The organism is Thiothrix litoralis (genome assembly GCF_017901135.1).
Lineage (GTDB): Bacteria > Pseudomonadota > Gammaproteobacteria > Thiotrichales > Thiotrichaceae > Thiothrix > Thiothrix litoralis.
The window spans coordinates 57,672-114,179 of sequence record NZ_CP072801.1 but is presented as its reverse complement, the minus strand read 5'-3'; the positions used below and the strand labels follow the sequence as shown (position 1 = coordinate 114,179).

Annotated in this window: 56 protein-coding genes, 1 tRNA gene and 3 pseudogenes (1 of these 60 cut by a window edge); 18 read left to right on the top strand and 42 right to left on the bottom strand. The window is 53.3% G+C overall.

All coding sequences use genetic code 11. The annotated features are described in order from the left end of the window. A protein-coding gene (locus tag J9253_RS00605; protein WP_210222834.1) for a hypothetical protein crosses the window boundary here: on the bottom strand, positions 1-133 show its 5' portion. 113 nt of this gene lie to the left of the window's left edge; only the first 133 of its 246 coding nucleotides appear in the window; it begins with the start codon at positions 131-133; the stop codon falls past the left edge of the window. Between the two features lie 5 nt (positions 134-138). Then, positions 139-723 carry an RNA polymerase sigma factor gene (locus J9253_RS00600; RefSeq protein WP_210222833.1) on the bottom strand — a complete coding sequence of 195 codons (585 nt, stop codon included), beginning with the start codon at positions 721-723 and terminating at the stop codon, positions 139-141. A gap of 166 nt (positions 724-889) precedes the next feature. Here J9253_RS00600 and J9253_RS00595 point away from each other — a divergent pair, with 166 nt between their 5' ends. After that, positions 890-2,845, top strand: a complete 1,956-nt coding sequence (locus J9253_RS00595; protein ID WP_210222832.1) for an amylosucrase — start codon at positions 890-892, stop codon at positions 2,843-2,845. Positions 2,846-2,852: 7 nt separating this feature from the next. On the opposite strand, the gene J9253_RS00590 is transcribed toward J9253_RS00595, so the two are convergent. Continuing rightward, positions 2,853-3,719: a universal stress protein gene (locus tag J9253_RS00590; protein WP_210222831.1), complete on the bottom strand. Its 867-nt coding sequence runs from the start codon at positions 3,717-3,719 to the stop codon at positions 2,853-2,855. Positions 3,720-3,730: 11 nt separating this feature from the next. Beyond that, a complete protein-coding gene (locus J9253_RS00585) occupies positions 3,731-5,206 on the bottom strand; it encodes a SulP family inorganic anion transporter (protein ID WP_210222830.1) in 1,476 nt (491 codons plus the stop codon). 136 nt (positions 5,207-5,342) lie between these two features. Between J9253_RS00585 and J9253_RS00580 the strand changes: the two genes are divergently transcribed. From J9253_RS00580 to tnpC (J9253_RS00560), 5 genes are all read left to right on the top strand, one after another. Beyond that, positions 5,343-5,816 carry a hypothetical protein gene (locus tag J9253_RS00580; protein ID WP_210222829.1) on the top strand — a complete coding sequence of 158 codons (474 nt, stop codon included), beginning with the start codon at positions 5,343-5,345 and terminating at the stop codon, positions 5,814-5,816. A gap of 113 nt (positions 5,817-5,929) precedes the next feature. Next, the gene (locus J9253_RS00575) at positions 5,930-6,400 is read left to right on the top strand and encodes a hypothetical protein (protein WP_210222828.1); all 471 of its coding nucleotides are present in this window, start codon (positions 5,930-5,932) and stop codon (positions 6,398-6,400) included. A gap of 3 nt (positions 6,401-6,403) precedes the next feature. Then, entirely contained in the window at positions 6,404-7,090 is a 687-nt protein-coding gene (locus J9253_RS00570) for a hypothetical protein (RefSeq protein ID WP_210222827.1), read from the top strand. Positions 7,091-7,219: 129 nt separating this feature from the next. Then, complete coding sequence (locus J9253_RS00565) at positions 7,220-9,811, top strand: type I restriction endonuclease subunit R (protein WP_210222826.1); 2,592 nt, start codon at positions 7,220-7,222, stop codon at positions 9,809-9,811. Between the two features lie 14 nt (positions 9,812-9,825). Further along, positions 9,826-11,337 carry an IS66 family transposase gene (gene tnpC, locus J9253_RS00560; RefSeq protein ID WP_228291456.1) on the top strand — a complete coding sequence of 504 codons (1,512 nt, stop codon included), beginning with the start codon at positions 9,826-9,828 and terminating at the stop codon, positions 11,335-11,337. Here tnpC (J9253_RS00560) and J9253_RS00555 read toward each other — a convergent pair. The 13 genes from J9253_RS00555 to J9253_RS00495 form a co-directional block, all read right to left on the bottom strand. Continuing rightward, positions 11,324-11,824, bottom strand: coding sequence for a hypothetical protein (locus J9253_RS00555; RefSeq protein WP_210222825.1), 501 nt, complete (start codon positions 11,822-11,824; stop codon positions 11,324-11,326). The two genes, tnpC (J9253_RS00560) and J9253_RS00555, sit on opposite strands and share 14 nt — an antisense overlap. 10 nt (positions 11,825-11,834) lie before the next feature. Further along, entirely contained in the window at positions 11,835-12,182 is a 348-nt protein-coding gene (locus tag J9253_RS00550; protein WP_210222824.1) for a hypothetical protein, read from the bottom strand. Beyond that, complete coding sequence (locus J9253_RS00545; RefSeq protein ID WP_210222823.1) at positions 12,179-12,688, bottom strand: hypothetical protein; 510 nt, start codon at positions 12,686-12,688, stop codon at positions 12,179-12,181. Before J9253_RS00545 ends, J9253_RS00550 begins: the two co-directional genes overlap by 4 nt. Then, positions 12,685-14,655, bottom strand: a complete 1,971-nt coding sequence (locus J9253_RS00540) for a replication endonuclease (protein ID WP_210222822.1) — start codon at positions 14,653-14,655, stop codon at positions 12,685-12,687. The genes J9253_RS00545 and J9253_RS00540 overlap by 4 nt, the downstream gene beginning before the upstream one ends. Continuing rightward, the gene (locus J9253_RS00535; protein WP_210222821.1) at positions 14,652-14,849 is read right to left on the bottom strand and encodes a hypothetical protein; all 198 of its coding nucleotides are present in this window, start codon (positions 14,847-14,849) and stop codon (positions 14,652-14,654) included. The genes J9253_RS00540 and J9253_RS00535 overlap by 4 nt, the downstream gene beginning before the upstream one ends. After that, entirely contained in the window at positions 14,846-15,040 is a 195-nt protein-coding gene (locus tag J9253_RS00530) for a hypothetical protein (RefSeq protein WP_210222820.1), read from the bottom strand. Before J9253_RS00530 ends, J9253_RS00535 begins: the two co-directional genes overlap by 4 nt. Continuing rightward, on the bottom strand, positions 15,037-15,303 hold the full coding sequence (locus tag J9253_RS00525) for a hypothetical protein (protein ID WP_210222819.1): 267 nt from the start codon (positions 15,301-15,303) through the stop codon (positions 15,037-15,039). The genes J9253_RS00530 and J9253_RS00525 overlap by 4 nt, the downstream gene beginning before the upstream one ends. Further along, positions 15,300-15,527, bottom strand: coding sequence for a hypothetical protein (locus J9253_RS00520; RefSeq protein WP_210222818.1), 228 nt, complete (start codon positions 15,525-15,527; stop codon positions 15,300-15,302). Before J9253_RS00520 ends, J9253_RS00525 begins: the two co-directional genes overlap by 4 nt. Then, positions 15,524-15,748, bottom strand: a complete 225-nt coding sequence (locus J9253_RS00515) for a helix-turn-helix transcriptional regulator (protein ID WP_210222817.1) — start codon at positions 15,746-15,748, stop codon at positions 15,524-15,526. The genes J9253_RS00520 and J9253_RS00515 overlap by 4 nt, the downstream gene beginning before the upstream one ends. Further along, positions 15,745-15,999 (bottom strand): hypothetical protein, encoded by a 255-nt coding sequence (locus J9253_RS00510; protein ID WP_210222816.1) that lies wholly within the window; start codon positions 15,997-15,999, stop codon positions 15,745-15,747. The genes J9253_RS00515 and J9253_RS00510 overlap by 4 nt, the downstream gene beginning before the upstream one ends. Beyond that, positions 15,996-16,361, bottom strand: a complete 366-nt coding sequence (locus J9253_RS00505; protein WP_210222815.1) for a hypothetical protein — start codon at positions 16,359-16,361, stop codon at positions 15,996-15,998. Before J9253_RS00505 ends, J9253_RS00510 begins: the two co-directional genes overlap by 4 nt. 378 nt (positions 16,362-16,739) lie before the next feature. Continuing rightward, complete coding sequence (locus J9253_RS00500) at positions 16,740-17,177, bottom strand: DUF29 domain-containing protein (protein ID WP_210222814.1); 438 nt, start codon at positions 17,175-17,177, stop codon at positions 16,740-16,742. A gap of 36 nt (positions 17,178-17,213) precedes the next feature. Continuing rightward, positions 17,214-17,771 carry a ProQ/FINO family protein gene (locus J9253_RS00495; RefSeq protein WP_228291455.1) on the bottom strand — a complete coding sequence of 186 codons (558 nt, stop codon included), beginning with the start codon at positions 17,769-17,771 and terminating at the stop codon, positions 17,214-17,216. Between J9253_RS00495 and J9253_RS00490 the strand changes: the two genes are divergently transcribed. Continuing rightward, positions 17,770-17,922, top strand: coding sequence for a hypothetical protein (locus J9253_RS00490; protein ID WP_210222813.1), 153 nt, complete (start codon positions 17,770-17,772; stop codon positions 17,920-17,922). The two genes, J9253_RS00495 and J9253_RS00490, sit on opposite strands and share 2 nt — an antisense overlap. Here the strand turns inward: J9253_RS00490 and J9253_RS00485 are convergent. Both J9253_RS00485 and J9253_RS00480 read right to left on the bottom strand, forming a co-directional pair. Next, positions 17,919-18,128 (bottom strand): type II toxin-antitoxin system Phd/YefM family antitoxin, encoded by a 210-nt coding sequence (locus J9253_RS00485; protein WP_210222812.1) that lies wholly within the window; start codon positions 18,126-18,128, stop codon positions 17,919-17,921. The genes J9253_RS00490 and J9253_RS00485 overlap by 4 nt on opposite strands. After that, positions 18,119-18,436: a hypothetical protein gene (locus J9253_RS00480; protein ID WP_210222811.1), complete on the bottom strand. Its 318-nt coding sequence runs from the start codon at positions 18,434-18,436 to the stop codon at positions 18,119-18,121. The genes J9253_RS00485 and J9253_RS00480 overlap by 10 nt, the downstream gene beginning before the upstream one ends. Positions 18,437-19,059: 623 nt before the next feature. Between J9253_RS00480 and J9253_RS00475 the strand changes: the two are divergent. Next, a pseudogene (locus J9253_RS00475) lies at positions 19,060-20,535 on the top strand (ISNCY family transposase). A 367-nt stretch (positions 20,536-20,902) separates the two neighbouring features. On the opposite strand, the gene J9253_RS00470 reads toward J9253_RS00475, so the two are convergent. From J9253_RS00470 to J9253_RS00440, 7 genes are all read right to left on the bottom strand, one after another. Next, positions 20,903-21,229: a hypothetical protein gene (locus tag J9253_RS00470; RefSeq protein ID WP_210222810.1), complete on the bottom strand. Its 327-nt coding sequence runs from the start codon at positions 21,227-21,229 to the stop codon at positions 20,903-20,905. After that, on the bottom strand, positions 21,226-23,013 hold the full coding sequence (locus tag J9253_RS00465; protein WP_210222809.1) for a hypothetical protein: 1,788 nt from the start codon (positions 23,011-23,013) through the stop codon (positions 21,226-21,228). Before J9253_RS00465 ends, J9253_RS00470 begins: the two co-directional genes overlap by 4 nt. 16 nt (positions 23,014-23,029) lie before the next feature. After that, the gene (locus J9253_RS00460; RefSeq protein ID WP_210222808.1) at positions 23,030-24,028 is read right to left on the bottom strand and encodes a toprim domain-containing protein; all 999 of its coding nucleotides are present in this window, start codon (positions 24,026-24,028) and stop codon (positions 23,030-23,032) included. 8 nt (positions 24,029-24,036) lie between these two features. Then, positions 24,037-24,612, bottom strand: a complete 576-nt coding sequence (locus J9253_RS00455) for a hypothetical protein (RefSeq protein WP_210222807.1) — start codon at positions 24,610-24,612, stop codon at positions 24,037-24,039. Continuing rightward, the gene (locus J9253_RS00450) at positions 24,609-24,809 is read right to left on the bottom strand and encodes a helix-turn-helix transcriptional regulator (protein ID WP_210222806.1); all 201 of its coding nucleotides are present in this window, start codon (positions 24,807-24,809) and stop codon (positions 24,609-24,611) included. Before J9253_RS00450 ends, J9253_RS00455 begins: the two co-directional genes overlap by 4 nt. 101 nt (positions 24,810-24,910) lie before the next feature. Then, positions 24,911-26,200: a tyrosine-type recombinase/integrase gene (locus J9253_RS00445; protein ID WP_210222805.1), complete on the bottom strand. Its 1,290-nt coding sequence runs from the start codon at positions 26,198-26,200 to the stop codon at positions 24,911-24,913. Between the two features lie 239 nt (positions 26,201-26,439). Continuing rightward, a tRNA-Gly gene (locus J9253_RS00440) sits at positions 26,440-26,513 on the bottom strand. 57 nt (positions 26,514-26,570) lie between these two features. Between J9253_RS00440 and mutY the strand changes: the two genes are divergently transcribed. The 3 genes and pseudogenes from mutY to J9253_RS20870 form a co-directional block, all read left to right on the top strand. Further along, entirely contained in the window at positions 26,571-27,614 is a 1,044-nt protein-coding gene (gene mutY / locus J9253_RS00435; protein ID WP_210222804.1) for an A/G-specific adenine glycosylase, read from the top strand. 17 nt (positions 27,615-27,631) lie between these two features. Further along, complete coding sequence (locus tag J9253_RS00430; protein ID WP_210222803.1) at positions 27,632-27,898, top strand: oxidative damage protection protein; 267 nt, start codon at positions 27,632-27,634, stop codon at positions 27,896-27,898. A gap of 197 nt (positions 27,899-28,095) precedes the next feature. Next, positions 28,096-28,752, top strand: a pseudogene (locus tag J9253_RS20870) (IS110 family transposase); the annotation flags it as partial. 24 nt (positions 28,753-28,776) lie between these two features. Here J9253_RS20870 and tnpC (J9253_RS00425) read toward each other — a convergent pair. Then, complete coding sequence (gene tnpC, locus J9253_RS00425) at positions 28,777-30,288, bottom strand: IS66 family transposase (protein WP_210222802.1); 1,512 nt, start codon at positions 30,286-30,288, stop codon at positions 28,777-28,779. Positions 30,289-30,338: 50 nt separating this feature from the next. On the opposite strand from tnpC (J9253_RS00425), the pseudogene J9253_RS00420 reads away from it, so the two are divergent. Then, positions 30,339-30,644, top strand: a pseudogene (locus J9253_RS00420) (transposase); the annotation flags it as partial. A 57-nt stretch (positions 30,645-30,701) separates the two neighbouring features. Here the strand turns inward: J9253_RS00420 and J9253_RS00415 are convergent. Further along, a complete protein-coding gene (locus J9253_RS00415; protein WP_210222800.1) occupies positions 30,702-31,292 on the bottom strand; it encodes a DUF1131 family protein in 591 nt (196 codons plus the stop codon). A gap of 113 nt (positions 31,293-31,405) precedes the next feature. On the opposite strand from J9253_RS00415, the gene J9253_RS00410 reads away from it, so the two are divergent. Both J9253_RS00410 and J9253_RS00405 read left to right on the top strand, forming a co-directional pair. Continuing rightward, the gene (locus J9253_RS00410; protein WP_210222799.1) at positions 31,406-32,284 is read left to right on the top strand and encodes a 5'-3' exonuclease; all 879 of its coding nucleotides are present in this window, start codon (positions 31,406-31,408) and stop codon (positions 32,282-32,284) included. Between the two features lie 116 nt (positions 32,285-32,400). After that, positions 32,401-33,750 carry a sigma 54-interacting transcriptional regulator gene (locus tag J9253_RS00405; protein ID WP_210222798.1) on the top strand — a complete coding sequence of 450 codons (1,350 nt, stop codon included), beginning with the start codon at positions 32,401-32,403 and terminating at the stop codon, positions 33,748-33,750. Here the strand turns inward: J9253_RS00405 and J9253_RS00400 are convergent. The 10 genes from J9253_RS00400 to J9253_RS00355 form a co-directional block, all read right to left on the bottom strand. Continuing rightward, on the bottom strand, positions 33,718-34,830 hold the full coding sequence (locus J9253_RS00400; RefSeq protein WP_210222797.1) for an aminotransferase class I/II-fold pyridoxal phosphate-dependent enzyme: 1,113 nt from the start codon (positions 34,828-34,830) through the stop codon (positions 33,718-33,720). The genes J9253_RS00405 and J9253_RS00400 overlap by 33 nt on opposite strands. 16 nt (positions 34,831-34,846) lie before the next feature. Beyond that, positions 34,847-36,661, bottom strand: coding sequence for a hypothetical protein (locus J9253_RS00395; protein ID WP_210222796.1), 1,815 nt, complete (start codon positions 36,659-36,661; stop codon positions 34,847-34,849). Positions 36,662-36,692: 31 nt separating this feature from the next. Then, a complete protein-coding gene (locus tag J9253_RS00390) occupies positions 36,693-37,961 on the bottom strand; it encodes a hypothetical protein (RefSeq protein ID WP_038140635.1) in 1,269 nt (422 codons plus the stop codon). Between the two features lie 10 nt (positions 37,962-37,971). Then, positions 37,972-38,616 (bottom strand): hypothetical protein, encoded by a 645-nt coding sequence (locus J9253_RS00385; protein WP_210222795.1) that lies wholly within the window; start codon positions 38,614-38,616, stop codon positions 37,972-37,974. Positions 38,617-38,642: 26 nt separating this feature from the next. Next, on the bottom strand, positions 38,643-39,266 hold the full coding sequence (locus J9253_RS00380; protein ID WP_210222794.1) for a hypothetical protein: 624 nt from the start codon (positions 39,264-39,266) through the stop codon (positions 38,643-38,645). A gap of 233 nt (positions 39,267-39,499) precedes the next feature. Continuing rightward, positions 39,500-41,404, bottom strand: a complete 1,905-nt coding sequence (locus J9253_RS00375; protein ID WP_210222793.1) for an ATP-binding cassette domain-containing protein — start codon at positions 41,402-41,404, stop codon at positions 39,500-39,502. Between the two features lie 135 nt (positions 41,405-41,539). Beyond that, a complete protein-coding gene (locus tag J9253_RS00370) occupies positions 41,540-42,103 on the bottom strand; it encodes a C40 family peptidase (protein WP_210222792.1) in 564 nt (187 codons plus the stop codon). 80 nt (positions 42,104-42,183) lie between these two features. Further along, positions 42,184-42,735 (bottom strand): 16S rRNA (guanine(966)-N(2))-methyltransferase RsmD, encoded by a 552-nt coding sequence (rsmD, locus tag J9253_RS00365; protein ID WP_210222791.1) that lies wholly within the window; start codon positions 42,733-42,735, stop codon positions 42,184-42,186. Beyond that, on the bottom strand, positions 42,725-44,035 hold the full coding sequence (locus tag J9253_RS00360) for a M16 family metallopeptidase (protein ID WP_210222790.1): 1,311 nt from the start codon (positions 44,033-44,035) through the stop codon (positions 42,725-42,727). Before J9253_RS00360 ends, rsmD begins: the two co-directional genes overlap by 11 nt. Positions 44,036-44,040: 5 nt before the next feature. Then, positions 44,041-45,465 carry a M16 family metallopeptidase gene (locus J9253_RS00355; protein ID WP_210222789.1) on the bottom strand — a complete coding sequence of 475 codons (1,425 nt, stop codon included), beginning with the start codon at positions 45,463-45,465 and terminating at the stop codon, positions 44,041-44,043. Positions 45,466-45,508: 43 nt separating this feature from the next. Between J9253_RS00355 and ftsY the strand changes: the two genes are divergently transcribed. The 4 genes from ftsY to J9253_RS00335 all read left to right on the top strand — a co-directional run bounded on the left by ftsY (position 45,509) and on the right by J9253_RS00335 (position 48,481). Then, positions 45,509-46,516, top strand: coding sequence for a signal recognition particle-docking protein FtsY (ftsY, locus tag J9253_RS00350; protein ID WP_210222788.1), 1,008 nt, complete (start codon positions 45,509-45,511; stop codon positions 46,514-46,516). A gap of 6 nt (positions 46,517-46,522) precedes the next feature. Next, the gene (ftsE, locus tag J9253_RS00345) at positions 46,523-47,167 is read left to right on the top strand and encodes a cell division ATP-binding protein FtsE (RefSeq protein ID WP_210222787.1); all 645 of its coding nucleotides are present in this window, start codon (positions 46,523-46,525) and stop codon (positions 47,165-47,167) included. Further along, positions 47,167-48,156 carry a permease-like cell division protein FtsX gene (ftsX, locus tag J9253_RS00340; protein ID WP_210222786.1) on the top strand — a complete coding sequence of 330 codons (990 nt, stop codon included), beginning with the start codon at positions 47,167-47,169 and terminating at the stop codon, positions 48,154-48,156. The genes ftsE and ftsX overlap by 1 nt, the downstream gene beginning before the upstream one ends. A gap of 106 nt (positions 48,157-48,262) precedes the next feature. Continuing rightward, complete coding sequence (locus J9253_RS00335; RefSeq protein ID WP_210222785.1) at positions 48,263-48,481, top strand: hypothetical protein; 219 nt, start codon at positions 48,263-48,265, stop codon at positions 48,479-48,481. Between the two features lie 7 nt (positions 48,482-48,488). Here J9253_RS00335 and J9253_RS00330 read toward each other — a convergent pair whose 3' ends face one another. The 4 genes from J9253_RS00330 to J9253_RS00315 form a co-directional block, all read right to left on the bottom strand. Continuing rightward, the gene (locus tag J9253_RS00330) at positions 48,489-50,126 is read right to left on the bottom strand and encodes an ABC transporter ATP-binding protein (RefSeq protein WP_210222784.1); all 1,638 of its coding nucleotides are present in this window, start codon (positions 50,124-50,126) and stop codon (positions 48,489-48,491) included. Next, positions 50,123-51,307 carry an ABC transporter permease gene (locus J9253_RS00325; RefSeq protein WP_228291454.1) on the bottom strand — a complete coding sequence of 395 codons (1,185 nt, stop codon included), beginning with the start codon at positions 51,305-51,307 and terminating at the stop codon, positions 50,123-50,125. Before J9253_RS00325 ends, J9253_RS00330 begins: the two co-directional genes overlap by 4 nt. A 1-nt stretch (position 51,308) precedes the next feature. After that, positions 51,309-52,385 carry an ABC transporter permease gene (locus J9253_RS00320; RefSeq protein WP_210222782.1) on the bottom strand — a complete coding sequence of 359 codons (1,077 nt, stop codon included), beginning with the start codon at positions 52,383-52,385 and terminating at the stop codon, positions 51,309-51,311. A gap of 63 nt (positions 52,386-52,448) precedes the next feature. Next, a complete protein-coding gene (locus J9253_RS00315; protein ID WP_210222781.1) occupies positions 52,449-55,856 on the bottom strand; it encodes a leucine-rich repeat domain-containing protein in 3,408 nt (1,135 codons plus the stop codon). Between the last annotated feature and the right edge of the window lie 652 nt (positions 55,857-56,508).

Sequence of the window (56,508 nt, the reverse complement as noted above, 5' to 3'; positions counted from 1 at the left end):
GCAACGACAATTCCGCCCGTGACCGCTTCAGGATGCGGCTGATACGCTGCGTTGAAGTGGCTTTACGGGTATTCGCCGCTTGTTGCCACAGGGTACGCAATTCCTGTTCGAGTTGTTCGTGTGGGTCATTCATAATGATTACAGGCACAATTTTTCATACAGTTTCTTGAATTGCTCCATTGCACGGTAAAACCGCATTTTGGTGGCGCTCAGTTTGGTATCCAGCGTGCTGGCAATGTCTTCCAGCGACAATTCGCCCATAAAGCGCAGGCTGAGGATTTCGCTTTCGGCAGGGCGCATTTCACCCAGCGTCTTTTGTACACAGTCCTGTTCTTGCGTGGCGCTGTAATCATCCTGCGGAGTGTGTTCATCCACCAACAGGTTGTCAAACAGGCTGCCACCATCGCCGTCATCCGTGTCGCGCACAAAGTGTTTACGCTTTTCCACCGCGCTGTGGCATTGGTTCATGGCAATGCGGTACAGCCAGGTTTTGAACTGTGCACGGCCTTCAAACTGGGGCAGAGCATGAAACACTCGCATGAATACATCTTGCGTGACATCCTCTGCCTCCTCTTCCGTGCCCAGATAGCGGCGGCACAGATTAAACACATAACGCTCGTGGCGGCGTACCACTTCACTGAAGGCATCCATGACATAGGGCAATTCAGTACGGCAACGTGCCACCAGACTTTCTTCGTCCAAATCATGAAGAACGTCACCCATAAAACATCCCTCCTTGGTAGGACGGCTCATCCTGACGAAAAGTCAAAAGAATCTCAATGTTTTTGCACAAAACAGGGCAACGCTGGAAAATCGGCGGGGAATAATGCAGACTTTGCAACGCGACCAGTCACAAAATAACGCAGCAGCACGGAACCAAAGGCCAAACATGTACGAACAAGTCTCTCACTCCCTTCTCAACGACATCCTGATCGAACTCGACCCCAGCATTCGTGGTGAGGGTTTGCGGCATTTCTACACGCGCTTGGGGGCAAATTTTTACTCCATCCACGCCTTGTTCAGCGTGCTGTACGGTAAGCGCGAAGACTTCCGCGAGCACATGCAAGGGCTGGTCGAAACCATGGCGCGGCAATACGTGTTACGCCCGGAACACTTGCGCCATTCCGACCTTGAGCGCGAAAAAGACCACAACTGGTTTTTAAACCAGCAATGGGTGGGTATGGCGCTGTATGCCGACGGTTTCGCCAAAGACCTGCCCGACCTGACCCAACGGGTCAATTACTTTCAGGAACTGGGCGTCAACCTGGTGCATCTGATGCCAATGATGCAATGCCCCAAAGGCGCGAGTGACGGCGGCTATGCCGTCAGCGATTTCCGCCAGATTGATGAGCGTTTCGGCACGTTGAAGGATTTACAGGCATTGGCGGGCGAATTACGCAAACGCGACACCTTGCTAACGCTGGACGTGGTGCTCAACCACACCTCCAACGAACACGCTTGGGCGCAACAAGCCAAAGCAGGCAGCCCGACGCATCAAGATTACTACTACATCTTCGCCAACCGCGAAGTGCCGGACATGTTTGAAGCCACCATGCCGGAAATCTTCCCCGAAAATGCCCCCGGCAATTTCACCTGGGATGAGGACATGCAAAAGTGGGTCATGACGGTCTTCAACAGCTACCAATGGGACTTGAACTACAGCAACCCGGCAGTCTTCATCGAAATTCTCGACATTATCCTGTACTGGGCGAATCAGGGTGCGGACATCCTGCGGCTGGATGCGGTGGCCTTCCTGTGGAAAAAGATCGGCAGTGTTTCCCAGAACGAGCGCGAAGCCCATCTAATACTGCAACTATTGAAGGATTGTTGCCAAGTAACTGCGCCCGGCGTGCTGTTCATTGCCGAAGCGATTGTTGCCCCGGTGGAAATCATCAAGTATTTCGGGGAAGACGCGATCAACGCCAAAGAATGCGAAATCGCCTACAACGCCACCTTCATGGCGCTGCTATGGGATGCCGCAGCCACCAAAAACGCCAAACTGCTAACTCAAGGCATCAAAAGCCTGCCCGACAAGCTGGAACGCGCCACGTGGTTGAATTACCTGCGCTGCCACGATGACATTGGTTTGGGCTTTGATGATAACGACATTCGCGCCGTCGGCTATGACCCGTATGCACACCGCCAGTTTTTGATCGACTATTTCACCGGCAAGTATGAAGATTCTCCGGCTCGCGGCCTGCCCTTCGGACACAATGACAAAACGGGCGACACGCGCATTTCCGGTTCATTGGCCTCATTGGCAGGGCTGGAAAGTGCGCTGGAAGCCAACAACCCGGAGCGGATTGACGTTGCCATTAAAACCATCGTACTCATGCACGGCATGATCATGGCGTTTGGTGGCATTCCGCTGCTGTACTACGGCGATGCCATCGGCACCTTGAATGACCGTACTTATCTGGACGACCCCGCCAAAGCCAACGACAGCCGCTGGGCGCATCGCCCGCGCATCGACTGGGAACGCGCCGAATTGCGCAAAACCCCCGGAACGGTTGAGTATCGCCTGTTTTCCGCCCTGAAAAAGATGATTGCGGTGCGCAAGGAAGTGGCAGCATTCGCCGATTTCAACAATCGCGAGCTGCTGGATGTAGGCAACCCGCATTTGTTCGTGTTTGCGCGTTTCGACACCACCCAACCGATGAACAAGGTACTGGTGGTGGCCAACTTCGACGCCCACCCGCAACACCTGAATATGGAAGATTTGGGGCGCAAGGCATTTTTCCGCCATGCCTCGGTGCGGGATTTGTATTCCGGCGAGCGCCCCGCCCTATTCAATGGCGAGTTGGTGATTCCACCCTTCCGGTTTTACTGGCTGACCGATCAGTAAGGCGCGGCTAGCGCAGTAACAGCGTCGGGATCTTCGACGCTCTTAACAAATCCGTGGTCTTGCTGCCAAACAGCAAGCTACGCCATGCCGAATGCGTGTACGCCCCCATGACTAGCATATCAATGTCGCGCTCACGTACTTGTGCCGCAATCACACTTTCCGGGTCGCCAGCCAGCAAGGCGGTGTGGGTGGTGAAACCCGCGCCTTCCAGCGTGATTTTCGCCCATTCGAGTTGCCGCCGTGCGCCCTTGCCCGGTTCGCCGGAGGTGATGACGTGAATCGGCAAGCCCACAAACAGCGGACAAGCAGCAATCAATTCCACCCCCTTGCGGGCAATGCTGCTGCCATCAAATGCAATCATCACTTGCTGCGGTGCCGTGAAAGCGGCGGTCACGGTCAGGATGGGGTGGTGCAAGGAACGGATCACCCGTTCGACATTACGCCCCAACTCACGCGGGGTGGTTTCCGCCGCTTGCCCGCGCCGACCAAGGATGAACATGCGCACGCCATCTTCCTGTTCTGCCAGCGTTTCTACCAGTGCGCCGTGACGTTGGCGTACATCGGGGGCTTCCACCCCGGCCGCCATCGCCCGTTCGCGCAAACGGTTGAGGAAAAGTCGCCCCTGTTCACGCGCTTGTTTGCTGAGGGCTGCATCCTCCTGTGAAAGTTCTTCGAGCAAGGCTTGCTGCGCATCAAAGCCAATCGCGCCACTGTGGTCGTGGGTGTTGCGAGCGCGTTCGGGGTGGCGGTCGAGGATGTGCAGGAATTCCAGCGGCAACTCCATACGGGTGGCGACCCACGCGGCGTAATCGGCGACATGTTCGGCGAAATGCGACTGATCCACGCAGGCAAGGATTTTATTGTCCGGTTTCATGGGCAAGCTCCTCAGTGATTCAACAGTTGTTCAATGGCTTCAGGTTTGTCGTGTACCCCGAAACGGTCGATGAGGGTGGCGCTGGCTTCGTTGAGGCCAACTACTTCCACCTCCGTACCCTCGCGGCGGAATTTCACCACCACCTTGTCGAGCGCCCCCACAGCCGTCAAATCCCAGAAATGGGCGCGGCTGACATCAATACGCACCCGTTCCACCACATCCTTGAAGTCGAAGGAGGCCACGAAATAATCCGCCGAAGCGAAAAACACTTGCCCCACCACCTGATATGCCCGCATCCGTCCCTCGTCTTCGGAACTGGCGCTGACATACAGCATCCGCCCCACCTTGTTGGCGAAGAAGAAACCGGAGAGCAATACCCCGACCAACACGCCTTGCGCCAGATCGTGAGTAGCCACTACCACCGCCACCGTGGCAATCATGGTGGCATTGAAACTTTTCGGGTGCTCGCGAAACTTGCGTAAGGAATCCCAATTGAAGGTGCCGATCGACACCATGATCATCACCGCCACCAAAGCCGCCATCGGGATTTGCGCCACCCAGTCGCCCATGAACACAATCATCAGCAACAAAAACACCCCCGCCACCAAGGTAGACAAACGCCCACGCCCGCCAGATTTCACATTGATCACCGACTGCCCGATCATCGCACAACCCGCCATACCGCCGAGGAAACCTGTCGCAATATTGGCAGCACCCTGCCCCACGCATTCGCGCTGCTTGCTGCTGGTGGAATCGGTCAAGTCATCGACAATCGTCGCCGTCATCAAGGATTCCAGCAACCCCACCACCGCCAGCGTCACCGCTACCGGAAAAATAATACGCAAGGTTTCCCAGTTCAACGGCACATCCGGCAGCAAGAATACTGGCAAACTATCCGGCAACGCCCCCATGTCACCCACGGTGCGAATGTCCAACCCAAACAGGATCGCCACCGCACTCAAGGCAATAATCGCCACCAACGGTGACGGCACTGCTTTAGTGATATACGGAAACAGGTAAATAATGCCCAGCCCCGCCGCTACCATTGCGTACACCATCCAGCCCCTGCCCAGCAATTCTGGCAATTGCGCCATGAAAATCAGGATAGCCAGCGCATTCACAAAGCCGACAATCACCGCCCGCGATACAAAGCGCATCAGCAAATCCAGCCGCAGCATTCCCGCGACAATCTGCAACACCCCGGTCAACAAAGTCGCCGCAAACAAGTATTGCAAGCCGTGATCTTTTACCAGCGTGACCATGACCAGCGCCATCGCGCCGGTGGCAGCCGAAATCATGCCGGGGCGACCACCTGCAAAGGCAATCACCACCGCCATACTGAACGACGCATACAGCCCGACTTTCGGGTCAACACCCGCGATAATGGAAAAAGCAATGGCTTCGGGAATCAGCGCCAAAGCAACGACAAGGCCAGCCAATAGATCATTTTTGACATTGGCGAACCAATCCTGGTGCAGGGAATTCATGGTGTTATCCGTTATATGAGGTAAATGCGCGAGGCAAAAAGGCAGAAGCAGCATTCTAGGCAAACCCGCACGCAAAATAAAGCAATAAGCACAGTCGTCGTGTATGCTACTTCCTGTTTTTTAGCTGGAGTTTTCAATGTTACGATGGTTTTTTAAGCAAAGCCTCCACATGCGCATTGCCATTATCTTTGCTCCCTTTATGTTAATTGGTGGCTATGGCTTAATGGATCTGTGGGTCACGAAAGACCAACCCAAACAGGACAAGCCTGTCGCCATGCAGCCCTTGCAATTACAGGGCGAATGCCTGTTGGCAACCAACCAGTGCAAATTACAACACGCAACCATGCAAGTCTCAATGGTACGCCTAGAATCCGGCAAGCCGGGCATCGTGCGGCTGGAAATCACCCCTAATGTTAGCGTCCGTGGCATCCAGATGTCTCTGGTACAAGCGGACACTGAACACCAACTGGTGATTGAGCCCATGAGAGGCGCAGAAGTTTGGTATGCAGAATTCCCTGAGAAATTGCTAACCCCATCCCCCTCTGTATTGCGGATAGCCTTAGCGCAGTTCGGACGCGTTTCCTATGCAGAAATTCCCCCACATTTTTAAGGAGATGGCCCTGCGGGGCCTTTTCTTGCCTTAGATCATTGCCTGCCTTGTATCCAGCCCCTATGCTAAGCGCTTATAACCATGAATGATCATAGCGCTAGAGAGAACCTTGCATGACTGGACTCGTTTTTTACTATCAGAATAAATTGCCTTGTGCCGCGTTTGGTGTCTTGGAAGCCGCCATCAAACTACACGGTAAACACAAGATCATCACAAAATTTGATGAATTTTCCATTGACGCTTATGTATTGGCAGACTCCCCTACCTCGCGTATTGTGGCCATTGACTTTGACAACACCATTACCGCCGATGTGGATTTTTACCTTGATCTGATCGACGCTTACCGTAGCCGCGACTGGGAACCGGTCGTGTGTACCTTACGCGATAATCACAATGAAAATCTGGTCGAAATTCACGACAAACTGCACGATGCAGGTATTCGGGTTTACACGACGGATGGTAAGAAAAAACGCGCCTTCATGCTTCACGAAGGGATCAGCGTGGGTATGTGGATAGACGATTACTTCCCAGCCATTACCCAGTTCGGAACCCCGCTCCTCGTCAGAAACGGAATAGAGTATTGAATTATGGAACAACTGGACGCCAGCAAAGAAATCCTCGAATGCTTTCTCAGCGGGAAATTCAAACGTATGGATTGCCCGCAATGTGAGAATACCTTCCTCACCAAAGTCTACGAGATGAAATGCTTCGACAGCGGCAAGAAACTCAACCTGAAATGCGCCGAATGCAAACGCATTTTCACCGCCGATACCGCCGATAATGCTTGGAAAAACTACGTTTTACTCGAAAAGCAGTCGCTGGGGTTGGAGTATTTTCTGGATGCCATTCAGCACCATGACCTGAAAAATGTACCCTTTGCCCGCCGAGTCGGCGTTCTAGACGAAGAGGGACAGTCACTGGATCCCTCCTGCATTCACATGTTCAGCTTTGAAGAACCCGATTACCGCATCATCTACGTCATGGAACGGCTGGAACACTTGGATGAAGCCGATGCGGAATTTTTCACTGAACACGTCCATGAAATCGACTGGATGGAACAGGTAGATCGAGCCAAAGTGTGGAATTACATCGCAGAGCGCTATAACGAAGCACTCGCCGAAGACATCCGCAAACTCTGCCAGTATTACCGTGAACATGAAAAATACCTCAGTTGGGATTTGCACGGCGACAACCTGATGAAACGCGTCAAAGACGGCACGATTGTGGTAATGGATCCGTTTGCGCCGAAGATGGGCGATTACATGGAAGAGTGAGGGTGAGCCGTAGACATATTTACAGCATATTGCTGTGTCCGGCTCTCCTATTTCTCGACAACATGGCTCTGCGGCTAACCAGATGTTATATTTTCCCCTATTCATGTCAAAAAATGGGGAAGCATTGAAATGTCGAAATCTGAGGCTCAAATCCGTTCAGAAATCATCGACAAACAACTCGCTCAATCAGGCTGGAATACCAAAGACCCCACACAGGTCGTTGCAGAATATGACATCCTGACTGATCTTCCTGAAGGCATTAACGAACCCCGCACCCCTTACGAAGGCCACCAGTTCAGTGACTATGTATTGCTGGGCAAGGATGGCAAACCACTGGCCGTTATCGAAGCCAAGAAAACCAGTAAAGATGCCGCACTCGGGCGCGAACAGGCCAAACAATACTGCTACAACATCCAGAAACAGGCAGGCGGTGAACTGCCTTTCTGTTTCTACACCAATGGGCATGAAACCTACTATTGGGATTTGGAAAACTACCCACCGCGTAAAGTCGTTGGCTTCCCGACCCGCGACGATCTAGAACGTTTTCAATACATCCGCCGCAACCGCAAGCGGCTGACTCAGGAACTGATCAACACCCACATTGCCGGGCGAGATTACCAGATTCGCGCTATCCGCGCCGTACTGGAAGGAATTGAACAGAAGAAACGCGATTTCCTGCTGGTGATGGCGACCGGCACGGGCAAAACCCGCACCTGCATTGCGATGGTTGATGCTCTGATACGTTCCAGCCATACCGAAAAGGTGCTATTTCTGGTGGATCGGATTGCTTTGCGCGAACAGGCACTGGATGCTTTCAAGGAACACCTGCCGAATGAACCGCGCTGGCCAAACCGGGGCGAAAAGCTGCTAGCCAAAGACCGCCGCATCTACATCGCCACTTACCCCACCATGCTCAACATCATCCGTGATGAGTCGCAGTTTCTGTCGCCGCATTTCTTTGATTTCGTGGTCATCGACGAAAGTCACCGCTCGATTTACAACACTTACGGCGAGATTCTCGACTACTTCAAAGCCATTACCCTAGGTTTGACAGCGACACCGACCGACATCATCGACCACAACACCTTCAGGCTATTCCATTGTGAAGATGGCCTGCCAACCTTTGCCTATACCTTCGAGGAGGCGGTAAACAATACACCACCGTACTTGAGCAACTTTCAGGTGATGAAAATCCAGAGCAAATTCCAGAAGGAAGGTATCAGTAAGCGCACCATTTCGCTGGAAGACCAGAAACGCCTGATGCTGGAAGGCAAGGAAGTCGAGGAAATCAACTTTGAAGGCTCGCAACTGGAAAAGCAGGTCATCAACAAGGGAACCAACACCCTGATCGTGCGCGAATTCATGGAGGAGTGTATCAAGGACGCCAATGGTGTGCTGCCCGGCAAGACTATTTTCTTCTGCGTATCCAAAGCCCATGCACGGCGGGTGGAGGAAGTGTTCGACAAGCTCTATCCCGAATACCATGGCGAACTGGCCAAGGTGCTGGTGTCGGATGATCCGCGTGTGTACGGCAAAGGCGGCTTGCTCGACCAGTTCACCAATAACGACATGCCGCGCATCGCCATCAGCGTGGACATGCTCGACACCGGCATCGACGTGCGTGAACTGGTCAATCTGGTATTTGCCAAGCCAGTGTATTCTTACACCAAATTCTGGCAGATGATCGGGCGTGGCACTCGCCTGTTGGAGCCGAAGAAAATCAAACCGTGGTGTACCGAGAAAGACGTGTTTCTGGTGCTGGACTGCTGGGACAACTTTGAGTATTTCAAACTCAACCCCAAAGGCAAGGAATTGAAAAGCCAGATACCGTTGCCGGTCAAACTGGCCGGGTTGCGGCTGGACAAGATCGAAAAGGCCATTGATAGTGGCGAGCCTGAGATTGCCGAGCGTGAAAGCCGCAAGCTGCGCCAGCAAATTACCGGGTTGCCACAGAATTCCGTCGTCATCATCGAAGCAGCATCGGCCTTGCAGCGGGTAGTGGAAGAAAACTTCTGGGTAGCGCTCAATCACCAGAAACTGGAATTCCTGCGCAATGAAATCAAGCCACTGTTCCGCACTGTGTCAGATGCCGACTTTAAAGCCATGCGGTTTGAGCGTGACGTGCTGGAATATTCACTGGCGGTATTGAGTAACGAGAAAGCACAGGCCGAAACCCTTCAGACTGGTATCGTTGAACAAATAAGCGAACTGCCCTTGAGCATCAGCTTTGTGCAACAGGAGGAACTCCTGATCCGCGCGACGCAAACCAGCCATTACTGGAATCTGGACGATGCCCGCACTCGCGAAGACACGCTTGACAATCTGGTTGCCCGGCTTGCGCCCCTGATGCGCCACCGCGAAGGGGACACCACCCTGCCGCCGGTGCAACTGGATTTCAGGGATGAGGTCGTACACAAGGAATGGGTAGAATTTGGCCCACAGAACGAAGCCGTCAGCATCAGCCGTTACCGCGAAATGGTCGAAACGCTGATTGCCGAACTGACCGGACACAACCCCATCCTGCTGAAAATCCGCAACGGTGCAGACATCAGCCCGCAGGAAGCCAGTGAACTGGCGGAATTGTTACACGCCGAACACCCACACATTACTGAAGACTTGCTACGTCAAGCCTACAAGAACCGCAAGGCGCGTTTCATCCAGTTCATCCGCCACATTCTCGGCATTGTAACTGTTCACGGGCTTGCAACTGCCAGAGTCTGAGCTATGCTTGAAAGATGAACGAGCTAACGATCACCACCGATTTTACTGATATTGCGTTGCCAACCGATTTGGCAGCTTCTCAGCAGCTTAACCGTGATCTGCTGACGTTGGTGGTTGCGTTGCAGGCACGGGTAAAACAACTGGAAGCGGAACTGACAGAACTGAAAGAACGCCTGAATGACTCCTCCGCGAACTCCTCTAACCCACCGTCACGTGACACGCCCGAACAACGCGCCCAACGCGAGCGCAAACCGAAAAGCCCGTTAAAACGCGGCGGTCAGCCAGGACACAGCAAACATGAACGCGCCTTGGTGGAGGAATCACGCCTGGATGCTATCCAGCATTACTATCCCGAAGGCTGTTGCCGTTGTGGTGGTCATCTGGTGCTGGAAACCACGCCGAGCCAGCGTCATCAGGTATTTGACCTACCGGAAGTTGCTTATCAAGTAACGGAACACCGCCTGTATGCGGGTACGTGTAGTTGCTGCGGGAAACGTCAGGTAGCCGAGTTACCCGAAGACATCCCCAGCGGGCAGATGGGTGCTGGCTTGATCAGTTGGATCACCCTGATGAACGGGGCGTGCCGCCTGTCCACGCGGCAAATCCAGTTACTGCTGGAAGAACAATGGCAGTTATCCTTCAGTAGCGGTGCGATCAGTGAGGCTACTGCCCCCGTCAGCCGTTGGTTAGCACCCTTATATGCTCAGGCGGGTGATGCGGTGCGTAGCAGCCCGGTGGTAAACGCGGATGAAACCAGTCACTACCGTGGGCGCGAACGTGAATGGTTATGGGTGATGTGTTCGCCACAGGTGGTGTACTTCATGACGCATTACTCACGCGGCAAAGGTGCAGCGGACGAATTGCTGGGAAAATTCAATGGCGTACTCGTGACCGACCAGCACGGCGGCTATAATCACCACCCCAATGAACGACGGCAACTGTGCTGGGCGCACATTATCCGTAAGTTCAAAAAAATAGCACAACGTTACGGGCGTGCAGGCATCTTAGGGAAGCGTTTGCTGCGTCTGGCACGCCTGATTGTCCACTTGCATAACCGCAAGCTCGCAGGTGCTTACTCGGACAGGTTGTACCGGCAACGCATGGATAAACTCCGCGAAGCCTTCCGCCAGACATTGGTAGCAGGTAGCGGCTTACGTCAAGCACAACATCCTGATAAGCCGACTAAAACCGCCAACCAGTGCCAACGCTTACGGGATGATGACCTGATGTTATGGACATTTTTGCGTCATTCCGGTGTTCCTCTGACCAACAATGCTGCCGAACGGGCTATCCGCCCCTATGTCATCTGGCGTAAGACCAGCTTTTTTAGCCAATCTTTCCGAGGTGATCAATTCCGCCCGTTAATACTGACTATCGTGGAAACCTGCAAACGCCTAGGTATCAGCGCTTACCGAATTATCCGCCAAGCGTGTCAGCAGGCATTGGCTAAAAAGCCGGTGACGGTGCGTTTGCCTATTCCCCCTCCGCGAGTATTGAATCCGGTGACTGGACTTATTGCCGCTTAAGGGGGCTGCTCCGTGAACAGTTACCACCGATCAAGGATACATTCGTACCTTGGATGGATTGCATCATGCTGGATTGTTCCGCCGCCGTGTTGGCAATGTGCTGCTGATTGTTGGTAGTGCTGAACATTTCAAACAGGATGCCGCTGGACAGAAACAAGCCCATAGCCGCGTATTGGCTTGGCTTTAGCTTCCAGCCCTCTGATCGGTGAATAGCAATGTCTTCATATACCGCCTCCTTGCTGGATGCGAGGAAGAATGCCAGCACAAAGCTGATGAAGGAGAAGATAGCCAAGGCTATGTACTCATTGCTGTTTTTCTCCACGAAGGAGGCGATACCCCACACGTCAGAGACGTACAGCATGAACACTGCGACGATATACAGCCCGAAGGTGGCGACTTTCGCCCACTGCATCAGACGATGGTTTTTAATGGCGCGGTGATGGTCGGTTGGCAACATGCCGCTGGATTTTGGAAGTTGGATTTTCATAAATTACCCCTTAGAAACTATTCGCTAAAATGTACATGCCGATGGATGCAATCATGACCCTCAGGCCGTCTGTAGTGCTCCACACGGTCATTAGGAAGAACAACCCGATCATGAGTTGCCCCAAGAATGCCAACGCTGAAACCCCGAAGTAGTGGGCATAGAACAGAAACGTGCTCAACACGTACAGGAAGCCCGCCGCATTCAGGGCGATAGCCGCACGGATGAACAGCTTGTTCCAGTCAACCCGATCGACCAGCGCCGATAGGGTGGATACAGTGCTATCCAAACTGGGGTGGTGGTAGCTGCGTACCGCGTTGATGTGTGCCTGTTCTGATGCGCTCAAGAGTGGATTGCTCATGACTTGCCTCCTTCGATTAGCAGGGCTTCCAGATACTCACGACCTTGATAGCCGTGCTTTGCTGCATATTGCTGGTATTCCATCGGCAAGCGCCCACGACCAGACCACAAGCATTCCACGCCACCCACGATCAGGCGATAACGTGGCTGTGCTCTTCTGGCGTGTGGCAAGCCTTCGGGCAACTTGATTTCTGTAACAGTTTTCAAGTCATCATCGGGCAACTTGATTTCTGTAACAGTTTTCAAGTCTGGATGACGGTAATCAGCAATCAACTGTTGAACCGCTGCCAAACACCCCACCGGTACGCGAACAACTGCCGTTTTTTCCGCTGCGGATTTGCGCCCACTGCCTTGACGATTTCCGCCGTGTGGGGCGGGTAGGTCAAACATCTGGATTTGGTCTAACTTGATTTCTGTAACAGTTTTCAAGTTGGCTTGCGCGGTCTGGTTTTCAGCTTGCAGGGCGACAAGATCGGACAGGGAGAAAGGTTTGCTTAGATTGCTCATAGCTTCACCTCCCGTTCGTCGGCTTGCCAAGCCCGTTGGTTTTTTTCGTGGGAAGTTAATCCAACAAGTCCAAGGGGCGGTGAACCGCCCGAAGAGGAGGAGGAAGAGGGGAACATGGCGACGCCCGCCCGGTCTGCCAGTCGGTGCAACTTGCCTTGTTCCTTGGCTTGCGCAATGACGGCTTGCAGGTCGCTGCTGAATGCTGGCTGTAGGTCGCTGCGTGCGGTGTCGGACTCACGCAGAAACTGTTCTACCAGTAATTTTTCCAGCGAGCCGATGTTCAGCAGATACCAATCCTTTAGGCGGGTGCGGATTTCTACGCCATTCACCAACAATCCGCGTATCTGGTTGATGGTTTCACCGTACTGGTTGAGCGCGTCTTGCCCGGTTTCTGCATCCTGTTTGGTGGTGCGCATCATGCCGATGGGTCGAGCACGGGCAGGGCAGGCCGCGCCGCCGTTGGCCTCGGTGTAGGCTTTCCAGTCGCCCGCCTTGGCTGCGAGCCGTGCGGCTTCTAGCACGGTGCTGGCCTGCTCATCGTCGAGCCTGCGTAGTTCGCGCCATGCCATTACTGAGGGGGCATTCCAAAAAGCATACTGGCGCAAACCCCATACGTTTTTCCTTGCCATGATGTTGAGAATGGTCTGATCGGCGGGCACGCCTGCCTTGAGGTCTTCCCAGTCTGCCCCGGTCAGCCCTTTAGTGATGTATTTCACCATGTAGCTCACCATGACCGCCGCGCTGGTCATGACCTTGAAATTGAGGCGACGAACCGCCGCGCCGTTTTCTTTTGCATCACGCGCTTTGCCGAATTGGCAGGTGCTTTGCTGCTTCACCCGGTCGGTGAATTCGCCCCTCAGGGCTTTGTCATAGAACATTTGCGTAGCGCGTTGCGCATCCTTGGCTTGTACCCATATCCCGTAATGGTAGTGACTCACGCCGTCGTGATGACCTTCATCCATGCGAAAACCGTAGCCACTGATAGGCTGGATGTGCTTGGTTTTGCGCTTCCAGCCCGTTTGGGTCAACTTCCATGTTTCTTGCAGCCAGTCACGCGCATCGGCTGGCGTCTGGGTGGCGTCATAGTGCTTGTTCAGCAGTAACTTACCTTGACGGGTGGTGTAGCGATGGAAACGCGATGGCACGGTGAGGGTAAAGGCGATACCCACCCATGATTCTGGGTCGGCTACATCCAGTGCTGCGAGTTGTGGCACGTCGGCAAATGCGCCGCCGTCGCCCATTTTGAGGGTATCGGGCAGGGTGGCGAGCACGTCATCAGTGACATAGTTCTCGGCTGCGATGGCTGCCATACCGTTAACCCGCACCATGAATTCAGCGAACCGGATAAACGCCGCCGCGTGTTCATGGTCGGCACTGTCTAGGCTCACTTCGTCGCCTTCGTTGGAAATCAGCACGGCCTGCTTTTTCCATGCCTCTAATTGCTGTTGACGCCATTGGAAGTTAGCCACGGCCTCAGATGACACGTAGGGCGACTCACCTTTACACACATTGCCTGCGCGAATTTGTGCGGCCTCTGCATCCTTGCGGTGTTTTTTGGTCAGTTGCTTTTCCCACCAGTCTGGTGAACAGAGGCGGGATTTTAGCGCCGCGCGGCTGTTTGGCTGGTGCGGGTCAATTTCATCCTTGGGGCAGGGTGGAACACGCACACCTTTTGCACGCGCCCATTCAGCCGCTTCGTCCAGCCCGAAAAGGTGAATTATTTTCCCAGACAGTTGCGCCAGACGTTCATGGGATACCAGACGCTTACTTCCTGATTCGAGCCTGAGTTCTTCCACGGTATCCAGTAACCAGTTATTGGCAGTCCGGCGGTTTTCGCTTTCGATACCGGGTTGCTGGTAGCGGCTGGCATAGCCCGCCCGCGCCATTGCGTGAAAGTCTTCGTTGATTTCTGCGAGTTGCTGGAAAATCCAAAAATCATCCAGCGGGTTGTGGGTGGCTTGCATCATGGTTGCACCTCCATTGCCTGTTTCAGGTCGGTATGGAGTTCTTCCAGCCCGCCCAACATCATCAGCACACCTTCCAGCATTTCGCGCTTATGGTCTGCGGTGTTGTCTTCACGGGTTGCCATATCCGCAAAGATTTCAAGGCTGGATGCGCTGCCCTTGATTTGCTTCAGGATGTTTTCAACTTCATTGCTCATGACAACACCCCCGCTTGAACGTCGAGAATGTTGGCATTAATCCAGCGAACCCACAGACGCGCCCGCATTTCAAACGGGTTAGTGGTAGGGGTTTGCTTGATGCGGGCTTCTACGGCTTCAGTGACAAGCTGTAGACGGCTTTCAAAGGGTAGGGTGGAAATTTCCACCCCGGTGGTGATTGGCTTACTCATGAGTTCGCCCCCTTGATGATTTTGCCGTAACCCAATTGGCTAAAGTCCACGGTGTAAGGGGTTGGCAGTTGGTCAGGAAAGAGTATGGCGGTGTGGCTGAACAGCTCCATTACCTGCCAGTTCTTTACATCGGCTGGCACGTTCTCTACGCGGTAAATGGATACGTCGCCCTGAATGCCTGCGGTATCAAGCGCCGGATGCGCCAGACCGACAGTCTGGCTTAATGCGCTGAACTTGATGTTGACGTGACGGGTTGCGCTCATGGTTGCGCCTCCTTTGCTTGCTTGCTGCAAGACACGATCAGGGCGATAACATCCGCTTGCAGCAGGTGTGCCAGACGTTCGGCAATGCTTACCAGCCCGCCGGTGCGTGCATCGTGGCTACCTGAATCACGGATGGTTTCCAGCAGGGCTTCGAGTTCGGATACTTGCGCGGATAACCCTTCGAGCGGTTCATTCAGGCTTTGGAATGCTTGGCTGGCGGTCATGCTGCACCGCCTTGCTGGATTGAATCCATCCATGCTTTGACTTCGGTTAGCTTCCACGCGGAAACGCGGGCGCTGATCTTGTATTGCTTGGGGAAGGTTCCTTTTTTGATGCGGTCATAGACGGCAGTACGGCCCATGCCTACGGTCTTCATGACTTCGGGCAGGCGGATAAAGCGTTCTTCGATTGGCAGGGGTTGGGTAGTGTTAGGGTTGGTGCTCATGCTGCACCGCCTTTTACCAGCTTGCCCATGCCCAACTGTGAATAATCCACGGTGTACGGGGTTGGTAATTCGTCAGGGAAGGTAACGATGGTGTGGTCAAACAGGTGCAACACCTGCTCGGCTGTCACGTCGCTAGGCACGTTAATGATGCGATAGGTAGACACCTCACCCACCAATCCCGGCAAGGCTTGCGGGTGTGCCAGTGTGGGAAGCATTATGCAGGCGTGAACCTTGATGTTTAGCGTTTTCATGCTGCACCCCCAAACACGCTGCTGATGTAGCTGATCGCGTCTTCGAGGGTGAGGAAATCCGCCGTTTCCATGTTGATGCCGTCACGGTGTTGGCGGAAATACGCCACATCCACAAAGTCACAGCGTAGCGGTTCATTGTTGGCCTGCCCGTCATGGAAGCCGGGAACAATCCACGCCACCGGTGCGCCGTTCAAATAGGCGGTCAAGCCCGTTTCGGTAACGGTCAATTGCAGGCGATTATTCAGGCGGTTGCGCCGGGAAGTGGCAAGGGGTGCGTAAGAGGCTGTGCCAGTAGGCAACAGGCGTGCAAGTGCCTGTAAGGGATTTTGGGCAGATACGCCCATGCTGTTGGTTGCGTTCATCGTTTCGTACTCGTTTGATTTTAGAGGTTGGCAAAAGTTGCCGGGTGTCTCTATCGTCCAAACGGGCACGACGCGCTTATTCGGAATTGCTTCCTTTTGTAATCCACGCACACCCGGCATTAACCGCGTTTGCGCATCGTACAGGCGAAAAAAAACCGCCTTGCGTGTGGGCGGTGTTGCCGCCGTTTGTGGGATAGAGTCCCGTAATTTTGCTGTTTGCTGCCCGGTTGCCCGGACTGCTGATAAATCCTAAACCCGGAATGGCGACGGATGCAAGCGACTTGCCGATAAAGTGCGGTGTTTTTTTATAGAGTATTGAATAACGCTACTTTGTGCGTGACATTGCGCGATGAAAGTAGCGTTTTCTGGATGGTGCAGTTATTCAGGCCAGAATTCTGCATTCATGGCTTGTTCAAACGTCCACGGGCATTCCTCCGGGAAGGTTGCCAGATTCAGCCCGGTTTCCAGCACCGCACTGTTCCGCGCATCGTCGTAAGCATCCAGATAGGTTTCGTCCAGCTTGGCTTTCAGGCTTGGGTTTTTGCTGATGTGCTTGGCAATCCGCCGCCGCTGTTCATTGATGGTTCGCTGCCAGCTTGACCCCTGAAAGTTCGGCTGGTATTGCCACTTAAGCAAGTGCATCAGCAGCAGTTCAAGCCGGTTGTGTAACTGGTTGGCCTGACTTTTGCCCATGCTTTCGATTTCCTCTATCAGATTCTCAAGGTCTAACGCGCCCACCTGCCCATGTTTCAGCAAGTCGGCTTGTTCCATTGCCCATCCATAAAAGTCTGTATCGTACTTGGTTGCCGCGCCCATTGGTGCGCCCTCCGTTGGTTGGTTCGTCGCTTGATTCTAGGCCGTTTGCGGTATTGCTGCCAGTATACGGCCTGCGTGTTCCCGTTCGGCTGGCAGGATCGCCCCGGCCTCAGTGCCATCAAGGTTGAAACGTGGCCCACCCCGCCCTACTGCCAGCAAGTACGCCCGGTGGTTGGTGTGCCAGTGCAATAACTTATTCACCACGCGCTTGCTTGCGCTCAGGTGCAGGTCAGCAATATGGCGGAATAGCTGCTTTTCAATGCCAATGGCAAGGGGCAGACGGTCACGCCAGACCGTGAAGTTATTCAGGCTATCGGATAGCTCACGCGCCCGTAATTCGCTGGGTGGTGTCTTGGGTGGTCGTGGTGGCTGTCGTGGCCTGCGGGTGGCCTTTGGTTTCGGCTTTGCCCCCGGCTTGTTGTAAGTGGGCTTGCCGATAGATACCCGTGCTACTGGCAGTTGATCGCGGGTAATGATGCGCTTGCCTGTACGCTTCACAGTACCCGCGTTGGTGTCGGTGGTAGTGGTGGCAATGTTGGCGGGTTTGCGCGTAATGCTGAGGGTTTGGCGTGGCTTGTCGGTGGTTTTTTCCATGATGTGCTGCTACTCGCTGGAAGGTGGCAAGGTTTCCCCCGACCATATTGTTAGCGTCAACAATATGGTCAAGGTGTTGTATGGGGGCAAGTGTACCAGTGATCGGCTGATTGCGGATGAATCGCGGATGATTGCGGATGAAAGCCGTTAGCGTCGCCCTTCTTCCATTGCGATTTTATCAAGTTCTTTCTCAATCCAATTCGGGTCATAAGAAGCCAAGGCGTTGTAATCGTCAAGGTCTACCAGTACCGCGCTTTTGCCATTTTTGCGGGTGATGGTAATTGGTTGATGCTCATTCACTGCCTTGTCTAACAAGGTTGCTAAGTTATTGCGGGCTTCACTGTAGGTTACTTGCATGGTTTCGTTCCTTTGTTGTTGTACAGGTGAGTGACAAGATACCAGCGTTGCGCGGTGGTGTCAGCAGCGTGTTGATTCCCTGACAAATTGCCCTTTTTCCAGCGTAAAGCACCCCAAACCCTACCAAAAGCCGCGAAAACGCCACAAATAGCACTTCCCCCCTTCCCCCGGTGGCAAGCCCACGCCAGCAAGGGAGGGGATTCACCGCCGGGGTGAAATACTGTCGACAATTGCACGGCAAACGGGGCTTGTACAACAAACTGACAACTCACCCCAAAGCGACACGAAACGCCGTTTTTTTTGCCCACTCACTAACGAAAGCCTGCGAGTCACAGACCCGTACCGCCATAGGTTCGGGAGTACCTTTTTTCTTACGGGTTGCCCTGTCAAGTCAACCCCCTCATGGTCGACTCAACATAGAAACAACCTGCGAGTCACAGACCCGCATCATTCCCACCACTGGGAGTACCTTTTACCTTACCCGGAACCGTTGCCCCGCGTTGCCTTCCTGACCCCACCACAGTCCACGGCCTTTTAATATTTTTTTCTTCACAGGAAAACTTTGCACCTAACCAACGTACAGAACATACAGCCTACCTATAACACAATGATTCCTATAGAAAATATGGCTGTATGTTGTCTGGCAAGACATACAGCCAACATACAGCAACGTACAGCGCTTACCCGCCTTCGCTGTATGTTGTCCTGTATGTGCTGTACGTTACCCTGACAACATACAGGACAACATACAGCCGTAAACCAATAATCTATATAGTGTCTGACCGGAAACCCTAAAACCCTTTTCCGATCAAGATGCTACGCCCGTTTTCCTTGCCCTAAGATTTCCCGGAAGCAGGCCAGAAAGCTGCAAAAGCGCCCAAAATAGGGCAAAATAGGGCATCCATCCGCCAAACTTCGCAGGAGACACACGATGCGTGAAGTGATCGCCCGCCAACTTCGCCTGGGTCACGCTGACATCGGCAGGCTGACCTTCAACCCACGTTCGCGGGACGACATCCCGCAGGTGTTGCAAGGGCTGCAATACATTTATGTGACAGACGAACTGCGTGAGGCGGTGTTTGCGGTGCTGGAAAAGCGGGTTCCGGCGGAGGTGGACGCCAGCCGTGGACGCCCCGGCATGGATCTGTGGAATGCGCTGGTGCTGGCGACATTGCGGGTGAACCTGAACTGGGACTATGACCGGCTGCTGGAGATGGCGAACCAGCACCGCAGCATCCGTCAGATGCTGGGGCATGGTTTCTGGGATGATGACGATGAGTACAAGCTGCAAACGGTCAAGGACAACGCCGCTCTGGTGGACGAAGCCAGCCTGCAACGCATCAACCAGTTGGTGGTGGAGGCCGGTCACAAGCTGCTAAAAAAAAAGCCGCGCCGCTGAGCGCCCGTTGTGACTCCTTCGTGGTGGAAAGCAACATCCACTACCCGACCGACATCAACCTGTTGTACGACGCGGTGCGTTGTTCGGTGCGCACGGTGGCCGATTGGTGTGAAGGGCACGGCGACAGCCGCTGGCGGCAATGGCAGTACAATCTCCGCCAGGTGAAGAAAGCCTGCCGTCATGCGCAGAAGCTCAAGCACTCCAGCTCCCAAGACCCGGACAAGCAGGCCACCCGGCAACAGGCCATCCGTGACGCCCACCACACCTACCTGGGCCTGTGCGCCGCGCTGTTGTCGAAAGTGGAGGAAACGGTGGCTGACCTGCCCCTCAGCCTGCTGGACAGCCGGTCGGGCAACGACCTCCAGCGCTGGCTGGGGTACGGGTGGCATCAGGTTGACCTGGTGCGGCGGCGGGTGCTGGACGGGGAAACCATCCCCCACGGCGACAAGATCTTCTCCCTCTTCGAGGATTACAGCGAATGGCTCAGCAAGGGCAAAGCCGGTGTGCCGGTGGAGCTGGGCCTGAACGTGTGCGTGATGGAATCGGCTGACGGCTTCATCCTCCACCACCAAGTGATGCAACACTGCCCCGACAGTGAGATTGCCGTGACCATGGTTAAGCAAGCCAAAGCGCTGTTCCCCTCCCTGAGCGCGTGCAGCTTTGACAAGGGGTTCCACTCACCGGCCAGACCAGCGCGAACTGGCCGAACTGCTCGACCGGGTGGTGTTGCCGAAAAAGGGCCGCTGGAGCCAGGCGGACACTGCCCGTGAAACCGACCCGGCGTTTGTCCAGGCCAGACGCCAGCACTCAGCGGTGGAATCCGGCATCAACGCACTGGAAGTCCATGGGCTGGACTATTGCCCCGACCGGGGGCTGGAACGCTTCAAGCGCTATGTGGCACTGGCGGTGGTGGGCAGGAACCTGCAAAAGGTCGGGGCCATTTTACAGGCCAGGGCGTTGGAGGCCTTGCAGAAGGATGAACGCCGACGACAGCGCCAAGCCGCCTGAACCACCCCACAACGCCGACCGATGAGGGAAAATGCCGGGAAGGCAGGGCAGCCCCTGCACCGAAGGCAAGCCTGCGCTGCCAGCCATGCCTTGAAACCCAGCGTTTTACCCTCGTGCTTGCCAGAAGGTGGCGGGGAAAACGGCTGCATGGACTAAAATTGGGCACTCGTGGCGGCAGGAAGGCTTTTTCGGTCAGACACTATATAGAAAAAAACGAATGCTGTATGTTCTGTATGTTGTTTAGGTGCTTCTTAAAGAAACAAGAAAAAAGAATAAGTAAAGAGTGCACCGCCCAACGAACACATCCCCTTGCTGGTGTTGTCCCCGTCCTTGCGGTTGGGGTGTGGGGAAGGCGCAAACAAAAAAACTAACAGAGTTGCGCTTTGCCGTTGGGCAGTAACACACGTTGCGCTTGATCTAAGGCGATGCGTTCTGTGGTTAGCTGGTCAAGGTTGGATTCTGCGAGGATTGCGACACGCTCTTGATAGACTTCCAACGCTTCCAATAACGCGCCAATGGGTTGCCCTGCCCTATCGGGTAGGATTGCCAGCAATAGCGGTTTGTGGGCTTTGAGAATGGCTTTCTGCTGATCGGTTGGTTTGAAGGCGCTGGACTGGATAGCCAGCCCTTCGCCGTTCCGTTGCAGTGTCACGCCGAAACCCTGCATGGTTTGCAAACAATCGCTTAAGGTCATAGTTCAGTAACAACAGTATCAGACTGTTTGTCGAGCTTGTGGATACGGTAGGGAATGGAATTTTCAGCACGCTTTAACGCTTCCACTTCGATGCTGTACACCAATAGCGCCGGGGCAAGCCGTCGCAACATCTCACCCAAACCACACGCCGATTTAGGCCACACAGCCTTGTCGTAGTGCAGCGGCTTGAAATCTTCCAGTGCTTCCATTAACTCAGTCAGTGAACCTTCAAACGTACCCTTAGCACGGATTCTTGCTACCAGTGCCAGCGCTACAGGGGAACTATCCACGCCGCGCCTTACTACTTCATCGCGGTTGCGTTCGTATGCGGCGAGGAAATCAGCGTCTTTCCCCATAGCCCGCACCATCGCTACGCCCATTTTTCCGAAGTCCCCCAGCCGGGGAATCTTGGCAAGCTGCACGTCAGGCAATTCGCGCAAGGTGTCGGAAAGCAGCGAATACAGCGCCCCCACCAGTGCCGGGTAATCCTGTTCCCATGCGGCCTTAAGGGTGGTGTCATCCTTGTATTCAACCTTTTGCAATTCAATGCAAATGGTGCGGTCGGCAAGGTCGGGGCGAGTCACAAGCTGGTTGATGCCGTTCATCACAATAGGCCGCTTGGTATCCCATGCCGCTTCATCGTCGTTGGTGTACAGCTTACGCGCCGCATCCCCGCCGCCCGTGCTGATGCTACACATAAAGTCCTGTGTTGACGTTGAAAGGTGGCTCATGTTGTTCAGACTGATAACGTGGTTGCTGATCGCGGATACACTCAAGTCTTGATTACTGCGCGGCTCTATCCTCAGCATGACGGCATTAGGGTCAACCAGTTCGCGTAAACGCTCTTGTGTGGTTGACTTGGCGGAACCCTGCCCCGCTACCAGTTCCAACACGGGGTAATGGGTATTCACGCGCATAGCGTCCAGCAACCACGCCAGCACCAACAGGCGCGAATCTTCCCCCTGAATGTTTACATGCTTCCACAAGTCGGCAATATCGCCGCCGCGCTCTGGTGTCGGCAAGGGTTTGGAACCCTGAACCCTGCGGAATTTCACCTGGCATTCATGACCCGGTATCACACGCCAGCCGCTTGGGGTCACTTCCACCACTTCCCACTGATCGTTACACAAATCCACATACACGCCGCCCTTGTCGGGGATAGGTGCATAGCGCAAGTACACCACTTGACGGGGTGCTTCGTCGGCCTCTGCGTTGATAATGTCGGTTGCTTCTTTTATGGCAGTATCCCCTGCCACTGTTCCAAAACGTTTACGGAATTCTTTACTGGCTTTGCCCTTGAACTGTTTGGATTCGAGCGCCCACACTTCCCGATGTGCTGGCAACAGTTCCCCGGTTGCTGGGTCAATTGGCTCTAACATAAAACTGGCATACGCCCGGCCTGATTCATCGCTGAACAACTCATCCGCCCAACGGCTCACCATTTCAATGAACAGGTCGGCTTTGCCTTGGCGGGGTTGCCCGCCGTCGCTACCGTCTTCGGCCTGTTCGCTGTAACGCTGTTTGGGTTGCTTGGGTGGTGCTGTCAGCTTGTCAAGGTCTGACAGGCTGATAGGTACGGCTTTCAGCTTCTTGATGCGCGACTTGATCTTCATCACGTAATAGTCATTATCCTGCACGCGAACCTTGCGCACGGCCTCAGTAAAGGCGCTTGTCAGGATGCCGGAAAAGTCCCCCTGTTCTGCCAGTGCCAGCGCCGTTTCAATGGTGCTGGTAGGGCTTGCGCCTGTGTCTGGTGGTGGCTTGGTGTAGTCCTCAATACCCATCGGTAGCGCCTCCCTGTTATTGGTTGCGCCACGACACAAGGTCGTTTACGTCGGAAAGCTCCAACGGTGCATTAATGGGGAAGTCAGGCACGACAACAGAAACCGCCGGGTATTGCGCCGCTACTGCCAGCGCCTTTTCAATGCCAACGTTTTTCCCCTTGAGCCTTTCGGTTTTGCGGTCATCATCCGCCACGATTACCAGTTTCAGGCCGGGGAACCTGCCCAGCACTGCACCGACCACAGGGGCAAGGTTGCCCGCATCAAACGCCACGATGACAGGTGTACCCGGTTCAATCGCGGCTACGGTGCAACCCGTCGCCCACCCTTCCACTACCAGCGCCCGCGCCTCTGTTGCCAGCTTCACGCCACCCAACACGGTGAACAAGCCACGCTTGCGCCCACCAGCAAGGAAACGCTTGGATCCGTCGCTGAAGATGCGTTGCAAGTTCCACAAGCGCCCGGATACGTCGTACATCGGGTTTATGATCGACGCCCCGTCTATCCTTGCGCCGTTTGGTTTGATGTTTTTCTTTTCCAGATAAGGGTAATCAAATGGCGCTGAACCAGAGGCACGCCAGATACTCACGGCTCTGGTAGCTGCCTCTTGTTGCTTTTTGGTTTCTTGGCGTTGCTTGATTGCCTTTGTCTGTTCCGCCTGTTCACGCATGGCTTGGCGCTCTTCGGCTGTCAGGTCTGGCACAAGGTCACGGCCTGCCCGCCACGTCCGCTTAATGTCTTGGCGGTAGCACTGGAAGTACCCCGCCGGGATACCGTTATCAATGTGCAAAACATAGCGGCCTGATTTATCGTCTTTCTTGCCGTTGGTGCTGAAACGGTGAATTTTCCCGTCGGCTTCGATCCGGTCAGGCGCAACTCCGATGTGTTCAATCAATGCTTTTCTGAATGCGTCGATGATGGTGTTTGTACTATACTTCGAGGGGTCAGTCGTGAATCTTGACGCCCCCGAAGCCCTGCCAGCTTGCCCGCTGGTTGGGCTTTTTTTTGTCTCTGACATTTTGCCGCCTAAATTTTTGTGAGATCGAAGGTTGGGTTTGTATAGCTTGCGTTTTGCCCGCCGTTTTCGATTGCGCTCAAACAATCTAAAAAGCCGCGCTGCCAATTGTCTTTAAGACGCTGTGTTAGCTGTCTCGTTTTGATTTCGTAAATTCCCATCGCATAAGGCGGATTTACCTCAACAAAAACATGACTGACTAACTCTATGTCGGCATTGACTGCCAACAAATGCGCCGCATAAATGGTTAGCTCCTCACGGTTGGCTATTGCCGCCGCCGGGGATGCGTCAGGGACGCTATGCAGAATAACCGCGTGATCATCGGTCAAAAAATCAAAAAAACCTGCTGCCCGCACGCTGGAAAAACGCCGTGACAAGTTAATGCTGGTAACACTTATTGTTTTTACGTCTTTCTTGGCGTGCTCAACTAGGTCATGTAGGTAATAGTCACTATCCAGCCGCGCCCGTTGCCCATCGGATAGGGCTAATGGTGCATCACGATAGGGGACGTGCAGGCTATGTGCCGGGGTTTTTTGCATTGCGGCAATTACTTGCGCTGCCCATACGGGGTTATCATTTTTTGTCATGCGGATTGCTCCCGTTTGGACTTTAGCCAAGCTTCCACGTCCGAAAGCATCCAGCGACGCGCCCGACTCGATACCAAAAATCCAGCCGGGAACTTGCCGTTTTTTATGTGGTCGTAAATCGTCGTTTTGGAAAACCCCGTTAATTGCTTGATTTCATCGAGATTTATCGCGGGGTCGGGTTTATGGATATTTAGCATCTTTGTCTCCGTTTGATTAAGTCCGATTGGACACAACAGAGAATACTAGGGCGACACCGTGCCAAACTAGGCAAAAACGGGAATAAGTTTTGTGGGGTTGGTTAGGTGGCGGCATGGGTGCGGAATGGGATTACTTTTGCACCGTGTTGCTGTGAGTCGAGGAAATCCGCCCAAAACTGCATCATTGCTACCCGTTCTGGCATGTATTGCGCCATGTAGCGATAAGCGCCCGCTATCTTGTTGTGGTCAGCGTGTGCCAGTTGCTTTTCAATGATGTGAGGCGGATAACCGGATTCATGCAACACACTGGATGCAAGCGCCCGGAAACCGTGAACGGTGGTTCGATCATTCCATCCCATGTGACGCAACACCGCCAGCAATGCATTAGCGCTTAGCCCTTTGGTTATGTCGTTAGGGTTGGCGTAAAAGATAAATTCAGAATCACCCGTGAACACGCGCACCTCTTCCAACAACTTCAAGGCTTGACGTGATAGCGGGATGATATGCGCTTGGTGCATCTTCATGTGTTCGGCTGGAATGTTCCACATTGCGTTATCCCAGTCGATTTCCTGCCATTGCGCCGCTCTGATCGTGCCAGTTCGCGCAAACGTCAACAAGGTGAACTGTAACGCCCGCCGGGTTACTTCAGGTCGGTATGCTGCCAACTCCCGCAAAAAGTCAGGCAAGTTGCCCAGGTTCAAAGCGTTAAAGTGCTTGTCTTTGGGTTTGGCTTTCATGGCTACACCCAAGTCAGGTATGGGGTTGTATTTAACCTTGCCCGTGGCGACTGCATAGCGCATTACCGCGCTCATACGCTGCTTGACCTTTGCCGCCTTGTCTAATGCGCCCTTCCCTTCCTTGATGCGGATAACTTGCAGGAAGTCGAGCGCATCCAGTGAGGCAATCGCCCGCCCGCCTATGTTGGGGAATATATCCGCCTCCAAACATCGCAACACTTGCGCCGCGTTGCTCTCAGTCCAGCGGTTTAACTGGTTATCGTGCCATTCAAGCGCCACCTCTTTGAAGGTGTTGGCGGTTTCCTGAATCTTGGTGCGGTGTCTATGGGTGTTTGCGTCTATGCCCTGCTTGATCAATCCCTTGATTTCGTACAGCTTGGTACGCGCCTGCAACAAGCTAACGTGAGGCGGTTTCTTGTCGTTGCGGTACTGCCCTATGGTGTAAACAGTCTGCTTTTTGGTGGTCGGGTTAATGTAGCGGTGAATCCAGTACTTTTTACCGTTGGGTCTAACTTCCAGTTGCAAGCCGTCGCCATAGGTCAGCCGGTAAAGCTTATCTTTCGATGGGGCGGTTTGCGCCTCTTTGTCAGTGCTTGCCGTGTGCTTTGGTGCATTATCAGGGGTTGGGGCTTGTTCTGAATCTGTATCACTCATGGGAAAACTCAAACTTAATCAGCGTAAGGGTTTCAGGGTGTTTACTACATGACCCACTACACGCGGCTTCAGCTTCATGGCGTTTTGTAGAAAACTTCATGTAGTATCTAATACATGAAAAAAAGGCTTTAGCAATCCACTAACGAACGCTAACGGACAACATTCTAAGGAATATCAAGGAACTTAGGAAGAAATACCGGACTACTTAGAACTAATCAGAACGCTATAGAATTGACTCTTGGAGCGGGTGAAGGGAATCGAACCCTCGTATGCAGCTTGGGAAGCTGCCGTTCTACCATTGAACTACACCCGCCTATGGGATACCGTAAGCAGGCTGCTATTGTAGAGCGTTTTTGCCGAGACAACAATCATGATTCCTGAATTTGCTAATAAAGTGCTGATCTGGTTCGACCAGCACGGGCGGAAAGACTTGCCATGGCAGCAACATCCTACCCCTTACCGTGTGTGGGTGTCGGAAATCATGTTGCAACAAACTCAGGTTGCCACCGTTATCCCCTATTACGGGCGCTTCATGCAGCGTTTCCCCGATGTACTGACCTTAGCCGATGCACCACAAGACGATGTGCTGAAACTGTGGGAAGGCTTGGGCTATTACAGCCGCGCCCGCAACTTGCACAAAACCGCACAGCGGGTACGCGACGAGTACGCCTGCGTATTCCCCACCGATAGGGCTGACATGGAAACCTTATCGGGTATCGGGCGTTCCACCGCTGCCGCCATCCTCTCCCTCAGCCACGGGCAAGCACACGCCATTCTGGACGGCAACGTCAAGCGCGTCTTGGCACGTTACCACGCCGTCGCAGGCTGGAGCGGCGAACCCCGCACCCTCAAACAGCTCTGGGAACATGCTGAACACCACTTGCCCACCCAGCGCAATGCCGACTACACCCAGGCGATGATGGATATGGGTGCAACCTTGTGTACCCGCAGCAAACCGCTGTGCCTGCTATGTCCGTTACAAGACGGCTGCAAGGCTTTCCAGCAAGGCAAACCACAAGACTACCCCGGCAAGCGCCCCAAAAAAGACTTACCCGAAAAAACTGCGCTCGCCTTGTTGCTACGTAATAGCGATGGTGAGCTGCTACTCCAGCACCGCCCGCCTACCGGCATTTGGGGTGGCTTATGGAGCTTTCCCGAATTTGCCGATGAAACGGCTATGGCAGACTGGCTAGCGCAGCACTTCGCCCAAACCTGCATAGTAGCGGCACGTTTGCCAACACTGACCCACACTTTTTCGCATTACCGCCTGCATTTACAGCCCTTACAGGTCGATTTAGACGCGCACCCTGCACGGATAATGGAAGGCAACGGCTGGCTCTGGTATAAAGCAGACACACATTTTACTGGCGGGCTATCAGCCGCAGTCCGGCAGTTTTTCCAGAACATTGAGTAAACGACTGAGGAAACAACATGACACGAATGGTGAACTGCGTACATTTAGGCCGCGAAGCAGAAGGGCTGGAGCGCCCAACCTACCCCGGCGCACTGGGCGTGCGTATTTACGAACACATTTCCAAAGAAGCATGGGGTCTGTGGTTGAAGCAACAAACCATGTTCATCAACGAATACCGCCTCAGCACCATCAACGCTAAAGACCGCAAATTCCTGCAAGAAGAAATGGAAAAGTTCTTCTTTGGCGAAGGCGCCAGCACGATTGATAATTTCAAGCCGGTTTAACCCCCCATCCCCAGCCCTAGTATCTGGGAAGAATCATCCCGGATGTACTAAACAAGGAGTTTTCAGGATGTGGCAGGCCGCCAGCCCTTTGGGTGAACCCCGTGGGGAAGCTTGGGTCGCCACATCCAATTCTTGAAGAACCCGAACAGTTGCCAGGGAACAACCCGCATCATCGGCTAGGATGGGAGTACAGGAACATGGAACAAACCCAAGAAACATTTATCGGCATTGATGTTTCCAAAGCACATCTGGATGTTCATGGTTTGCCTTCTGGCGAAGCATGGCAAGCAGATAACACCAGCACCGGAATAACCGGATTGGTCGAAAAGTTGTTGCTTTGGAATGCCAGCCTGATTGTCATGGAAGCGACAGGTGGATTGGAAACGCCCATTGCCTGTGCCTTGATGGAAGCTGGCTTACCCGTTGCCGTAGTGAATCCCCGGCAAGCACGGGATTTTGCTAAAGCAATGGGGCAACTCGCCAAGACGGACAAAGTGGATGCGCGATTACTGGCCTTATTCGGAGAACGTATCCGCCCCGAAGTCCGTCCTTTGAAAGATGCTGAGCAGCAACTTTTTAGCCAATTGCTGGCACGTCGCCGTCAGTTGGTGGAGATACGAGTTGCCGAACAAAACCGTTGGTTTATGGCACAAGGTAGCGTCCGTGGGAATATCGAACAGCACCTTGAATGGCTCAAGCAGCACATTGACGATGTGGACAAAGACTTGGGGCAATTCGTGCAGGCCAGCCCCGTATGGAAAGCGAAGGAAGACCTGCTGAAGAGTTTCAAAGGTGTGGGACGTATTGCCAGTTTCACCTTGCTAGCCTCCCTACCGGAACTGGGGACGCTCGACGTAACTGTTCACGGAGCAGCCCCCTTAAGCGGCAATAAGTCCAGTCACCGGATTCAATACTTGCGGAGGGGGAATAGGCAAACGCACCGTCACCGGCTTTTTAGCCAATGCCTGCTGACACGCTTGGCGGATAATTCGGTAAGCGCTGATACCTAGGCGTTTGCAGGTTTCCACGATAGTCAGTATTAACGGGCGGAATTGATCACCTCGGAAAGATTGGCTAAAAAAGCTGGTCTTACGCCAGATGACATAGGGGCGGATAGCCCGTTCGGCAGCATTGTTGGTCAGAGGAACACCGGAATGACGCAAAAATGTCCATAACATCAGGTCATCATCCCGTAAGCGTTGGCACTGGTTGGCGGTTTTAGTCGGCTTATCAGGATGTTGTGCTTGACGTAAGCCGCTACCTACTACCAATGTCTGGCGGAAGGCTTCGCGGAGTTTATCCATGCGTTGCCGGTACAACCTGTCCGAGTAAGCACCTGCGAGCTTGCGGTTATGCAAGTGGACAATCAGGCGTGCCAGACGCAGCAAACGCTTCCCTAAGATGCCTGCACGCCCGTAACGTTGTGCTATTTTTTTGAACTTACGGATAATGTGCGCCCAGCACAGTTGCCGTCGTTCATTGGGGTGGTGATTATAGCCGCCGTGCTGGTCGGTCACGAGTACGCCATTGAATTTTCCCAGCAATTCGTCCGCTGCACCTTTGCCGCGTGAGTAATGCGTCATGAAGTACACCACCTGTGGCGAACACATCACCCATAACCATTCACGTTCGCGCCCACGGTAGTGACTGGTTTCATCCGCGTTTACCACCGGGCTGCTACGCACTGCATCACCCGCCTGAGCATATAAGGGTGCTAACCAACGGCTGACGGGGGCAGTAGCCTCACTGATCGCACCGCTACTGAAGGATAACTGCCATTGTTCTTCCAGCAGTAACTGGATTTGCCGCGTGGACAGGCGGCACGCCCCGTTCATCAGGGTGATCCAACTGATCAAGCCAGCACCCATCTGCCCGCTGGGGATGTCTTCGGGTAACTCGGCTACCTGACGTTTCCCGCAGCAACTACACGTACCCGCATACAGGCGGTGTTCCGTTACTTGATAAGCAACTTCCGGTAGGTCAAATACCTGATGACGCTGGCTCGGCGTGGTTTCCAGCACCAGATGACCACCACAACGGCAACAGCCTTCGGGATAGTAATGCTGGATAGCATCCAGGCGTGATTCCTCCACCAAGGTGCGTTCATGTTTGCTGTGTCCTGGCTGACCGCCGCGTTTTAACGGGCTTTTCGGTTTGCGCTCGCGTTGGGCGCGTTGTTCGGGCGTGTCACGTGACGGGGGGTTAGAGGAGGTGGCGGAGGAGTCATTCAGGCGTTCTTTCAGTTCTGTCAGTTCCGCTTCCAGTTGTTTTACCCGTGCCTGCAACGCAACCACCAACGTCAGCAGATCACGGTTAAGCTGCTGAGAAGCTGCCAAATCGGTTGGCAACGCAATATCAGTAAAATCGGTGGTGATCGTTAGCTCGTTCATCTTTCAAGCATAGCTCAGACTCTGGCAGTTGCAAGCCCGTGAACAGTTACACGCTCGACCGGAAAGAAATAGCGGCCTTGGCAGGTCTCGCGCCCTTCAACCGTGACAGTGGCACGATGCGCGGAAAACGTGCTATCTGGGGTGGACGGGCTGAAGTAAGGAGTTTGCTGTATATGGTGGCGTTAGTAGCATCAAGGAGTAACAATACCATCAAGAAATTTTATGAAAAACTTGTTCAGGCAGGCAAACCCAAGAAGGTTGCACTCACTGCCTGCATGAGAAAAATCCTGACCATCCTGAATGCAATGGTCAGGGATAATCAACCTTGGAACCCACAAGGGAAACAACATGCTTGACATAACATCAAGACAGTTGCTTCCCCCGCAAGGGGTGAAGGGAGCAAGAGAGGCTTCTTATTTCGCGGGTGGTTTCCAGATGATGGCTTCCATTTGCCACTTGGCCAGCACGTCTTTAGGGGGTACGGAACCATTCGGGCCATTCCAAGTTCCGCCGAACAAATACAGCACATTGCCGGTTTTTGGCGCATAGCACAGCACTTTTCCAGAAAATTCTTCTGAACCTGCTGCACATTCTTCCGTTGCACCAAAAGTGTAAACATCGGTGAATTTAGAGCCAATAGAATGACCGAGGCGATTGCCAATCAGGTTATCATCCACCATCACCGAGAAAACTTTTTCTTGCTTTGCATCCGGGTTAATCGTCAACAATGGCTTCATACCCTTGCTCACGGTAATGACCGGGTATTCCTCACCATCAGCATAATTGGTACGTTGCGCCACGTTAAGCCCTTGAAAAGCCATGGTAATATCATGCAGATTAAATGGCGTCTCACCATTGATAGGCCCAATACCATCCACGGAGAGCATCTCTAGTGGCTTCACCGCTAGTGGCATCACTACAGCGGATTGCTTATCACAAGCGGCTACCCCAAACAGGGTGGATGTTGCCAGTAGCACCCATCCCATTGCACGCAGATTCAGCATGTCCTCTCCTTCAATAATCACTATCAATTCATTCTTTCATAAAAAGCCTAGCCGTGCATTTTTATAGTTCTATGTTTATAGTCCAGAAACTTATTCGCCACCTGAAAAATACCATGCCTGAAAACCCTGTCTGGCTAATTGACGCCAGCATTTACGTATTCCGCCCCTGGTTCGTGCGCCAGCCCATTCCGCTGGATCGCGACGGCAATCCGGTAAACGCCGTGCTGGGTTTCCTGCGCTTCGTTTACAACCTGCTACAAACCGAACAGCCGCAGCAAATCGGCTTCGCTTTTGATACCAGCCTGAAAACGTCCACCCGTAAGACCATTTACCCCGCTTATAAAGCCAACCGTTCCCCCACCCCGGACGAACTCAAATATCAATTTCAACTGTGCCGCGACTTTCTGGATGCGCTAGGCATTGTGCAAACCGCCAGCCAGCACTTTGAAGCCGACGACGTAATCGGCACTTGGGCAAAACAGCAACAAGCCATCGGCACGCCTTGCATGATCATCAGCGGCGACAAAGATTTGACCCAACTGGTCGGCGAACACGACATCTGGTGGGATTACGGCAGGCGCACACCGCTACCGCCCGGCGGGGTGAAAAAAGAATTCGGGGTATGGCCTGCGCAAATTCCCGATCAGTTAGCCATCGCGGGTGATATAGCCGACAATATTCCCGGCATTCCGGGCATTGGCATGTCGACCGCTGCCAAGCTGTTGCAGAAATTCAGCAGTGTGGAAATGTTGCTGTCGCGCATCCCCGAAATCGGGCTAATGAAAACCCGTGGGGCGAAACGCTTGCAAGGTTTGGTGGAAGAACATCAGGCGACGCTACGGCTGGCACGGCAGTTGACCGGTATTCATTGCGAAGTGCCGGAAGTGCCGGTGGATTTGCGGCGCGGGGAGAAAGACTTGGTAAAATTACAAGCACTGTGCGACAAGCTACAACTTACCGAACAACAATTCAAACTCTGGGCTGACACCTAGTCATAGAAAATACCAATGACACTCTCCCCCACAAACCCACTCTCATAAGCTATATATTAAGCAGAAGAAAATTATATCACGCAGAAAACTGGGCACATAATGCGAGGGCGATCATCATGTTGGGCTGGGTATCCATAGAAAAAGATGCCGCAACGCGCGAATGTGCGTCGTGGGTAAATGCACTTTGCCAAGCAACACATCACCCCCCCACACAGGCACTACAGCACAGCGAACAGCCGGGTGTATTGATCGCCAATACCATCGACAATGAACTACTGGAAAAATTACCCCATTATGCGGAACAAGCCAGCCACCGCATGATTCTGGTTTGCTGCCAACCTCAACTCACGCTGGAACAACAACTTCACCTGATTGCCGCTGGCGTATCGCACCTGTTTTGCTGGCAAAACCCCAACAGCTTGCTGCAAGCAGTACTAGGACAATTGCAACGCTGGGCGCAAATCGACCGTATTTTAAGTGCGCGAGCCATTCGTGAACAGATCATCGGTCAGAGTCCAACATGGCTAAACGTCTTGCGCAATACCGTTGAAATTGGGCGCTACTCCCATGCGAATGTCCTGTTATTGGGCGAGCCTGGTACCGGCAAGGAATTGATTGCACGTTTATTACACACCGTCGATCAACGTGAACACAAACAAGATCTGGTGGTACTGGACTGCACCACTGTCGTACCCGAACTGGCAGGCAGTGAATTTTTTGGGCATGAAAAAGGCGCATTCACCAATGCCATCCGCACCCGTGAAGGCATGTTTGAGCAAGCGGCGGGCGGCACCTTGTTTCTGGATGAAGTAGGCGAACTTCCCGCATTTCTGCAAGCATCCTTACTGCGCGTGATTCAGGAAAAAGCCTATAAACGGGTAGGGGGCGACCGCTGGCAAACCCTCGATTTTCGACTGGTGAGTGCCACCAATCGTGATCTGGAAACAGAACAGCGCCACGGCACCTTCCGCCAAGACTTTTTCCACCGCATTGCCAGCAATATCATTCGCCTGCCACCGCTGCGAATGCGTAAGGATGATATTCCGCTGTTACTCGACAAATTCCTGCACGAAGAATTTACCGAACCACCCGCCGTCGATCCAACACTCATTTACGCCCTGCAAGCCCATGACTTTCCCGGCAACGTGCGCGAGTTACGGCAATTAGTCAGAGCCATGTGCGGGCGTTATAACGGCTACGGCGCATTATCCACCAATGATATTCCGCGTGATTACCTACAAAAGATTGGAGCAACCTATTTCGCCGATTATGAGGCAAGTTTCCATCAACCCGTACTCACCGCCTTGCATCACGGTATGGATTTGAAAACACTCAAAGAATACGTTGCCGATATTGCCCGCACCCTGACCCTTCAGGAAGAACACGGCAATATGGCAAAAGCCGCCGAACGCTTGGGAATAACCGTGCGCTCCCTACAACAGTTCCGGGCTAAATGGACACCCTGACCTGACGCGCCCACGCATGGGTGTTGGCAACTGCGCCACCGCTTGGGTCAACAATATCACCAAGTGCCGAATATCTTCCCGCCGATGCCCTGCCCGCAACACCACCGTCAAGGCACAAGCACCGCTGTCGCTGCGGGTCACCACGGTTTCCACCTGGCGCTGACGCAGGTAACGGTAGATCGCCACACACTGCCAGTCATAGGGGAAAACCAGCTTCTGCACTGGAAAGATCCCACCTTCCCAGTGAATGCCTACGCCCTGTAACTGCGCCTGAAAATAATGGATATGCCCGACCAACGACCGGCGTCGCCTTCCGCCTGTTTGTGCATTCTGCTGAAGGGCGTGCAGCGCATGTTCCACAAGCCAAGGCGACGGCGGGCTGCAATAGGTACGGGTATGCGACTGTTGCCGAAAACAGTCGACCACGGCTGCATTCCCCGACAACACCGCCACCGGCGTACCTAATGCCTTGGCAAGCGAGGTAATCAGCACCACTTGTTCTGTGGCAACACCAACCCACGGCAAAATACCACCGCCACCGCCCCCAAACGGTAATTGCCGTGACGGGTTATGCCCCAACAAGCCACAGGTTTGCGTATCGTCCAACACTAACAAACCGCGCCGACCGCTCAACAACTTTAAGCAGGATTTAACGGCGAAAGGCTGATTACGGCGCAATGACCAACTATCTGCCACCACCATCACTAGACTTGCCGGTGACACCTGTGCCAATTGTTTTGCCAATTCAGCCATATCCCGGAACGTCTGCAACCGCTGTGGTGTAAACGCACGCTTTGCCAATAACTGGATGAAGGGGTAGGTATCCTGCGCCATGAATACCTGCACGGGCGTTTGGCGCACCAACTCAAACCAGTCCCAGAACAGATGCAAGGTAGACATACCCAGCACTGCTGCCGCTTGCCCCTGCATGGCTGCCATTTGCTTAGCCAATAAGCGTTCCTGACTTGACTCGAACAATACAGCAGGCATCCCGGTCGCTACTGGCTGCGTTACCCTGAGCGGATAAGGGCTCAGATCAAGGTAATGCGCACGATTAAAATGCAGCACAGGCGTATTCATGCAGGCTCCTCAGGGCTCAGGATGCCTCACGTTGCAATAGCCAATACGAAGGTGGTTTAGTATCCAACGCCGTTTGCGCCATCGGTTCTGTCAGATCGACACCTGTCACCGCTCGGTAAGCATGTGCATAACGCTGGATGTCATCACGCCAGAAAACCGCCCACGACAATGCGACTTCGCTTTTATCTATCTGACTCCAAGAGGCAAAGCGAATAGACAGCAACAAACGCTCACCCGTCTGTGCCAAATCCACAAAATGAGTAGTTGCCGTACCTGACCAACCTTGTAACCGTTTCATACCATCGACCCGATCCATCCACCGCTCTTTTTGGGGAACCATGGTGCGTCCACCAATAAATTCACGCATTTCTGGGCGAGCTAACATCCACTGCATCATCAGCATTTCCTTACGCGCGACCCAAGGCAAATCACCGTATTGGTTATGCGCCCCTTCTGCCAAAATGAGATGCACTTCACGCAACGCATTCAGCAAAGGAAAAGCATCCGCCTTGATGGTTGTATCATCGTATGAACGAAAGAAACGATGTGCCAAATTCAACAACTGGTGGAATGCCCCCAGAAAACGCGAACGGCTATCGGCTGTTTTGATTTTTGGCACCGCTTTACCTGCCAAGGAAAAACCATAGTGATGATCGTATTCATAAGCACGGCGAATCAATGAAAGACGCGAAGGTTCATCTTGAATATAACCCCATAACAAATTACTCATTGGACGCAAGGGATCAATATCCATCCGTGCCAATGGGTCCACATTACCGGCACGCACGTTCTGGAAACGGCGGGTAATAGCATTCATCGTTTGCACTAGCAAGCTTTCTTCCATCCAATAAGACCAAATCAGCTCTATCATGGTAGGACAAGCAGCCCGCGCAGTAGAAATACCATAGCAAGACTCACCTTCTTTCTCTTTAGTATTGATAGAAAAACCCAAGGCCATACCGCTTTTCAAGGGTAATTCACCCAGTTTTTCCCGAATCAATTGCATATACGGCAAAGGCAGAGGCTGTGACACATCATGTTTAATACCCAACAAGTAATCATCTTTTAATTTTTGTGCATTCTGACGCCACTTATCCAGCAGATTGGTACCAGGATCATCTTTATCAATAAATCTCAGCCAGTTTTCGAGCATGTTGTCATCCTCAACAACACCGCACTCCTCTTTAAGAAAACAGTCGGTTGCCATATTCAACGCATCATAAGCATTAGACCCTTGAAATGAAATTCCTGTCACCTCATTAGCTTGTCTATAAGCTTTTGATTCCTCTGAATTCAAACAAAAAACACCATTTAAGTATTGTCCATAAGCATCAAATGAAATAGCTCCCGTTCTCTCTTTCACAACCTCCCATAGAACACTTTCGTAACTAGGGCGCTTGCTTGCTGGTTGCAAACTAACAGGAACGGCCTCATCTCGACTACTCTTCTTAATAAAACTGGAAGCATCAATCACAACGCCTTTTGCAAGCTCCTCTATTTCATCTATATGAAAAACCTTTCCTTTAAAAAGGATAGAGCTACTTTTCCCAATAGACTGAGACTTATTGACAGATGCCTCAACAAATCCCTGATCTAGCCAAACAAGTAGAACTACTGAATCGTCATCTATATTTTCTTTTGCTTTATATGTAGCAGAAAAACAGAAGGCAACCTCCTTCTCATCCAAAGTACACTCATCCGGTTTAACATCAAGTATCTCCGAATGAAAGACACCATTAGATCTATAAGTGAAATTTAGTTTCTTTATGTTTGAAAACAATAATTCTTTCTTAAAAACACTGAAACTTATGATGCTTTGTGTAGTTCCCATCACTCACTCTCCTGCATACCACAGTATGCGTTTACGATTTGCTAACGGCATCGACTTTGCCAATGCCCGAATTCTCCAGCGCCCAATGGTTAAATAAGCGCTTCAATAGTTCTGCTTCATTGGCCGCACCTAATGCGCCATCCTCACGCGCTTGCCCGAAGACCGCGAATACCTCGCCGGGTGGATGGTTGTACATAACGGGTGGATTCTGCTGCCATTGCCTGAAGCGTCGTCGCAATAGTTCTGGTTGCCGCGCCGCCAAAGGAAATAATTCCACCAAGCGTCTGCCCCCCATAGCGGTCGGTTTAAACGCCAATAAGGTACGGGCAAACTCGGGCAAACTTTTCAATAAAGCCTCAACTATTGCACGCTCAGGCGGACTCACGCTGCGAAGCGGATACATCGCCTCCCAACGCTCCCGAAGGCGTTGCCATTGCGGGTCGGGAAACAGCAGCTCACCCAAGTGGCAACTGATCTGCACCCGCATCCACGGAAACGGGTGCGGTGCATCCATACTGATACGAAACACAAATGCCCGTGGCAACATAACCACCAGCATCAACCCCGCCGTTGCTGTCACCCCTAGCTGTGCCAATGCCCAAAAGTCGGCGAGAATTTCTGAACGCCAACGTATCCAGAAGTCCCACACCTGACCCGGCTGACGCTGCGCCTGCAAGGTCTCACCAAAATTTTTGACCAAATCCAGTTGTGCAGCGCCCTGATGCCCCACTTCATGAAACAGGGATGAAGCAATCCCACCACCCACCATGCGCTCACGTGGAACCCGCACAATACTGACAGGGTTAGCAACGCCACCCGGTAGCCTAGTTCGCGCCCGCCGAATAGCCGCACCATGCCCACGTTCCAAATAACAGATCATCGGCAATGGCTCGTAATCCCCCCCCGGCTTGCGTAAAGCATCCTGCGCAGCATAATCCAACGCCGACATCCACACGCCGTGCTCATACTCACCGCGCTGGGTCAGTACATCCGCAAAGATGTCCAACTGATCCAGTACCGCATTGAAACGTAACTTCACCACGGTGAATTGGCGTTGCACCACGGTCGGCTTAGCCACCCTACCCGTCGGACTGTGCAGCCACTGGCGAAACCCTAAAATGCGTTGGCGTTGCTGGTTACATTGCTCACGCATGTGCACTTCAATCGTGTGTAAAATTTCCTGACTCGGCGATGATGCGGCCACCATCGGCATGGTTCTGGAAAACGGCAAGACCGATTCCAGACGGCTCAGCAAGGCACTCGCCTCCTGATCCAGGTAAGCATTCAGAGCAGCCGACATCACACACCTCCTAAAGGCCGAACAGAATGATCTTATTACCCTGCCGTACCCACGTACCGCGTTTACCAGATACTCCCCTCTCCATTGGTGGGAAATACTGCTGACAAGCCTTGGTGACAATCGTTTTGACCGCAGCCGGTGGCGAGCTTGGTGGTAAGCGTGCCATCTGTTTCCCGGTTGTCTGCGCTGCTTGTACCACTTTGCGGGCAACATTCAGTGCAGCCCGGTTTTTGGCAGCACTCGGCATTTCACCAAACAAACGACTGGCACTTTGATCCACCCAACCACGGGCGGCATCGGAACCTTTGTTCACTAAATCGTTCCCAATTCCCTTCCAAGCTTGTTTCAAATGCGGCTGGGCGGTTTTGTACAAAAAGCGTCCTGCTTGTTTGGCTAACGGCACTGCCCGCTTCGCGGCGCGGCGGATCAAGCCTCCCAAGAACTGCTCCATTTCCGCTTCGCTTTCCAACTCCAGCATCTCGCTTGCTAGCGCGTCTTCTGGGTCCAGATCAGCCTCAGCTTCAAACTCGTCAGCGGTTTCAAACTCGAATTCATCTTGGGTTTCCCATTCATTCTCTGCACCCCATTCTGATTCGCCGTCATTTTCCCATTCACTTTGCACCCCACGTAACAGGGTTCCATCAATATCGTGCATGACATCTCTCCTTTTGCCTGAATTGTTTAAACACCCAATAAAATGATGCGATTACCACTTCTGACCCAACGCCCGGAACTGGCACGTCCACTGCGTGATGGCTGGCGATTTTGCAGCAAACCCGGCGCGTGCAGGCGGGCAGCATTCTGAATAGCACGATTCACCACCACATCCGGGGTTCCACGCTTGTTATTGCGGGCAGCAGCAGTCGTGGTAGCCCCTGCTAAACGCACAAACCGACGCGCCACTTCAAACTCCATGTCTTCTGGGCTCATGCCCTCCATCTCCAGCTCAAACAGGGAACTGGCAACCGAACCCAATTTGCCGCCAATCGCCCCGCCCACTCCCGGCACAACAAAATTGCCCAAAGCCGCACCCGCTACTGGCAATGCTTTTTTAGCCAACCCTTTCAGAAAACCACCGACCGCTTTACCGGCTGGGGAACGCACAAAACTGCCGACACCCTTAGCCGCTTTCTTAATCAATTTACCGAGGAATTCCTCTAACTCCTCATCCGAACCCACTTCCAATAACTCAGCCGCCAACTCCATTTCCTGCTGCTCGCTAAACGGGCGTGACAGACTAGGTTCCTCGAATTCATTCTCGAACTCGTCTTCAAATTCAAAATTTTCGAACTCTGCTGTGTACATGATGTTTTCTCCCTAACGAAATACGTTTCCAATCACATTAGAGATATTGCAACTGACGTGCCAATCCTATTTTTTATTGATTATCATATACTTGGATTTAAAATGAGTATTGGAGGGGCGAAATGAAGTTCGCTCGACAAGGTATACCCTGCCGAGCGTGCGAACTGTTTTTCGTCGAATATGGAGAAATTAGAGAGATTAGTGGGGAGGGAAATTGCTGAATGGAGGGATAGTTAATCCCCTCCCATTGCCGTGTCGTACTCTTCGCTGGCTGCCATCCATGCGGTTTCCGCAGTGCTGATTTTCGTTTCCAGCGCCAATTGATCCAGCAGCAACTGCTTCAATACTTGCTTGTTGGCCTCGGTGTGCATATCTGGCTCGGCGAGTTTTGCTTCTAAGTCGGTTTTGCGCTGCGCCAGTTTTTCCAGCTCTTTTTCCAGCTTGTCGGCTTTTTGCTTAAGTGGCTGGAAGCGTTTGCGCTTTTCGGCCGATTCACGGCGCTGGTCTTTACGTCCTGCCGCGCTGTGAGAGGCCGCCGGAGCAGGCATCTCACCCTGCCCTGCGGCTTGCTCTTCCTCACGGAAACGTTTTTGTAGCCACACGGAATAATCGTCGAGGTCGCCGTCAAACTCTTGCGCCTTGCCGCCTTCCACCAGCAGCAGCTTGTCCGTCACCATTTTCAGCATGTGGCGGTCATGCGAGACGATAACCATGGCGCCGACGTAATCCTGCAAGGCCATGCTCAGAGCAAGGCGCATGTCGAGGTCAAGGTGGTTGGTGGGTTCGTCGAGCAGTAGCAGATTGGGCTTCTGGTAAATCAGCAAGGCCAGTGCCAGACGGGCTTTTTCACCGCCGGAAAATGGCTCAATCGCTTCATCTACCCGTGCGCCTTGGAAGGCGAAGCCGCCGAGGTAGTTACGTAAATCTTGCTCGCGGGCTTGCTTGTCGAGTTCGCGTAAATGTTGCAGCGGCGACTGGTCGATTTTCAGTTGTTCCAACTGGTGCTGGGCGAAGTAGCCGATTTTGATGTCGGCCGCCTGCCAGCTTTCGCCGCCTTGGGCAGGCAATAGGCCAGCCATGAACTTGATCAGGGTAGATTTACCCGCGCCATTGGGGCCGATCAAGCCGATGCGATCCCCCGGCATGATTTGCAGTTCGATGCCTGCCACGATGATCTTTTCGCCGTAACCGATGCTGACTTTATCGACGTGTAGCAGACGGTCGGGCAGCTTGTGCGGCGTCTTAAAACTGAAGGTGAACGGGGAATCGACGTGGGCGGGACCGATGGTTTCCATGCGTTCCAGCGCTTTCAAGCGGCTTTGCGCTTGGCGTGCCTTGGTGGCTTGGGCGCGGAAACGGTCGACATAGCTTTGGATGTGCGCCCGTTCGAGTTGCTGTTTCACATAGGCGGATTGCTGTTGCGCCAGCCGTTCCGAACGGGTGATCTCGAAGGTCGAGTAGTCGCCGGTATACAGGGTGATGCGGCCTTGTTCGATGTGCGCAATCTGGGTGCAAATCGCATCGAGAAATTCGCGGTCATGCGAAATCAGCAGCAGCGTGCCGCGATAAGCTTTCAGCCAGTCTTGCAGCCAGATGACCGCATCGAGGTCAAGGTGGTTGGTGGGTTCGTCAAGCAGCAACAGGTCGGAACGGCACATCAGCGCTTGCACCAGATTCAGACGCATCCGCCAACCGCCGGAAAAGCTGGAAACCGGGTTGCGGATGTCTTCCGGCTTGAAACCCAGCCCGTGCAGCAAGGTGGCGGCGCGGCTTTCGGTGGTATAACCGTCAATGGCATCCAGCTTGGCGTACAAATCGCCAATGTGCATTCCGTCCGCATGTTCCAATTGCGCCTTCAGACTGACGTATTCGGCATCGCCTTCCAACGCGTAATCCAGCGCCGTGGCTTCGGTGGCGGGGGTTTCCTGTTTGACATGCGCAATCACCCAACCGGCGGGAATGCTGAAATTGCCCACATCCGGTGACAGATCGCCCCGAATCAGTGAAAACAGGCTGGATTTGCCCGTGCCATTCGCGCCGGTCAAACCGACCCGCTGGCCGGGGTGGATGTTTAATGTAGCGCCGCCGAGCAATTCCTTGCTACCGCGCCGTAAGCCGAGATTGGAGAAAACTAACATGGACTAATGGGACTCCGTACCAGCGGGGGTTTCTTCAAAGCGCGTGAGTATAACGCAAAATGGAAACCAACGAAGAGGGCGTACACTGTACGCTCTCTCTGGCAATATGCCCTCTCTGGAAAATTCGCGCTACTCTCAAGAATAACTAGGGCGGCACGCCCCCGGAATCCGTCCAAACCCAACCAACCGATTGGCCCAGTAGCCTTTCAATTGATCAGTAGCAATAGCTCTCCCGGTGCGCGGCGCATGAACGAACTTATTGTTTCCCAAATAAATCCCCACATGGCTCACTCGCTTGCCACTGGTATTGAAAAACACCAGATCGCCCTTCTGGCTCTGTTCTTTCGGCACTTTCACGGCGGCGGCGTATTGCTCGGCGGCGGTACGCGGAATCGACACCTGCGCCCCATTTCTGAAGGCATATTGCGTCAAACCACTGCAATCGAATCCGCTAACTGGGCTGGTGCCGCCCCAGCGGTACATTTTCCCCTGCTGCTTTTGCGCGTTCCACACCACTCTATCCAACAACGTCACCGACTTTGACGCCGACTTTGACGCCGACTTTGACGTTGCTACCACCGCTATCGGTGTAACTACCCCCGCAACACTCACCGGCTTAGGGGATTCATTAACAGCACTACAACCGACCACGGCAAACGCTAACAGAATTGCACATCCTTGCACTAACACACCAGACATGAGAGACCTCCACAACACTTCAACAAGACACAACACACTCAATAAGATTAGATCACAAGCTGAATCTTTGCTGAACAAAATCACTGAAAAAGTAACAAACTTTGCACTTGTCCGGCAGTGGTTTCGCGGTGGACATTTAGATTGAAGCGGGAGAAGTCGGTAGCAGCACCCATTTCCTGCTCCAAATAGATCATGCCGCCCGATTTCAGCAGCGTTTTAGCAAACAGGGTGTCGAGAACGGGTTCCAGAAAATGCTTGCGAAAAGGTGGATCAAGGAAAATCAAATCAAAACCGTCCGTTTCCCGTTGCAGGTAACGGAAGGCATCATCATTCACCAGCACGGCCTGTTGCGCCCCCAACAAGGCAATGTTGTCACGCAAGGCTTTGGCAGCAGCAGGATGTTTTTCCACCATGACCACCTCAGCCGCCCCGCGCGACAAGGCTTCCAGCCCCAACGCGCCACTGCCCGCAAACAAGTCGAGGCAACGCGCCCCTGGCACTTGCTGTTGCAGCCAGTTAAACAGGGTTTCACGTACCCGGTCTGGCGTCGGGCGCAAACCGGGTACATCAGCGAAACGCAGCTTGCGGCTGCGCCATTCGCCGCCAATGATACGCAGCAGGTTATTTTTCATCGCCACCCACGATCACCGTTACCATTTTGTCTGGCTGTACCCGGCGTGTAAACGCATCGGCAATCTGCTCGCGGGTCAGCGCATTGATTTTGCCGGTGAATGTATCCAGATAATCCAATGGCAATTTGTAAAAGCCGATCACCCCGACGTATTCCACAATCTGGCTGTTATTCGCAGTACGCAGCGGGAAACCGCCAGTAATATCCTTTTTGGAAGCCTCCAACTCCTCATCGGTGGGGCCTTCTTTCTGGAACTTGCCCAGCACATCACGCACCACTTTCAGCGCCTCGGCCGTTTGTTCCTGCTTGGTTTGCAGGCCGATTTCAAACGCACCCAATTGCGCCATCGGTGCAAAGTAACTGTAGACGCTGTAGCTCAAACCCCGGTCATTACGCACTTCTTTCATCAGGCGCGAGGTAAAACCGCTGCCCCCCAATACCTGATTACCCATATACAAGGTGAAATAATCGTCATCCCCACGCTTGTTACCAATCTGCCCCACCAAAATGTGTGACTGAGCCGAAGGGTAAGGAATCTTCACGGTTTTGGCTTCCGTCAATGGCTTTACTTCAGGGATGGGCGCAGCCGCTTCACCCGCTGGCAACACCGCCGACACCTGTTCCGCCAAGGCTTCCGCCTGCTTACGGTCAACCGCCCCCACGATGGCTAGCAAGCCGTTTTTAGCGACATAATACTGTTGGTAAAACGCTTTTAGGTCGTCGACTGTCAGCGCTTGAATGCTCTCTTCCGTACCATTTTCGGACTGCCCGTAAGGGTGATCACCGTACAAGGCTTTGTAGAAGGCTTTACTCCCCAAACTTTCCGGGTCTTGCTTTTCCGCTTGCAAACCGACCAGCGTCAGCTTTTGCACCCGCTCGAAGTCTTTTTGTGGAAAATCGGGTTTGGACAAAACCTTCAGCCACAGATCGACCGCAGTCTTTTGCTCTTTTTCCAGCGTAATGGTGCGCAAGCCCACTGCCCCCATATCCTTGGATGCGCTGGAAGAAAACACCGCACCAATCGATTCAAACTGTTCGGTAAGCTGGTCTTCACTCAAACCAGCAGCGCCTTTGTTCAACATATCGTTCGCCAGCATTGCCAGACCTTGCTTTGTGCCATCCCGCGCACTGCCCGCGTCAAACACCAGCCGCAAATCCATCATCGGCAACTCAGGTGCGGGAACGTAATACACCCGTAAACCGTTAGCCGTTGTCCAGTGCTCGATTTGAGGGGCGGCGTGTGCGAAGGGTGCAAACACCACCAACAGCACCAGTGGTGCTAACAATATCTTTTTCAACATGGTGTTTACCTCACGAAACTCGGCGCGTTTTTCGGCTTGTTCGGGTCAATGGGTTGGGGGTCAAGTTCCGCAATCGTCAGCGTATCTTCAATCAGGTATTTCTTCGCCACGGCCTGAATCTGGTCGGGCGTAATCGCCAAAATATTATCGACGTATTCATCCGACAGTTGATAACCCAAACCCACCGTTTCCAGCGAACCCAGCGTTATGGCCTGATTCTGTTGGGAATCACGTTCGTAGATTTCACTGGCAATCACTTGTGCCTTAACGCGATCCAATTCTTCCGCCGACACCGGCTCGTTGCGGAGTTTTTCGACTTGTTCCAGCAAGGCCGTTTTGACCGTTTCCAGCTTTTCGCCCTTGGTCGGCATTCCGCTCAGGCTAAACAAATCTGGCAAGCGCCCGGAACCGCTGTACCACGCACTGGCGCTGGAGGCGATTTCCTTACCCCGGATCAGCTCTTTGGATAAACGTGAACTGTTGCCACCGTCTAAAATACCTGCAAGCATTTCCAGTGCATACGGCTCCCACTTTTGCTTGGCATTGATCATGCCGGGGACTTTGTAGCCCATCATAATGTACGGCAATTCAGCAGGCGCTTTGACCTTGATCATGCGCAAGCCTTTTTGCTCCACTTCGGTCTGTGGCTTGGGCTTCGGAATATTCTCGGTGGGCTTGAGTGGGCCGTAATACTTTTTCGCCAATTCGTAAACGGCGGCGGGGTCAACATCGCCGACCACTACCAGCGTGGCATTGTTGGGCGCGTACCAACGCTCGTACCATGCCCGCAAGTCTTCCACTTGCATGGCATCCAGATCTGCCATCCAGCCAATCACCGGGTTATGGTAAGGGCTGTTGAGGAAAGCGACCGCCTCAAACTGTTCGCGGGTCAGCGCCGTCGGCTTGTCTTCAGTACGCCAGCGACGCTCTTCCTTTACTACCTCGACTTCTTTTCTGAATTCGGCGGGCGGCAAGGTGAGGTTGCGCACCCGGTCAGATTCCAGTTCAAAGGCCACTTCCAGTCGGTCTGCGGCAATTATTTGGTAATAAGCGGTGTAATCCTGCCCAGTGAAGGCATTATCTTGTGCTCCGTTTTCGGCAATGATGCGATTAAATTCGCCCGTGGGATACTTGGTCGTGCCCTTGAACATCATGTGTTCGACCACGTGTGACAGCCCGGTTTGACCACCGTGTTCGTAGCTCGAACCCACCTTGTACCACAACTGCACCACGGCAATCGGCGCACGCTTATCCTGTTTCACCAACACCTTCAAACCGTTATCCAGCTTGTATTCGTGTACCGGTACTTCCACCTTCACGCGCTCAATAGCCTGCACGGGTGGCATAAAAAAACCTGCAAACACGACAGAAACCGCTAGAATTGTTTTGATATTACGGTTTTGTCCGGCAAATGGTAGTATTCTTCGCATTCTTTCACCTGACGATAGTAAAAAGCTGGGCGGTCATTGTACGATGTTTGGATTCGGAAAGAAAAAAAACCAGGAATTGCCTGAAAACACCCCTGCGGTGCCTCAAGAATCACCAGCCGCTCCGGCGGAAGGTTTGTTCGCGCGTCTGAAACGCGGCCTCTCCAAAACCAGTAATGCCCTGATCATGGGTATGGATACGCTGGTTATGGGCAAAAAGCAAATTGACGACGATGTGCTGGAGGAATTGGAAACCCGTTTATTGATGGCAGATGTCGGCATAGAGGCCACCCGCGAAATCATGGACGACCTCACCAGCCGGGTCAACCGCGCCGAACTGGCAGATATGGATGCCATGATGCAGGCTCTGTACAATAAGGTACACGACATCCTGCGCTCGGCTGCACAACCGCTGAAAATCGACAGCAGCCACAAACCGTTTGTGCTACTGATGGTCGGCATTAATGGTGCGGGTAAAACCACCACCATTGGCAAGCTTGCGAAAAAATTCCAGCAAGACGGCAAATCGGTGATGCTAGCCGCAGGCGACACCTTCCGCGCCGCAGCCGTGGAACAGCTCACCATCTGGGGCGAACGCAACCATATCCCGGTGATTGCCCAAGGCAGCGGGGCTGATTCGGCTTCGGTGATCTTCGATGCGGTGCAAGCGGCCAAAGCCCGCAAAATCGACGTGCTGCTGGCGGATACCGCCGGGCGCTTGCACACGCAAACCAATTTGATGGATGAGCTGAAAAAAGTGAAGCGCGTCATCCAAAAACTGGACGGTTCCGCCCCGCATGAAATCATGCTGATCGTGGACGCCAGTATCGGCCAGAATGCTTTGGTACAAGCCAAACAATTCAACGAAGCATTAGGGCTGACGGGTATTACCGTCACCAAACTCGACGGGACTGCCAAAGGTGGCATCCTGCTCGCTATTGCCCAACAACTTAAAGTCCCGGTACGCTTTATCGGCGTGGGTGAAAGCATTGATGACCTTCAGGAATTCGATGCCTATGAATTCACCAGCGCCCTGCTTACCGGGAATAGTTAACACTACATGATTGAATTCAAGCAAGTCAGTAAAAAATACCCAACAGGGCAACTAGCCCTTTACAATATCAACCTGACGCTGGAAGCTGGTGAAATGGTGTTCATCACCGGGCATTCCGGCGCTGGTAAAAGCACCTTGCTGAAACTGGTAGCCATGCTGGAACGCCCCACCAAAGGCGATGTTTTGATTGGTGGGCGTTCCCTGAGCAAGCTGGGCAGAAGCCAAATCCCCAATTACCGCCGCCGCATTGGCTTCATCTTTCAGGACCCGCACCTGCTGTATGACCGCACGGTATTCGACAATATCGCCCTGCCCTTGCGCATCGCCGGAATGGGGCAAAGCGAAACCCGCCGCCGCGTACAAGCCGCGCTGGATAAGGTCGGGCTGACAGGCCGCGAAAGCACCTTCCCGCTGATGCTGTCCGCCGGGGAAAAACAGCGGGTGGGCATTGCACGGGCGATGGTCAATAAACCCACCATTATTCTGGCGGACGAACCCACCGGCAACCTTGACCCAGAACTGGCACAAGACATCATGTTTACCTTCGCACAATTCAACGAACTCGGTGCCACGGTCATGATTGCCAGCCACGACCACGCCCTGGTAGAACGCATGAAAAAACGCACCATCGTGCTCCAAAAGGTAGACTAATGGCGAACCCTGCAAACAAAAAAGCGGCTCCCAAGCGCAACGCATCCTTTTATGCCACCCCTTTTAACGCTTGGTGGAACCAACAGTCTGGTGCCATCAAGTTCAGCATGGAACGCCTGTGGTTCAACCCGGTGTCGACTTGGATCACCTTGGCGGCGATTGCGATTGCGCTCTCCCTGCCCACCAGCTTGCACTTGCTGCTAAAAAATATGCAGACCTTGACGGCTGACAAGCGTGAAGTCCCCACTGTCACCCTGTTCCTGAAACAATCTGTTTCCGAACAGCAGGCCAAAGACCGCGCGGAATTGCTCTCCGAATTGCCCGAAATAGACAATGTGCGCGTCGTGACCCGCGAGGAAGCGCTGGCTGATTTCCGCAAAATTACCGGCTTTGCGCAAACACTGGAAACGCTGGATGAAAACCCCCTGCCCCATGTGTTGATCCTCACCCCACGCCTTAGCCTGCTCGGTAATCTGGATATGGATGCGGATGGCCTCACCAAAAAACTCAGAACCTACCCCGAAGTCGATGACGTACAAATCGACGTGGAATGGGTACAACGCCTACGCGGTATCCTGCGGATTGCGGAACGCATCGTGCTGGTCGTTTCTATCTTGCTGGGGATGACGGTGCTGCTGGTGGTCGGCAATACCATCCGCCTCGACATCGAAAACCGTAAGGAAGAAATCCGCGTCACCCAATTGATTGGGGCAACCAATGCCTACATCCGCCGCCCCTTCATTTATAACGGCATCTGGCTGGGGTTATTTGGGGGAGTATTGAGCCTGGTGATCGTGCATATCGCGCTGTTATTCCTGATTGCGCCGGTCACCAAACTCGCCAGCCTTTATGGCAGCACTTTCATACTCAGCGGTATTGATGTGCTCATGACCCTGAAAATCCTGTTCGCCAGCAGTCTTCTGGGGGTCATTGGCTCATGGCTAGCGGTGGGGCGCTACCTCTGGCAAAGCGACGATGCCATCAATTGACCTTTAACTGATTAATTATAAAGCAAATACCCCAGTATCAAGTAGATTGATTTTTGCACTGGCTTGTATTAGATTATTGGTTTCCCGAGTGTCAAGGGCTTTTGCTATGTTAAGTACATCCAAAGCGTTGGTCGTAACGTCGCCGCCGCGTCCATTTTCCAGCGTCCATCAGTTCGATTGGCTGAAAAAAAGCCGCATGGGCTGTCCTGCCTGCCGCAGCGCCTATGTAATGGCAGTACGACGAACCTGGTATGAAAAACTGCTCACCCGCCAGCACAAATTCTGGTGTCAGGATTGCGGTAAAAAATTCTGGAAGAAGGATTAATTCCTGATCAAATGAGCAAACGTGGCACGGCTGACAGCAACTTCTGCGTGTAATCTTCTTGCGGATTACCGCATACCTCAGCGGTAGCCCCTCGTTCCACGATTTTGCCTTTGTACATCACCATCGTTTGGTCGCTGAGGTATTCCACCACCCCGATATTGTGCGTGATAAATAATAGCGTCAGGTTGTGTTCGTCACGAATTTTCAGCAGTAATTGCAAGATTTCGGCCTGTACCGACACATCTAGCGCACTGGTGATTTCATCGCAAACGATGAATTCGGGGTTTAACACCAAAGCGCGTGCCAAACCGATACGCTGGCGTTGCCCACCGGAAAATTCGTGCGGGTAACGCCACAGCGCATCCCGTGGAAGCTGCATATCGTCCAGAATCTGCGCAGCACGTTCGATGCGCTCTTCCTGATTTACGCCAATACCGTGTGCCTTGAGCGGCTCGGTCAGAGTGGTTTCCACCAGCAAACGCGGGTTAAGCGACGATTGCGGGTCCTGAAAAGCAATCTGCATTTTCGGACGCAATGGGCGCAATTCCCGCGCCGATAAGCCGGTCAGCTCCTGCCCGTGTAACTGAATACTGCCAGACGTTGGCTTTTCCAGTTGCAAAATAGCTCGCCCCAACGTGGTCTTGCCACAACCGGACTCCCCCACCAATGCCACGATCTGGCCTTTCGGAATATCCAGCGACACATCATCCACCGCCCTCACATGATCGACCGTGCGGCGGAGCAGACCTTTTTTGATGGGAAACCAAACGTTGAGATTACGAATAGAAAGGAGACTCTCTTTTCCCCCCTTTGCAAAAGGGGGGCTGGGGGGGATTTTCCTCTCTCTCACCAAATTCTCCGGCACTGCCGCCAGCAATTGCTGCGTATAAGCATGTTGCGGATGCCGCAACACCTGCGTGGTACTGCCCACCTCCACCAGCTTACCCTGCTGCATCACCCCAACCTGTTGCGCCATTTGCGCCACTACCCCAAAATCGTGGGTAATGAACAGCGTGCTCATGCCAGTATCGTCCTGCAATTGACGCAGCAAACGCAGGATTTCAGCCTGTACCGTCACATCCAGCGCCGTGGTTGGCTCGTCAGCAATCAGCAATTCCGGCTCACAAGCCAGCGCCATCGCAATCATTACCCGCTGCCGTTGCCCACCCGATAACTGGTGCGGGTAATCGTGGAAACGTTCCCGCGCCTTGGGGATTTGCACCTGTTCCAACGCCAATAATGCCCGTTCCAGCGCCTCTTCATCGCTCATGGTCGGGTGGTGCAATTGCAGGGCTTCGGTAATCTGTTCCCCCACCGAAAATACCGGATTCAGCGAGGTCATCGGCTCCTGAAAGATCATCGCTATTTGCGAACCACGAATGCCGCGCAATGCATCTTCCGGCAGTTTGAGTATATCTTGCCCGTTAAACAGGATTTCACCGCCCGGATGCGAGGCAATGCCCTGCGGCAACAAGCGGATCACGGATAGCGCCGAAATCGACTTGCCACTGCCCGATTCGCCCACCAGACAAAAGGTTTCACCCTTGGGAATACTGAAACTGACATCATCGACCGCTTTCACGGTACGCCCGCCACTGTTCAAGTAAGTGCGCAGGTTCCTGACTTCCAGCAATGGCTGACTCATGAGCCTACCCCCGCATTGCGTGACAACTTCGGGTCAATCGCATCCCGGAAGGCTTCGCCGATCAGGTTATAGGCAAACACCGTGAAGAAAATCGCACCGCCGGGGAATGCCGCCATCCACCAGTTGAAAGTGGACGATTTCACCGCCTGATCCAGCATTTGCCCCCACGACGGCTCACCCACCAGACCGAGGCCGAGGAAACTCAGCGTCGCTTCCGCCAAAATCGCCGAAGCCACCCCGAAACTCGCCGCCACCAGCAAAGGCGCAACCCCATTCGGCAGCATGTGACGGAACAAAATCGACGACAACGGCAAGCCACTGGCTACCGCCGCCTGCACAAACTCCTGCTTACGCAACTTGAGGAATTCCGCCCGAATATACCGCGCATACCCCGACCAACTGGTGACACCGATAATGATCATCATCATGTACAAACTGCGCCCGAAAAACGCCACGAAGGTCAGCAGCAAAAACAGCGTCGGGATCGCCTCGAAAATTTCCACTAAGCGCATCCCGATCATATCCACCACGCCGGAAAAATACCCCATCAGCCCGCCCAGCACTACGCCGATCACCATGGAAATACTGGTCGCAATCAACCCAATGCTCAGCGCAATACGCGAAGCATGAATCATGCGGCTAAACACATCCGCACCATTTTCCTCCGTACCCATCAGGTGAAAGCGCCCATCCGTAGCCTTGAGCGGCTGCTCCAGCCCGTGTTCCGGGTAATCACGCAGGTAATCGGTCGGCGCATACGGCACGGGTGGCATCATGCGCCAATCCGCCTCGGTATACGCTGGAGCACGAAAATCATCGTAAATTTTCACCGCCGGTGGCTTCACCAGCAGATTCGCCAAGACGGCAGCAACGAGCGTTCCTGCCAGAAACAGCAACACCCGTTTACCCCCACTCAAGCGCAGCCATGCCAGCACCACAACCAAGGCAAACACCGCCAATACGAACACATCTTCGACCGTCAGGTATTCCAACACAGGCGCAGAAATGTGCCCGCCCTTACTCATCAGTAATGGCATCGAATTGGCTAAAAACGGCGCGAACACTCCCATGAAGACCAGCAGCCCCACCCACGCGAAGCCAAGTTTCACCCCAATACGCGGCCAAATGGCTCGCCAGACACGCCGGAAAAACGTTTCGCGGCTGACTGTGTGTGCCGTCATATCAGTCATACGTCACCCTTGGGTCTACCAGCGTGTAACAGAAATCCGCAATCAGATAACCAATCAGGGTCAAAAAACCGCTGATCCAGGTAATCGACAGCACTAGCTCACGGTCACGGCCTTTCACCGCCTCCACTGCCAATTGCCCCATGCCATTAATACTGAAAATGTTTTCCACAATGAGTGAACCTGCCAACAAGCTGGGTAGCAATCCAGCAGACACGGTAATCAGTGGCAACAAGCTGTTACGGAACACGTGTTTCCACAACACATCCTCTTCCGCCAAGCCTTTGGCACGGGCAGTACGCGCATAATCGGCTTGCAGGTTTTCCAGCACCGAAGTACGCGTCAACTTCGCCAAGCCCGCAAACCCAGCGTAAGACAGGCAAATCACCGGCAATACCAAATGCCACACCCGGTCAAGCAAGTAGCCGGGAACCCATGCCCCCGCCAGCATATGTGGCAGGAAGGGCATATCCTGCGCCTCGCGGCTGCTAATCCCCGCCGTCGGAAACCATTGCCAATACTGGGTATTGGCAAAGAAACCCAGCAGCAACACCCCCGCCAACATGGTAGGAATCGACCACAGCGCCAGCATCGACACACTCGAAATCGTATCGAAACGCCCCCCCCGATCCGTCGCCGCCTTCACACCGACCACAATCGCAATCACGTAAATCAGTGGCAACGTGACCAGATTAAGTAATAAAGTGATGGGAATGCGTTCGGCAAGGATTTCGCTGACAGGCCGCCCATACATCAGGCTATCGCCCAAATCCATGCCCTTGGTGAAGGAAAAGCCGGTGTATTTACCTGCGTCATCCTGCGTAAGGCCGACGGGGGAAACGTTGTTGAGCCAGCGTAAATATTGGAGTGGCGCGGGTTGATCGAGGCCATAACGCTTGTTGTAATAAGCCGTCAGCGCCTGCTTTTCGGCGGGTTTCATGTTCGCGCCACCGACCAACGATTGCGCCGTCAAGCCACCGGGAGCCAGTGCCATGACAGTGAACACGACAATAGTAATCCCCAACAAAGTGGGGATCATCAACAACAGACGCCGCAGCAGGTAGGTTAACAAGTGCTTATATCCTGACTGGAAGGTGGAGCAGCCAGATTACACAAGCTCTCCACCCTCGTCCAGTTAAGGCGTATAGGCCGGGCAAACCCCATTGACCGCCGACCGCTGCGCACCAGCCGTATCAAGCGTAATGTTGGTGGGCCACCCCGACAAGGCAGTGCCGGATAAACAGTTACCGGCGACATACAAGGCCAACGATTGGCTCATGGATTTCAGGGCATCAGCCGTCAATAAACGGTTATTTCTGAGTGCCAAGGTCTTCACATTGGCCAAGGAAACCAATGCACTGGCATTTGACAGAGCGTTATCATCTATTTCGAGATAGCTCAGGGTGGTTTTACCCGACAGAATAGTCAAATTGCTAGCTTGCTTCTCCGCAATCCTGTTGCTACTCAGGCTCAAATTACTTAAACGATACATGCCAGATAAAGGCGTCAGGTCGCTAATAGCATTCTTATCCAACTTCAAGACGACCAAGCCTGTCAGACCGGACAAGGCACTGATGTCAGTCATTTGATTGTCACTCAACACCAGATGATACAGTTTTGTCAAACTGGACAGTCTGGCTACATCGGCATTGTCCAATTGGCATTTATCCAGTTCCAATACCTGCATGTTATGCAAACCGGACAACACCTCCAGCGCATTCATATCCAGGTTATTCCCCTCCAGGGATAAACCCGTCAGATTCGGCAAGTTCTGCAACGGCGTGTAATCCGTAATCGCATTCCCGCCTAGGAACAAACTTTGCAGCTTAGGGAAATAGAACGGTAATGCGCTGATGTCTGTCAGGTTCTTGCTACTACAACTATTCAGCGAAGTCATCGCCTGCAAGTCTGCATCACTGGGGATATAGGCCCCAAAACAATCGGCCAGCATGGGGTCAATGACCCTGATTTGCACCGTCACCACTTGCGACTTCTCACTGTGACTGTCGGTCGCCGAGAAACGGAAGCTGCCAGCGCTGCCCAGATAACCGATATTCGGCACAAACTGCACCTCATTACCCGACAGATTGCCAACGGTTGCAAGGCTACCATCCATTGTCTTCAGCACCCCCCCAGACACCGAAAGGCTTTCCAGTTTAAAGCTCAGTGCATCATTATTCGGGTCGATGGCATCCAACTGGATAATGGTGGCCGTATTTTTGTAGATTTCTGAGGTTTTACCAATGGCAACCGGCGCAGTACCCCCACAAACAGAGGCCGGGAACTGCCAGTCTTCACCGTAGACCTTGATCTGGCTGGGCAGTGAAATGCTCGCCAGACAATTGTCTTCCAGATGCAAACTGTAGCTGTTGGTCATGCCAGCCAGTGAACTAATGTCCTCATCCAACAGAAGATTGTTTCCCAGCCGCAGCAAGCCATTCAGAGCACTCAGATTAGGGATCCCGTTAGTCGTGACTAGCAGGTTGTGTTCCAGATCCAGGCTCTTCAACTGGGTCATCCCCGAGAGCGCACTGACATTGGTAAACGCGTTAAAATCCAGCCCTAGTTGGGTCAGGTTAGTCAACTGACTCAGTGGAGCGGCATTGGCAAGCTGGTTGAAACCCAGTTCCAGTATTTGCAGGCCAGTCAAGCCAGACAGCGACGTCACATCCGTCAACAGGTTGCCGCGCAGATAGAGTCGCTGCAAAGCAGTCAAGCGGGCAAGTGAGCTGATGTTACTTAGATTATTGGCATCCAGTACCAACACCTGAAGTTTGCTCAAACCGGACAAGGCATTGACCGAACCAAGCTGGTTGTAACCCAAGCCGAGATGCGTCAGGTTGGTCAGGCCGGACAAGGCGTTGATGCTGCTGAGCTGGTTATCATCCAGATACAATTTGGTCAGCGTGGTTTTGCCCGATAGCGTGCTAATGGTGCTGATCGTGTTCGCATCCAGATACAGTTCCTGCAAGCTGTTCAGGCTAACCAGCGCCGAGATGTCGGTAATCTCATTAAAGCCGAGGTTCAGGTATTGCAGTTGTGTCATGTCAGACAAGGCACTGATGCTGGTGATGGCATTGAATTGCAGGTTCAGACTGGTCAACCGGGTCAACCCGGCAAGCCCGCTGATCTCCGTCAGCTTGGTGTGGGACAAGTCTAAGGTACGCAGGTTGGTCAGTTGCATCAGTTGCGACAGGTTGGCAGTGGAAAGGTCAACGCCATCGCAGGTAAAGGTGCTCAAGGTTTTTAGGGCAACATCACTGGGCACACTACCGCCGAAACACTTCAGCAGGAATGGGTCTGTAATAAGTTTGCTTGCCACTTCCTTGGATGCCGTGTAGGTGTAGTCTAGAGACACCCAGATGCCTCCCAGTTTGTACCACAGACGCACATACACTGTGCTACCGTCCACCGGTAGACCACTGACGGTCTTGCTGGTGGCACTCCCCTGATCTTGGCTGAGGTAGTCCGTGCCGCCCACGGTCTTGCCCACCGATAACCACCATTGTGTTACCGCTACACCGTTTGCCGACCAAGAAAAATCAACGGATGCGCCTGAAAGCACGCTGCCCAATGTCGGGCTGGACAGCGCCGGAGTCGTGCTGCCCCCTGTAGAACCCCCGCCGCTGCCACCGCCACCGCTACTGCTGGCGGCCTTGTAGGTGTAGTCTAGGGATACCCAAATACCCCCCAGCTTGTACCACAAACGCACATACACCGTGCTACCGTCCACCGGTAGACCACTGACCGTCTTACTGGTGGCACTCCCCTGATCTTGGCTGAGGTAGTCCGTGCCGCCCACGGTCTTGCCCACCGATAACCACCATTGTGTTACCGCTACACCGTTTGCCGACCAAGAAAAATCAACGGATGCGCCTGAAAGCACGCTGCCCAATGTCGGGCTGGACAGCGCCGGAGTCGTGCTGCCCCCTGTAGAACCCCCGCTGCTACTACCACCGCCGCTACTGCTGGCGGCCTTGTAGGTGTAGTCTAGGGACACCCAAATACCCCCCAGCTTGTACCACAAACGCACATACACCGTACTACCGTCTACCGGTAGACCACTGACCGTCTTACTGGTGGCACTCCCCTGATCTTGGCTGAGGTAGTCCGTGCCGCCCACGGTCTTGCCCACCGATAACCACCATTGTGTTACCGCTACACCGTTTGCCGACCAAGAAAAATCAACGGATGCGCCTGAAAGCACGCTGCCCAATGTCGGGCTGGACAGCGCCGGAGTCGTGCTGCCCCCTCCTGTACCAGTGCCCCCGCCGCTACTGCTGGCGGCCTTGTAGGTGTAGTCTAGGGATACCCAAATACCCCCCAGCTTGTACCACAAACGCACATACACCGTGCGACCGTCCACCGGCAGGCCACTGAGGGTCTTGCTGGTGGCGCTCCCCTGATCTTGGCTGAGGTAGTCCGTGCCGCCCACGGTCTTGCCCACCGATAACCACCATTGTGTTACCGCTACACCGTTTGCTGCCCAAGAAAAATTCACTGAAGAACCCGACAGAACACTGCCAGAAGCTGGACTTGTCATGGAAGGGGCAGCGCTTGCAGAAGCCCATCCCCCCAACAAGGCCATCAATAGGACAATAGCCACAATACTTTGTAAGAAACGGTGAGGAAATCCCGTTCTGTTTCCACTTTGCATGAAATTGACACCCCTGATTGTCGTCGAGACACATACTTCACGGTTTGACGCGCAAAAATAAAATTAAGCGTTATAGTCTATAATTTTTATTAATTACAAGTATGTGATCCATCTCACATCTAACAATGTCAAAATATATCCACTCCATATTTATAATTTCACAGGTTTTCAACTTGAGCTATGGACAAATTTTGTTCGCGTGGTATGCTTACTCTACTTACCCAGCAAGATTTTTTAAAAAAAATTCGTTTGTTTTTGTGATTTTTTTATTTCATGAAACAAGCTAAATTTTTTAGATATGCTGATAGCAAGGTAGAACGATAGCGTGTCTGTACTATTGCCTAGGCAATGTGACCCCCGTCACAGGCAAGCATTCAACACTGTATTAAGCTACACCACATCTGAATTGACACTGCTTACTGATGCCGACCATGACAAGGCAGGGCGGTAGCGTTCTCGATGTGGGCTTACATCTTTCACTGACTCGATACTGATTAATGACAAGGTAGGGCGGTAGCGTGCTTAACGCCAAGCCAAA

Excerpts from the sequence above, each read along its gene's own strand:
- J9253_RS00600 (WP_210222833.1), bottom strand. The coding sequence starts at position 723 with ATGGGTGACGTTCTTCATGATTTGGACGAAGAAAGTCTGGTGGCACGT.
- J9253_RS00595 (WP_210222832.1), top strand. The coding sequence starts at position 890 with ATGTACGAACAAGTCTCTCACTCCCTTCTCAACGACATCCTGATCGAA.
- J9253_RS00590 (WP_210222831.1), bottom strand. The coding sequence starts at position 3,719 with ATGAAACCGGACAATAAAATCCTTGCCTGCGTGGATCAGTCGCATTTC.
- J9253_RS00585 (WP_210222830.1), bottom strand. The coding sequence starts at position 5,206 with ATGAATTCCCTGCACCAGGATTGGTTCGCCAATGTCAAAAATGATCTA.
- J9253_RS00580 (WP_210222829.1), top strand. The coding sequence starts at position 5,343 with ATGTTACGATGGTTTTTTAAGCAAAGCCTCCACATGCGCATTGCCATT.
- J9253_RS00575 (WP_210222828.1), top strand. The coding sequence starts at position 5,930 with ATGACTGGACTCGTTTTTTACTATCAGAATAAATTGCCTTGTGCCGCG.
- J9253_RS00570 (WP_210222827.1), top strand. The coding sequence starts at position 6,404 with ATGGAACAACTGGACGCCAGCAAAGAAATCCTCGAATGCTTTCTCAGC.
- J9253_RS00565 (WP_210222826.1), top strand. The coding sequence starts at position 7,220 with ATGTCGAAATCTGAGGCTCAAATCCGTTCAGAAATCATCGACAAACAA.
- tnpC (WP_228291456.1), top strand. The coding sequence starts at position 9,826 with ATGAACGAGCTAACGATCACCACCGATTTTACTGATATTGCGTTGCCA.
- J9253_RS00555 (WP_210222825.1), bottom strand. The coding sequence starts at position 11,824 with ATGAAAATCCAACTTCCAAAATCCAGCGGCATGTTGCCAACCGACCAT.
- J9253_RS00550 (WP_210222824.1), bottom strand. The coding sequence starts at position 12,182 with ATGAGCAATCCACTCTTGAGCGCATCAGAACAGGCACACATCAACGCG.
- J9253_RS00545 (WP_210222823.1), bottom strand. The coding sequence starts at position 12,688 with ATGAGCAATCTAAGCAAACCTTTCTCCCTGTCCGATCTTGTCGCCCTG.
- J9253_RS00540 (WP_210222822.1), bottom strand. The coding sequence starts at position 14,655 with ATGATGCAAGCCACCCACAACCCGCTGGATGATTTTTGGATTTTCCAG.
- J9253_RS00535 (WP_210222821.1), bottom strand. The coding sequence starts at position 14,849 with ATGAGCAATGAAGTTGAAAACATCCTGAAGCAAATCAAGGGCAGCGCA.
- J9253_RS00530 (WP_210222820.1), bottom strand. The coding sequence starts at position 15,040 with ATGAGTAAGCCAATCACCACCGGGGTGGAAATTTCCACCCTACCCTTT.
- J9253_RS00525 (WP_210222819.1), bottom strand. The coding sequence starts at position 15,303 with ATGAGCGCAACCCGTCACGTCAACATCAAGTTCAGCGCATTAAGCCAG.
- J9253_RS00520 (WP_210222818.1), bottom strand. The coding sequence starts at position 15,527 with ATGACCGCCAGCCAAGCATTCCAAAGCCTGAATGAACCGCTCGAAGGG.
- J9253_RS00515 (WP_210222817.1), bottom strand. The coding sequence starts at position 15,748 with ATGAGCACCAACCCTAACACTACCCAACCCCTGCCAATCGAAGAACGC.
- J9253_RS00510 (WP_210222816.1), bottom strand. The coding sequence starts at position 15,999 with ATGAAAACGCTAAACATCAAGGTTCACGCCTGCATAATGCTTCCCACA.
- J9253_RS00505 (WP_210222815.1), bottom strand. The coding sequence starts at position 16,361 with ATGAACGCAACCAACAGCATGGGCGTATCTGCCCAAAATCCCTTACAG.
- J9253_RS00500 (WP_210222814.1), bottom strand. The coding sequence starts at position 17,177 with ATGGGCGCGGCAACCAAGTACGATACAGACTTTTATGGATGGGCAATG.
- J9253_RS00490 (WP_210222813.1), top strand. The coding sequence starts at position 17,770 with ATGATGTGCTGCTACTCGCTGGAAGGTGGCAAGGTTTCCCCCGACCAT.
- J9253_RS00495 (WP_228291455.1), bottom strand. The coding sequence starts at position 17,771 with ATGGAAAAAACCACCGACAAGCCACGCCAAACCCTCAGCATTACGCGC.
- J9253_RS00485 (WP_210222812.1), bottom strand. The coding sequence starts at position 18,128 with ATGCAAGTAACCTACAGTGAAGCCCGCAATAACTTAGCAACCTTGTTA.
- J9253_RS00470 (WP_210222810.1), bottom strand. The coding sequence starts at position 21,229 with ATGACCTTAAGCGATTGTTTGCAAACCATGCAGGGTTTCGGCGTGACA.
- J9253_RS00465 (WP_210222809.1), bottom strand. The coding sequence starts at position 23,013 with ATGGGTATTGAGGACTACACCAAGCCACCACCAGACACAGGCGCAAGC.
- J9253_RS00460 (WP_210222808.1), bottom strand. The coding sequence starts at position 24,028 with ATGTCAGAGACAAAAAAAAGCCCAACCAGCGGGCAAGCTGGCAGGGCT.
- J9253_RS00455 (WP_210222807.1), bottom strand. The coding sequence starts at position 24,612 with ATGACAAAAAATGATAACCCCGTATGGGCAGCGCAAGTAATTGCCGCA.
- J9253_RS00450 (WP_210222806.1), bottom strand. The coding sequence starts at position 24,809 with ATGCTAAATATCCATAAACCCGACCCCGCGATAAATCTCGATGAAATC.
- J9253_RS00445 (WP_210222805.1), bottom strand. The coding sequence starts at position 26,200 with ATGAGTGATACAGATTCAGAACAAGCCCCAACCCCTGATAATGCACCA.
- mutY (WP_210222804.1), top strand. The coding sequence starts at position 26,571 with ATGATTCCTGAATTTGCTAATAAAGTGCTGATCTGGTTCGACCAGCAC.
- J9253_RS00430 (WP_210222803.1), top strand. The coding sequence starts at position 27,632 with ATGACACGAATGGTGAACTGCGTACATTTAGGCCGCGAAGCAGAAGGG.
- tnpC (WP_210222802.1), bottom strand. The coding sequence starts at position 30,288 with ATGAACGAGCTAACGATCACCACCGATTTTACTGATATTGCGTTGCCA.
- J9253_RS00415 (WP_210222800.1), bottom strand. The coding sequence starts at position 31,292 with ATGCTGAATCTGCGTGCAATGGGATGGGTGCTACTGGCAACATCCACC.
- J9253_RS00410 (WP_210222799.1), top strand. The coding sequence starts at position 31,406 with ATGCCTGAAAACCCTGTCTGGCTAATTGACGCCAGCATTTACGTATTC.
- J9253_RS00405 (WP_210222798.1), top strand. The coding sequence starts at position 32,401 with ATGTTGGGCTGGGTATCCATAGAAAAAGATGCCGCAACGCGCGAATGT.
- J9253_RS00400 (WP_210222797.1), bottom strand. The coding sequence starts at position 34,830 with ATGAATACGCCTGTGCTGCATTTTAATCGTGCGCATTACCTTGATCTG.
- J9253_RS00395 (WP_210222796.1), bottom strand. The coding sequence starts at position 36,661 with ATGGGAACTACACAAAGCATCATAAGTTTCAGTGTTTTTAAGAAAGAA.
- J9253_RS00390 (WP_038140635.1), bottom strand. The coding sequence starts at position 37,961 with ATGTCGGCTGCTCTGAATGCTTACCTGGATCAGGAGGCGAGTGCCTTG.
- J9253_RS00385 (WP_210222795.1), bottom strand. The coding sequence starts at position 38,616 with ATGCACGATATTGATGGAACCCTGTTACGTGGGGTGCAAAGTGAATGG.
- J9253_RS00380 (WP_210222794.1), bottom strand. The coding sequence starts at position 39,266 with ATGTACACAGCAGAGTTCGAAAATTTTGAATTTGAAGACGAGTTCGAG.
- J9253_RS00375 (WP_210222793.1), bottom strand. The coding sequence starts at position 41,404 with ATGTTAGTTTTCTCCAATCTCGGCTTACGGCGCGGTAGCAAGGAATTG.
- J9253_RS00370 (WP_210222792.1), bottom strand. The coding sequence starts at position 42,103 with ATGTCTGGTGTGTTAGTGCAAGGATGTGCAATTCTGTTAGCGTTTGCC.
- rsmD (WP_210222791.1), bottom strand. The coding sequence starts at position 42,735 with ATGAAAAATAACCTGCTGCGTATCATTGGCGGCGAATGGCGCAGCCGC.
- J9253_RS00360 (WP_210222790.1), bottom strand. The coding sequence starts at position 44,035 with ATGTTGAAAAAGATATTGTTAGCACCACTGGTGCTGTTGGTGGTGTTT.
- J9253_RS00355 (WP_210222789.1), bottom strand. The coding sequence starts at position 45,465 with ATGCGAAGAATACTACCATTTGCCGGACAAAACCGTAATATCAAAACA.
- ftsY (WP_210222788.1), top strand. The coding sequence starts at position 45,509 with ATGTTTGGATTCGGAAAGAAAAAAAACCAGGAATTGCCTGAAAACACC.
- ftsE (WP_210222787.1), top strand. The coding sequence starts at position 46,523 with ATGATTGAATTCAAGCAAGTCAGTAAAAAATACCCAACAGGGCAACTA.
- ftsX (WP_210222786.1), top strand. The coding sequence starts at position 47,167 with ATGGCGAACCCTGCAAACAAAAAAGCGGCTCCCAAGCGCAACGCATCC.
- J9253_RS00335 (WP_210222785.1), top strand. The coding sequence starts at position 48,263 with ATGTTAAGTACATCCAAAGCGTTGGTCGTAACGTCGCCGCCGCGTCCA.
- J9253_RS00330 (WP_210222784.1), bottom strand. The coding sequence starts at position 50,126 with ATGAGTCAGCCATTGCTGGAAGTCAGGAACCTGCGCACTTACTTGAAC.
- J9253_RS00325 (WP_228291454.1), bottom strand. The coding sequence starts at position 51,307 with ATGACGGCACACACAGTCAGCCGCGAAACGTTTTTCCGGCGTGTCTGG.
- J9253_RS00315 (WP_210222781.1), bottom strand. The coding sequence starts at position 55,856 with ATGACAAGTCCAGCTTCTGGCAGTGTTCTGTCGGGTTCTTCAGTGAAT.